Annotated in this window: 55 protein-coding genes (1 of these 55 only partly in view); 17 read left to right on the forward strand and 38 right to left on the reverse strand. The window is 65.0% G+C overall.

Annotated elements, in window-relative coordinates; all coding sequences use genetic code 11:
- From MHY23_RS05640 to pgsA, 5 genes are all read right to left on the reverse strand, one after another.
- Nucleotides 1-2,638 (reverse strand): lamin tail domain-containing protein (locus tag MHY23_RS05640; protein ID WP_239306756.1); only part of this gene is annotated, 2,638 nt, incomplete at its 3' end.
- A gap of 211 nt (nt 2,639-2,849) precedes the next feature.
- The gene (locus MHY23_RS05645) at nt 2,850-3,698 is read right to left on the reverse strand and encodes a PspA/IM30 family protein (protein ID WP_239306757.1); all 849 of its coding nucleotides are present in this window, start codon (nt 3,696-3,698) and stop codon (nt 2,850-2,852) included.
- A 71-nt stretch (nt 3,699-3,769) separates the two neighbouring features.
- Nucleotides 3,770-4,132 carry a helix-turn-helix domain-containing protein gene (locus MHY23_RS05650; protein ID WP_239306758.1) on the reverse strand — a complete coding sequence of 121 codons (363 nt, stop codon included), beginning with the start codon at nt 4,130-4,132 and terminating at the stop codon, nt 3,770-3,772.
- A gap of 23 nt (nt 4,133-4,155) precedes the next feature.
- Nucleotides 4,156-4,695, reverse strand: a complete 540-nt coding sequence (locus MHY23_RS05655) for a CinA family protein (RefSeq protein WP_239306759.1) — start codon at nt 4,693-4,695, stop codon at nt 4,156-4,158.
- Nucleotides 4,692-5,231, reverse strand: coding sequence for a CDP-diacylglycerol--glycerol-3-phosphate 3-phosphatidyltransferase (gene pgsA, locus MHY23_RS05660; RefSeq protein ID WP_239306813.1), 540 nt, complete (start codon nt 5,229-5,231; stop codon nt 4,692-4,694). The genes MHY23_RS05655 and pgsA overlap by 4 nt, the downstream gene beginning before the upstream one ends.
- A 49-nt stretch (nt 5,232-5,280) precedes the next feature.
- Between pgsA and MHY23_RS05665 the strand changes: the two genes are divergently transcribed.
- Nucleotides 5,281-5,565 carry a YciI family protein gene (locus tag MHY23_RS05665; RefSeq protein WP_239306760.1) on the forward strand — a complete coding sequence of 95 codons (285 nt, stop codon included), beginning with the start codon at nt 5,281-5,283 and terminating at the stop codon, nt 5,563-5,565.
- Between the two features lie 25 nt (nt 5,566-5,590).
- Here MHY23_RS05665 and MHY23_RS05670 read toward each other — a convergent pair whose 3' ends face one another.
- The 9 genes from MHY23_RS05670 to dapB all read right to left on the reverse strand — a co-directional run bounded on the left by MHY23_RS05670 (nt 5,591) and on the right by dapB (nt 16,507).
- Nucleotides 5,591-6,766: a TerC family protein gene (locus tag MHY23_RS05670; protein ID WP_239306761.1), complete on the reverse strand. Its 1,176-nt coding sequence runs from the start codon at nt 6,764-6,766 to the stop codon at nt 5,591-5,593.
- 402 nt (nt 6,767-7,168) lie between these two features.
- The gene (locus MHY23_RS05675) at nt 7,169-10,315 is read right to left on the reverse strand and encodes a DNA translocase FtsK (RefSeq protein WP_239306762.1); all 3,147 of its coding nucleotides are present in this window, start codon (nt 10,313-10,315) and stop codon (nt 7,169-7,171) included.
- 67 nt (nt 10,316-10,382) lie between these two features.
- The gene (locus tag MHY23_RS05680; protein WP_239306763.1) at nt 10,383-11,009 is read right to left on the reverse strand and encodes a TIGR03085 family metal-binding protein; all 627 of its coding nucleotides are present in this window, start codon (nt 11,007-11,009) and stop codon (nt 10,383-10,385) included.
- Between the two features lie 9 nt (nt 11,010-11,018).
- On the reverse strand, nt 11,019-11,468 hold the full coding sequence (locus MHY23_RS05685) for a hypothetical protein (RefSeq protein WP_239306764.1): 450 nt from the start codon (nt 11,466-11,468) through the stop codon (nt 11,019-11,021).
- Nucleotides 11,469-11,545: 77 nt separating this feature from the next.
- The gene (locus MHY23_RS05690) at nt 11,546-11,998 is read right to left on the reverse strand and encodes a hypothetical protein (protein WP_181888608.1); all 453 of its coding nucleotides are present in this window, start codon (nt 11,996-11,998) and stop codon (nt 11,546-11,548) included.
- A gap of 85 nt (nt 11,999-12,083) precedes the next feature.
- Nucleotides 12,084-14,183: a ribonuclease J gene (locus MHY23_RS05695; protein ID WP_304504232.1), complete on the reverse strand. Its 2,100-nt coding sequence runs from the start codon at nt 14,181-14,183 to the stop codon at nt 12,084-12,086.
- Nucleotides 14,184-14,185: 2 nt separating this feature from the next.
- On the reverse strand, nt 14,186-15,094 hold the full coding sequence (dapA, locus tag MHY23_RS05700) for a 4-hydroxy-tetrahydrodipicolinate synthase (protein ID WP_239306765.1): 909 nt from the start codon (nt 15,092-15,094) through the stop codon (nt 14,186-14,188).
- Nucleotides 15,095-15,130: 36 nt separating this feature from the next.
- Complete coding sequence (locus MHY23_RS05705) at nt 15,131-15,763, reverse strand: FAD-dependent thymidylate synthase (RefSeq protein WP_239306766.1); 633 nt, start codon at nt 15,761-15,763, stop codon at nt 15,131-15,133.
- Nucleotides 15,764-16,507 carry a 4-hydroxy-tetrahydrodipicolinate reductase gene (gene dapB / locus MHY23_RS05710; protein WP_239306767.1) on the reverse strand — a complete coding sequence of 248 codons (744 nt, stop codon included), beginning with the start codon at nt 16,505-16,507 and terminating at the stop codon, nt 15,764-15,766.
- A 56-nt stretch (nt 16,508-16,563) separates the two neighbouring features.
- Here dapB and MHY23_RS05715 point away from each other — a divergent pair, with 56 nt between their 5' ends.
- The 4 genes from MHY23_RS05715 to MHY23_RS05730 all read left to right on the forward strand — a co-directional run bounded on the left by MHY23_RS05715 (nt 16,564) and on the right by MHY23_RS05730 (nt 19,356).
- Nucleotides 16,564-17,274, forward strand: coding sequence for a hypothetical protein (locus MHY23_RS05715; RefSeq protein ID WP_239306768.1), 711 nt, complete (start codon nt 16,564-16,566; stop codon nt 17,272-17,274).
- Between the two features lie 9 nt (nt 17,275-17,283).
- Nucleotides 17,284-17,544: a hypothetical protein gene (locus MHY23_RS05720; protein WP_239306769.1), complete on the forward strand. Its 261-nt coding sequence runs from the start codon at nt 17,284-17,286 to the stop codon at nt 17,542-17,544.
- 108 nt (nt 17,545-17,652) lie between these two features.
- A complete protein-coding gene (locus tag MHY23_RS05725) occupies nt 17,653-18,429 on the forward strand; it encodes an NAD(P)-binding protein (RefSeq protein ID WP_239306770.1) in 777 nt (258 codons plus the stop codon).
- A 33-nt stretch (nt 18,430-18,462) separates the two neighbouring features.
- Nucleotides 18,463-19,356 carry an oxygenase MpaB family protein gene (locus MHY23_RS05730; RefSeq protein ID WP_239306771.1) on the forward strand — a complete coding sequence of 298 codons (894 nt, stop codon included), beginning with the start codon at nt 18,463-18,465 and terminating at the stop codon, nt 19,354-19,356.
- 62 nt (nt 19,357-19,418) lie between these two features.
- On the opposite strand, the gene MHY23_RS05735 is transcribed toward MHY23_RS05730, so the two are convergent.
- Nucleotides 19,419-20,810 (reverse strand): DUF6114 domain-containing protein, encoded by a 1,392-nt coding sequence (locus MHY23_RS05735; protein ID WP_239306772.1) that lies wholly within the window; start codon nt 20,808-20,810, stop codon nt 19,419-19,421.
- Nucleotides 20,794-21,375, reverse strand: a complete 582-nt coding sequence (locus tag MHY23_RS05740) for a DUF6230 family protein (RefSeq protein WP_181888617.1) — start codon at nt 21,373-21,375, stop codon at nt 20,794-20,796. The genes MHY23_RS05735 and MHY23_RS05740 overlap by 17 nt, the downstream gene beginning before the upstream one ends.
- Nucleotides 21,376-21,617: 242 nt before the next feature.
- Here MHY23_RS05740 and MHY23_RS05745 point away from each other — a divergent pair, with 242 nt between their 5' ends.
- Nucleotides 21,618-22,679: an oxygenase MpaB family protein gene (locus MHY23_RS05745; RefSeq protein ID WP_239306773.1), complete on the forward strand. Its 1,062-nt coding sequence runs from the start codon at nt 21,618-21,620 to the stop codon at nt 22,677-22,679.
- Between the two features lie 102 nt (nt 22,680-22,781).
- Complete coding sequence (locus MHY23_RS05750) at nt 22,782-24,365, forward strand: succinic semialdehyde dehydrogenase (protein ID WP_239306774.1); 1,584 nt, start codon at nt 22,782-22,784, stop codon at nt 24,363-24,365.
- A gap of 75 nt (nt 24,366-24,440) precedes the next feature.
- Here the strand turns inward: MHY23_RS05750 and MHY23_RS05755 are convergent, their stop codons facing one another.
- The 4 genes from MHY23_RS05755 to MHY23_RS05770 all read right to left on the reverse strand — a co-directional run bounded on the left by MHY23_RS05755 (nt 24,441) and on the right by MHY23_RS05770 (nt 29,163).
- Nucleotides 24,441-26,729 carry a polyribonucleotide nucleotidyltransferase gene (locus tag MHY23_RS05755; protein WP_239306775.1) on the reverse strand — a complete coding sequence of 763 codons (2,289 nt, stop codon included), beginning with the start codon at nt 26,727-26,729 and terminating at the stop codon, nt 24,441-24,443.
- Between the two features lie 138 nt (nt 26,730-26,867).
- The gene (gene rpsO / locus MHY23_RS05760; protein ID WP_070474158.1) at nt 26,868-27,137 is read right to left on the reverse strand and encodes a 30S ribosomal protein S15; all 270 of its coding nucleotides are present in this window, start codon (nt 27,135-27,137) and stop codon (nt 26,868-26,870) included.
- A gap of 103 nt (nt 27,138-27,240) precedes the next feature.
- Nucleotides 27,241-28,191 carry a nucleoside hydrolase gene (locus MHY23_RS05765; protein WP_239306776.1) on the reverse strand — a complete coding sequence of 317 codons (951 nt, stop codon included), beginning with the start codon at nt 28,189-28,191 and terminating at the stop codon, nt 27,241-27,243.
- Nucleotides 28,192-29,163: a bifunctional riboflavin kinase/FAD synthetase gene (locus MHY23_RS05770; protein ID WP_239306777.1), complete on the reverse strand. Its 972-nt coding sequence runs from the start codon at nt 29,161-29,163 to the stop codon at nt 28,192-28,194. It abuts the gene before it with no gap.
- 31 nt (nt 29,164-29,194) lie between these two features.
- Here MHY23_RS05770 and truB point away from each other — a divergent pair, with 31 nt between their 5' ends.
- Nucleotides 29,195-30,088, forward strand: coding sequence for a tRNA pseudouridine(55) synthase TruB (gene truB / locus MHY23_RS05775; protein ID WP_239306778.1), 894 nt, complete (start codon nt 29,195-29,197; stop codon nt 30,086-30,088).
- Between the two features lie 41 nt (nt 30,089-30,129).
- Here truB and MHY23_RS05780 read toward each other — a convergent pair whose 3' ends face one another.
- From MHY23_RS05780 to rimP, 9 genes are all read right to left on the reverse strand, one after another.
- Nucleotides 30,130-30,792, reverse strand: a complete 663-nt coding sequence (locus MHY23_RS05780; RefSeq protein ID WP_239306814.1) for a 4'-phosphopantetheinyl transferase — start codon at nt 30,790-30,792, stop codon at nt 30,130-30,132.
- Nucleotides 30,792-31,592 carry a metallophosphoesterase gene (locus tag MHY23_RS05785; protein ID WP_239306779.1) on the reverse strand — a complete coding sequence of 267 codons (801 nt, stop codon included), beginning with the start codon at nt 31,590-31,592 and terminating at the stop codon, nt 30,792-30,794. Before MHY23_RS05785 ends, MHY23_RS05780 begins: the two co-directional genes overlap by 1 nt.
- Nucleotides 31,589-32,893: an MATE family efflux transporter gene (locus tag MHY23_RS05790; protein ID WP_304504233.1), complete on the reverse strand. Its 1,305-nt coding sequence runs from the start codon at nt 32,891-32,893 to the stop codon at nt 31,589-31,591. The genes MHY23_RS05785 and MHY23_RS05790 overlap by 4 nt, the downstream gene beginning before the upstream one ends.
- 25 nt (nt 32,894-32,918) lie before the next feature.
- A complete protein-coding gene (locus MHY23_RS05795; protein ID WP_239306781.1) occupies nt 32,919-33,911 on the reverse strand; it encodes a bifunctional oligoribonuclease/PAP phosphatase NrnA in 993 nt (330 codons plus the stop codon).
- A complete protein-coding gene (gene rbfA, locus MHY23_RS05800) occupies nt 33,904-34,344 on the reverse strand; it encodes a 30S ribosome-binding factor RbfA (RefSeq protein WP_181888627.1) in 441 nt (146 codons plus the stop codon). The genes MHY23_RS05795 and rbfA overlap by 8 nt, the downstream gene beginning before the upstream one ends.
- Nucleotides 34,345-34,461: 117 nt before the next feature.
- Nucleotides 34,462-37,323: a translation initiation factor IF-2 gene (gene infB / locus MHY23_RS05805; protein ID WP_181888628.1), complete on the reverse strand. Its 2,862-nt coding sequence runs from the start codon at nt 37,321-37,323 to the stop codon at nt 34,462-34,464.
- Nucleotides 37,324-37,428: 105 nt separating this feature from the next.
- Complete coding sequence (locus tag MHY23_RS05810; protein WP_181888629.1) at nt 37,429-37,761, reverse strand: YlxR family protein; 333 nt, start codon at nt 37,759-37,761, stop codon at nt 37,429-37,431.
- A gap of 131 nt (nt 37,762-37,892) precedes the next feature.
- Nucleotides 37,893-38,912, reverse strand: coding sequence for a transcription termination factor NusA (gene nusA, locus MHY23_RS05815; RefSeq protein WP_181888630.1), 1,020 nt, complete (start codon nt 38,910-38,912; stop codon nt 37,893-37,895).
- A complete protein-coding gene (gene rimP, locus MHY23_RS05820; RefSeq protein ID WP_181888631.1) occupies nt 38,909-39,460 on the reverse strand; it encodes a ribosome maturation factor RimP in 552 nt (183 codons plus the stop codon). The genes nusA and rimP overlap by 4 nt, the downstream gene beginning before the upstream one ends.
- Before the next feature lie 31 nt (nt 39,461-39,491).
- Here rimP and MHY23_RS05825 point away from each other — a divergent pair, with 31 nt between their 5' ends.
- Complete coding sequence (locus MHY23_RS05825; RefSeq protein WP_239306782.1) at nt 39,492-40,298, forward strand: DUF4439 domain-containing protein; 807 nt, start codon at nt 39,492-39,494, stop codon at nt 40,296-40,298.
- Here the strand turns inward: MHY23_RS05825 and MHY23_RS05830 are convergent.
- A complete protein-coding gene (locus tag MHY23_RS05830; RefSeq protein WP_239306783.1) occupies nt 40,295-42,082 on the reverse strand; it encodes a proline--tRNA ligase in 1,788 nt (595 codons plus the stop codon). The two genes, MHY23_RS05825 and MHY23_RS05830, sit on opposite strands and share 4 nt — an antisense overlap.
- Nucleotides 42,083-42,113: 31 nt before the next feature.
- Here MHY23_RS05830 and MHY23_RS05835 point away from each other — a divergent pair, with 31 nt between their 5' ends.
- A complete protein-coding gene (locus MHY23_RS05835) occupies nt 42,114-42,800 on the forward strand; it encodes a YaaA family protein (protein WP_239306784.1) in 687 nt (228 codons plus the stop codon).
- A 10-nt stretch (nt 42,801-42,810) separates the two neighbouring features.
- Nucleotides 42,811-43,536 carry a DUF1648 domain-containing protein gene (locus tag MHY23_RS05840; RefSeq protein ID WP_239306785.1) on the forward strand — a complete coding sequence of 242 codons (726 nt, stop codon included), beginning with the start codon at nt 42,811-42,813 and terminating at the stop codon, nt 43,534-43,536.
- A 73-nt stretch (nt 43,537-43,609) separates the two neighbouring features.
- On the opposite strand, the gene MHY23_RS05845 is transcribed toward MHY23_RS05840, so the two are convergent.
- Nucleotides 43,610-44,482, reverse strand: coding sequence for a hypothetical protein (locus tag MHY23_RS05845; protein WP_181888635.1), 873 nt, complete (start codon nt 44,480-44,482; stop codon nt 43,610-43,612).
- A 267-nt stretch (nt 44,483-44,749) separates the two neighbouring features.
- Here MHY23_RS05845 and MHY23_RS05850 point away from each other — a divergent pair, with 267 nt between their 5' ends.
- Nucleotides 44,750-45,487: an NAD-dependent deacylase gene (locus MHY23_RS05850; protein ID WP_239306786.1), complete on the forward strand. Its 738-nt coding sequence runs from the start codon at nt 44,750-44,752 to the stop codon at nt 45,485-45,487.
- On the opposite strand, the gene MHY23_RS05855 is transcribed toward MHY23_RS05850, so the two are convergent.
- From MHY23_RS05855 to cobA, 4 genes are read right to left on the reverse strand one after another with little or no spacing between them, the layout of a single operon-like run.
- Nucleotides 45,484-45,738, reverse strand: coding sequence for a Txe/YoeB family addiction module toxin (locus MHY23_RS05855; protein WP_181888637.1), 255 nt, complete (start codon nt 45,736-45,738; stop codon nt 45,484-45,486). The genes MHY23_RS05850 and MHY23_RS05855 overlap by 4 nt on opposite strands.
- The gene (locus MHY23_RS05860) at nt 45,738-45,989 is read right to left on the reverse strand and encodes a type II toxin-antitoxin system Phd/YefM family antitoxin (protein ID WP_181888638.1); all 252 of its coding nucleotides are present in this window, start codon (nt 45,987-45,989) and stop codon (nt 45,738-45,740) included. Before MHY23_RS05860 ends, MHY23_RS05855 begins: the two co-directional genes overlap by 1 nt.
- 40 nt (nt 45,990-46,029) lie before the next feature.
- On the reverse strand, nt 46,030-46,971 hold the full coding sequence (locus MHY23_RS05865) for a class I SAM-dependent methyltransferase (protein ID WP_239306787.1): 942 nt from the start codon (nt 46,969-46,971) through the stop codon (nt 46,030-46,032).
- Nucleotide 46,972: 1 nt separating this feature from the next.
- Nucleotides 46,973-47,713, reverse strand: a complete 741-nt coding sequence (cobA, locus tag MHY23_RS05870) for a uroporphyrinogen-III C-methyltransferase (RefSeq protein WP_239306788.1) — start codon at nt 47,711-47,713, stop codon at nt 46,973-46,975.
- 24 nt (nt 47,714-47,737) lie between these two features.
- On the opposite strand from cobA, the gene MHY23_RS05875 reads away from it, so the two are divergent.
- Nucleotides 47,738-48,943 (forward strand): protein adenylyltransferase SelO family protein, encoded by a 1,206-nt coding sequence (locus MHY23_RS05875; protein ID WP_239306789.1) that lies wholly within the window; start codon nt 47,738-47,740, stop codon nt 48,941-48,943.
- Between the two features lie 6 nt (nt 48,944-48,949).
- Here MHY23_RS05875 and mqo read toward each other — a convergent pair whose 3' ends face one another.
- Nucleotides 48,950-50,461: a malate dehydrogenase (quinone) gene (gene mqo, locus MHY23_RS05880; protein WP_239306790.1), complete on the reverse strand. Its 1,512-nt coding sequence runs from the start codon at nt 50,459-50,461 to the stop codon at nt 48,950-48,952.
- Between the two features lie 131 nt (nt 50,462-50,592).
- Between mqo and MHY23_RS05885 the strand changes: the two genes are divergently transcribed.
- From MHY23_RS05885 to MHY23_RS05900, 4 genes are all read left to right on the forward strand, one after another.
- Complete coding sequence (locus MHY23_RS05885; RefSeq protein WP_239306791.1) at nt 50,593-51,588, forward strand: alpha/beta hydrolase; 996 nt, start codon at nt 50,593-50,595, stop codon at nt 51,586-51,588.
- Nucleotides 51,589-51,629: 41 nt separating this feature from the next.
- Nucleotides 51,630-53,057 (forward strand): mycothione reductase, encoded by a 1,428-nt coding sequence (gene mtr / locus MHY23_RS05890; protein ID WP_239306792.1) that lies wholly within the window; start codon nt 51,630-51,632, stop codon nt 53,055-53,057.
- Nucleotides 53,058-53,378: 321 nt separating this feature from the next.
- Nucleotides 53,379-53,789, forward strand: coding sequence for a hypothetical protein (locus tag MHY23_RS05895; protein ID WP_181888645.1), 411 nt, complete (start codon nt 53,379-53,381; stop codon nt 53,787-53,789).
- 54 nt (nt 53,790-53,843) lie between these two features.
- Complete coding sequence (locus tag MHY23_RS05900) at nt 53,844-54,263, forward strand: hypothetical protein (protein ID WP_181888646.1); 420 nt, start codon at nt 53,844-53,846, stop codon at nt 54,261-54,263.
- 136 nt (nt 54,264-54,399) lie between these two features.
- On the opposite strand, the gene map is transcribed toward MHY23_RS05900, so the two are convergent.
- Nucleotides 54,400-55,299: a type I methionyl aminopeptidase gene (gene map / locus MHY23_RS05905; RefSeq protein WP_239306793.1), complete on the reverse strand. Its 900-nt coding sequence runs from the start codon at nt 55,297-55,299 to the stop codon at nt 54,400-54,402.
- 53 nt (nt 55,300-55,352) lie between these two features.
- On the reverse strand, nt 55,353-56,172 hold the end of the coding sequence (locus MHY23_RS05910; protein ID WP_239306794.1) for a penicillin-binding transpeptidase domain-containing protein. 995 nt of this gene lie beyond the right edge of the window; the window shows 820 of its 1,815 coding nt (coding positions 996-1,815); its start codon lies beyond the right edge, outside the window; it ends in the stop codon at nt 55,353-55,355.

Here is a 56,172-nt window from a genome sequence, read left to right on the forward strand (position 1 = left end):
TCTGCGTCGCAGTCACCGCCGCAGCAGTGGTCACCGGCGTTTCGGTGACCTTCGTCGTCTCCGTGGGCACCACGGTCTTCGTCGCAGCCGTCTCCGTCTGCGTCGCAGTCACCGCCGCAGCAGTGGTCACCGGCGTTTCGGTGACCTTCGTCGTCTCCGTGGGCACCACGGTCTTCGTCGCAGCCGTCTCCGTCTGCGTCGCAGTCACCGCCGCAGCCGTCTTCGTCGGAGTCGTGGTCACCGTGGATGTGATCGTCGGCGTCTCAGTGACGGTCGTAGGTTCGGTACTCACCGTGGTTGTCACCGCGGTGTCAGTAGTAGTCACGGTCGGAGTCACAGTCTCGGTGACCGCCGGGACCGTGACGGTTGTCGGAGCAGCGCTCGTAGTGGTGTTGCCCGAAGTCACCGTTGGGGTCGGCTGTTCTGCGGGCGTACAAGACTCCGTCCGCTCTGCTTCTGCAGCGCGCAACGCCAGGCCGTTGTTCGGATCATTTGGAGCATCATCAGACCACAAGAAACGGGTAACCACGGTACGCTGCCCATCGACAGTGCACTCCCCAATCTTCTCGTACGTGCCATAGCCCTCATTTGCAAAGTTTTCCATGAGGACGGGTCGTGCTTGAACCCCAGATACCTCATGCGCGGTTGTACCGTCGAAGGAAACGACTACAGAAAGGCCGTCGCAGGCTTCGTCGCAAAGCACGCGAAGCTCCTTGCTATTCGCGTTGTAATCCAACGCCATGACGCTGCGCAGCTCAGGGTTTTCGTACTTGCCAACCTCTTCGAACTCCCCGTTAGGCTGCAGGCGAACAAAGTGGACGAAGCCCGTGTACTCCACACCCACCGCGTACACATCAAGGTCCGGCAAGTAGGCGATGGCTTCCAAACCAAAGTTCGGTGGTACTTCACCAGTGATTGAATTGAGGTTCCACTCGCCAGTCACCTTGCCCCGGGAAGGGTCAAACTCGAGGATGGACGGGCGGGAGGGGCCAGAACCGTCACGCTCGGTGGCAATGTAGATCTTGCCGTCCTTACCTACGGTCACGCCTTCCGCGTCCGGATTCCCTGCACCATTTTCATAGGTGAGAGTCCATTCGTTCTTCTTGCTGTAGATCTTCTTGTCCTCGTCGTACTCCAGCTCAAACAGGCGCCCCGGGTTGTTGTTCACAATCCAGGCGTTACCGTTGCCGTCGAAATCTACGCCCGAGAAGTTCTCGCCCGCGAATCCGCCGACCGTATTGATTGAGTTGACCTCATCCGGCCACGGTTCACCCTCCGGCCATACGAGTTCCTCAGCGTTCTTTCCGTCCTTTGTCACTTTCGCAAGAGCGACGAGATCACCCTCGCCATCTGGGGTGCGCCCCCAGGAGAAGCGAGTGTGCGACGTCCAGCTCACTTCGTCGAATGGCTTGTTGTCGTCTGGCCTGTACAGACGCGCACTGTCAGCCTCACCAAGCCCGAACCCCTTCGAACCGTCGGGAGTATCGACTTCGGTGTAGAACGAGTAGTACCCGCCCGGTTGGATCACCGTATTCTTCGGGAACACAATCGGTGTGCGCCCCTGTTTGTCGTCTGCAAGCTTCCAGCCCGAGATGTCCACCGGCGTATCGCCCGCGTTGTACAACTCCACCCAATCAGCAACAAAGTCGCCCTTGGTCTGGATCTCATTGATCCTGATCTTGCCAGTGTTCGAAGGCTTTTGGCTTGTCGACGACGGCACCTCCGACGGGTTCGGCTCCTCGTCCTCCACCCCGCAGGGAGCGGCATTGGCGTCACCCTTGGACTTCGCCGAGGACATCTTGAAGTCGTTGTTGGCTTCCGAGTAGCGGGACCACGACGTCGCCGCCCCCTCGCACACCGGGCTTTCCGTCCAGCCGAACTCATCAACTAGCTCTCCTGCAGCCGTCTTGAGAGTCAGGCTGTCCTTAGCGCTGAGCCCGAACCCATCAGTGCCATCTGGGACTACGCCGCCCTCTTTCCCGTCCGGAGTCAAAACGTAATAACCGCCTGCGGGAATGATCGTATTCGGTGCAAAGGTGATGTAAGTGTTGCCCTTGCCATCGCCACTATCGACGACCACCCAACCGCCGATATTTACCGCCTTGTCGCCGTTATTCACCAACTCGATGAAATCGACGCCGTCCGTCGTGATCTCATTGATAAAGACCTTGTCAAAATCGGACTTGGCGTTAGCGCTTTCACGAGTCGGCCCGTCCGTGATCTGCCATTTTCCAGTCATGTCCGGCACCAAGCCTCGTGAGGTGTGAACACCATCCCTCATGCCGTGAGACGACCACTTCTTTTCGTCGATCTGGTTGCCCTTCTCATCCTTGATGGTGATCTGATCGTCGCCACCAAGGCCGAACCCTTTAGATCCATCTGGAGTGACGCCCGTGCCATCGGTGTAGAAAGCGTAGTACCCGCGCGCCGGAATGACGGTGTTCTTTGGGAATGTGATCGGCTTGCTGCTCTTCCCACTGTCAATGGCGGTCCAGCCCGAAATGTCAATGTCGTTGTCGGTTGGATTGGCCAGCTCCACCCAGTCGCCGATCGGGTCAGAGTTGGTGACCACCTCATTGATGACGATGTCAGTCGACGCTGCTGCCGCTGCCACGGGCACCGACGCAAAACCAGACACGAGCATCACGGTAAATGGCACAGCAAATTGACGCGCACGGGAACTACTTCTCACGGGAGCTTCCTCCTTGGGAAAGTCTCATAACAAACTTGGAAAACGTTTGGAAAAGTAGTATGTTTGCGTGAATTTGCTCGAACGTCCAAGTGAATAAAACTTGAACAATTAAATAAACCCCGGGAAACATCCCGGGGCCACAAAAACTAGCTGGTATCTAAGCGTCGCCGCGCAGCTCACGCATGCGCTGAGCAACCGCGTCGTCGGCGACGTCAGCACCGGTCGGCGCGGCGGAACCAGTCTGCTGCGAGTTGCCCTGCTCAATCGCCTGCTTCTTGCCGGAGGTCAGCTCCCCTGCCATCTCGGCGCGCAGCTGCTCCAGGCGGCCATGGCCCGCCATCTGGATGCCGGCCTGCTCGACCTCAGCCATGCGGCCCTCAATGGAGTTCTGTGCCAACTCGGCGGCACCGAGTGCGTTGGCGTAACGGCGCTCGATCTTGTCGCGCACCTGGTCCAGGTTCGGGCCGGAGGCGGTAATGGAGTTCATGGACTGCATGGTCTCCGAGACCTTCTCCTGCATCTTCGCCTGCTCCAGCTGGGACAGCAGCTTGGAGCGCTCAGCCACCTGCTGCTGCAGGTGAGCCGCGTTGCGCTCGACGGCCTGCTTTGCCTGCGCGGCCTGTTGCAGCGCCTGGTCGTGAAGCTGCTTGGTGTCCTCGACGCCAGCCTCGGCGGTCACCAGCTGTGCAGCGAAGGCCTCTGCGGCGTTTTCGTACTCCTGCGCCTTCTGGGCGTTGCCCTCGCCGCGTGCCTTGTCGGCGAGCTGGAGTGCCTGGCGAGCGTTCGCCTGCAGCTTCTCGACGTCCTCCAGGCGACGGTTGAGCTGCATCTCCAGCTGGCGCTGGTTGCCAATCACGGCAGCGGCCTGCTGGGACAGTGCCTGGTGCTGACGCTGAGCGTCGTTAATGGCCTGCTCGATCTGGACCTTCGGGTCTGCGTTTTCTTCGATCTTGTTGTCGAAGAGCGCCATCAGGTAGTTCCAGAACTTGGTAAAGGGATTCGCCATGGCTAAAGCACCGTGACCTTTCTGTCAGTAGATTGCGTTAAACGCCAACCACTGTAGTCGCGGATTGCCAGCTACGCTTCTGCGGCGGCCGGCGTCGTGCGCTCCAGCTCTTCGGTGAACGAGTGCAGCGACATGTTCGCCACAGCCTCAAGCAAAACCTCGGAGACCGTAGTGCCCAACGCCTCGCACAGGGAAGCCAACAGCTCGGAGGAAACTTCTTTCCGGCCGCGCTCCAGCTCGGAGATGTAGCCGGAAGACACTCGCGCTTCCTTTGCAAGCGCACGCAGCGTCACGCCCTTGTCTGCGCGGAATGCGCGCAGCGACATGCCGAGCGCCTCACGGAACAACGGCTCGCGGGATGCGGCGGGGGCGACCTCGGCCGGCGCAAGCGGCAGGTCAACCGGGGTGTCGTAGAGCAAAGTGGTAGTGGTCATCAATCCCTCCAACGGCTCGCCGTTTAGTTTTGTTCCCGCACGCCCGTCAGCGCACCGACCAGCGCGGCCTCCACCGCCAAACGGCGGACCTCGTTGCGCTGCCCCGACAGCACACGCACCGGCACCGCAGCTCCCGGCATGAGCGCGTACTGGCCTACAGAGGGCTCAAGCAGCTCCGCCGCCTGCGACGAGGCGGTCCACTTCGGCCCGGCCAGCCCGATCCACACCGTGCCGGCGGGCACGCCGTCCTGGGCATAGGGACCCGCGACACCAGTCAGTGCCACCGCCCAGTCGGCCCCGCACACGCGCCGCGCCCCGCGCGCCATCTCGCGCGCGACCGCCGCAGAGACCACGCCCTCGCGCTCGATCAGGTCCGCGGGCACGTCCGCAAGCGACGTCTTCAGCTCCGGCGAGTACGTCACCAGCCCGCCAACCAACACGTCCGAGGCACCGGGCACATCAGCCAACGTCGCCGAAGCGAGACCGGCAGTGAGCGACTCGCAAAAGGCGATGGTCTGGCGGCGGGTGCGGAGCTCGTCGATAAGCAATTGCGCAGTAGTCACTTGTTCACCTTCCCTGCATCAACCAAATACTGCACGCCCGTGACCACAGTGACCGCGACCGCCAACATCATCACCACGAACGTCGGGGTGCCCATCCACGCTGGCAGCGGGCAGAGGTACAGCCCCACAGCGAGGGTTTGCAGCGCAGTCTTGAGCTTGCCGCCCTTCGACGCCGGCACAACCTTCCCGCGGCGCAGCATCACCATGCGCCAGACCGTAATGCCCAGCTCACGCACCACAATGACCACCGTCACCCACACCGGCAGCGTGCTGGCGATATTCAGGGTGACCAGCGCGGTAATCATTAGCGCCTTATCCGCGATCGGGTCGGCGATTTTACCGAAGTCCGTGACCAGCCCGCGGGCGCGCGCGATGTCGCCGTCGAGCTTGTCGGTGATCATGAGCGCGACGAACAACCCGAACGCCCACCACCAGCGCTCAGACAGCACCAGCCAGGCAAAAACGGGAATGAACAGGATCCTCATCGAGGTCAAAATGTTCGGGAGGTTCCAATTCGACTGCTTGTCGGGTTGCATCACAGCCTCCACCATACCCATGCGACGGTGCGCTCTTAGACTGCCCTACATGAAGTATTTCGCAGCCACGTACACCTACGGTGAGCAATCGCTTGTCGACGACACACGTCCCGCCCACCGCGAATTCATCGCCTCCCAGCTGTCGCTGGGCCGCATCGTCGGCTCCGGGCCGCTCGCGGGCGCCGAGCAGGCCCTGATCGTCCTGCAGCTGCCGGACTCGGCCACGGAGGCCGACGCCGCGGCAGTGTTGGACGAAGACCCCTACACCGTCGCCGGCGCCCTGGCCGCCCGCGAGATCCGGGAGTGGAACCCGGTGATGAACATCTTCAGCTAGGGGTTCGCTGGTTAGCCCTTGCGGGTCAGCCCTTGCGTCCGCCGCGGGCGACGTCGAGGTGGTCCGTGTCGCGCGAACCTGTCGCGGTGTGATCGCCCTTGCCGGAGGTAGCCGGGTCGTCGATCCATTCCACGTGGTGGCCGTGCTTGTCCACCTTGCGGCGGTTTCCGTGGTCGTCGTAGTCGACGTGGTAGTTGTTCTCCTCCGGATCCCGGCGGCCCGCCTTGACGTCGGCACGGTCCTTGATCACCGAGGCAATCGCGGTGATCGCGAGCACGCCGACGATGACCAACAGCGAGGCGACAGTACCGACCTCCGGCACGTCGAGCCCCTCGCCGCCGTTGATGAACGACAGGTTGTTCTCGTGCAGCGCGTGCAGCAGCAGCTTCACGCCGATGAAGCCAAGCACCACCGCGAGGCCGTATGGCAGGTACACCAGGCGGTCAAGCAGGCCGTTGAGCAGGAAGTAGAGCTGGCGCAGGCCCAGCAGCGCGAACGCGTTGGCGGTGAACACGAGGAAGGATTCCTGGGTGATGCCGTAGATCGCCGGGATGGAGTCGAAGGCAAACATGACGTCGATAAACCCGATCGACAGCAGGGCGACGAACAGCGGCGTGACAGCCTTCTTGCCGGCCTGAGTCCTCGAAACGAGCCGGTCGGAGTGGTACGACTTGGTCACCGGAATGACCTTGCGCAGCGTCTTGACCACGAACATATCGTTCGGGTCCGGGTCCTCCTGGTCGGTGACTTCGTCGTAGACCAGCTTGATGGCGGTGTAGATGAGGAAAGCGGCGAAGATGTAGAACACGTCCGACCACGCCTCGATGATCACGGCGCCAAGCAGGATGAAAATGAGGCGGAACACCAGCGCCATGACAATGCCGATGAGCAGCACCTTCTGCTGGTACGCGCGAGGGATCTTGAACGAGCCCATGATCAGGGCGAAGACGAACAGGTTATCCACCGACAGCGACAACTCGGTGATGTAGCCGGTGAAGAACTGCACGGCGTGCTCGGAGTCCCACAGCCACCAGACCAGCCCGCCGAACAGACACGCCATGGACATGTAGAACAGCGCCCAGCCGCCCGACTCCTTCATCGTCGGCTCGTGCGGGGTGCGCACGTGCGAGACGAAGTCGAAGATGAAAAATCCCAGGATCACCGCCGAGGTGATCAGCCAAATGTAAAGGGGCACATGCATAAGTAAGCCTCCGGTCAGCGTTGCGTAAAAGACCGGAGGTCTCCCCCACCACTGTGGGCGGTCCGGACCGGGGCTATCGCCTGACGACGGCACCGTGCTGACGATCCTGGACACTTCCGGGGTACTCCCCTCCAAGCGCGTTTCACACTACACCACGCGGCGGCGTGCCGCGTCCGCCGCCGCGCACCGCCCTGTACCGCTCCGGGCCCGCCCCACCTTCCGCGTAGATGCTTACCCCAGGATGCTTACTGCCCGAGGATGCTTACTTCTAAACGCTTACTTCTCGAGATATCGAGGGCCTCGGCGGGTGCACCACTCGATGGATAAGCATCCTGGGGTAAGCATCTAGCCCCGGTAAGCATCCTGGGGTAAGCATCTACGGCGGGGTTCTGCGTCCGCCAGCTAGAACGCTCCTCCGGTCGGGTTGTACGTCGCGGTGACGGTCCGGGTGTCGGCGTCGCCGTCCGCACCAGAGCCACCCGCATCGGAGCCACCCGCGCCGGAATCTGAACCGTTGGCGTCGCCGGCCCCGTCGTCAAGCTGCACGTCCTTGGGCGCCTCGGCCGGGTCTGCGCCCTTGATCATCCAGATGATGGTATCCAACTCCTCGGGCTTGACCAGCACGTCGCGGGCCTTGGAGCCTTCGGACGGGCCGACCACGCCACGGGATTCCATGAGGTCCATCAGGCGGCCGGCCTTGGCGAAGCCGATGCGCAGTTTGCGCTGCAGCATTGAGGTGGAGCCGAGCTGGGAGGTGACCACGAGTTCGACGGCTTCGAGCAGGTCGTCCATGTCCTTGCCGATGTCGTCGTCGATGACCTTGGCCTCGGCCTGCTTGTCCTCGGTGACACCCTCGACGTAGTCGGGCTCGTCCTGCTGCGCCTTCGCTGCCTCGACTACGGCTTGGATCTCCTCATCCGAGACGAATGCGCCCTGGAGGCGCTGCGGCTTGCCGGCACCCTGCGGGATGAACAGGCCGTCGCCCATGCCGATGAGCTTTTCGGCGCCGCCCTGGTCCAAAATCACGCGGGAGTCGGTCAGCGAGGACGTCGCAAAGGCGAGGCGCGACGGCACGTTCGTCTTGATCAGGCCGGTGACCACGTCCACGGACGGTCGCTGGGTCGCCAGCACCAGGTGGATGCCCGCCGCACGCGCCTTCTGGGTGATGCGCACGATGGATTCCTCGATCTCCTTCGGCGCGGTCATCATCAGGTCGGCCAGCTCGTCCACAACGCACACGATGAACGGGTACGGCCGCATTTCGCGCTCGGATCCTGGAGGGGCGGTCAGTTCTCCGGATCGGACCTTGCGGTTGAAGTCCTTGATGTGGCGCACGCGCGCGGACTTCATGTCCATGTAGCGCTGCTCCATCTCCTCCACCAGCCACTGCAGGGCGGCGGAGGCCTTCTTCGGCTGGGTGATGATCGGCGTGATCAGGTGCGGGATGCCCTCGTACGGGGTCAGCTCCACCATCTTCGGGTCCACCAGGATCAGGCGGACTTCCTCCGGCGTCGCTCGCGTGAGCAGCGAGATCAGCATGGAGTTCACAAACGCGGACTTACCGGAGCCGGTGGAACCGGCGACCAAAAGGTGCGGCATCTTCTGTATCGAGGAGGCGATGAAGTCGCCCTCGATGTCCTTGCCCAGTCCGATGAGCATCGGGTCGTCCTGCGCGGAAACCTTCGGCGAGTCCAGCACGTCGCGCAGCCGCACCATTTCGCGGTCTGCGTTGGGCACCTCGATGCCCACGGCGGATTTGCCGGGGATCGGGGTGAGCAGGCGCACGTTGTCGGTGGCCACGGCGTAGGCGAGGTTGGACTGCAGGTTGGTGATCTTGGAGACCTTCACACCAGGACCAAGCTCCACCTCGTAGCGGGTCACTGTCGGCCCGCGGGAGAAGCCGGTGACCTGGGCGTTGACCTTGAACTCCTCGAAGACGTCGGTGATCGCCTCGATCATTCGGTCGTTGGCCTCGGTGCGCGTCTTCGGCGCGTTGCCCGCGAGCAGCAGGTCCGTGCTGGGCAGGTTGTAGTCTCCCTGCGGGATCTTGCGCACCTGCTTCGGGGCGGCCTGTTCGGTCTCGGACTTCGGGGTGGTCGCGGGGATCTTGGAGGCGTCGATGCCGCTTCGCGCCGCGATCGCCTTGGCCATCTGCTCGCGCGAGCTTGCTACGGCGTCGGGGGCAGTTGCTTCTCGACGTTCACCTTCCGGATCCTCTCGCTGCAACACCTTCGTCTCGTTGTCGCGCTGAGGCGGCTTCGACGATGCAGATTTCGGTGCCGCGGGCTTGGGCGCCGGTGCAGGCGCCGGCTCCGGTGCCGGTGCGGCCGCCGGGCGCTGGACCACGGCGGTCTCGGCCGAGTCGGCAGGCTCGACTTCGGGCTGATCAAAGCCATCTTCGACCTCGTCGGCGAAGTCGAACAGGTCCAGCTCGTCGTCGCCGTCGGCCGGGTAGCTTTCCATCGGAGTCGGGCGGCGCAGCGAGGGCCGCCGCGTCGGGCGGGCCGGTCGGGCCGGGCGTTCGGTGTCGGCTGTGCGGCCGCGTGAACGTCGAGAAGCTGCGCGAGTGGTGCGGCGCTCGCGGCCTTCTGCGATGTCGTCCAGGTCGTCGGTGACGTGGCTGTACGGGTCCAGGTCTTCGTCGTCGGGCGTGTCCGTGTTGGACAGCATGCGGGTGACCAGGTCCTTGATGTAGTCATAAGCCTCGCGCACGGTGATGCCGGTGGCTTTGAGCGCACCGTAGAGAATCACCAGACCAAGCAGCGGGATCGCCACAAACGAGGAAAAACCAGCTGCGAGGACACCGCCGGTGAAGGCGCCGATCGCGCCGCCGGCGAGTTTGCGCTCCTCCCACGCCGCCGGGTTGCCCGCGAAGACGTGGATCAAACCGAGCATGCCAATAGAGATGATGGAAAATCCCAGCGTCACTCGTGCGCGCACTGCGTCGGAGGTGCGCACATTGAGCATCAGTGCAATGGCTATGCCGACGAGGATGACCGGCAGGATCAGCGCGCCGGCGCCGATGAGCCAGTGGGTGCCGGTGGAGATGACCTCACCCACCGGTCCGGCCACATCGAACCAGACCGACCCGCCGATGACGGCGGCCAGGCCAATGAGAACTAAACCCCACGCGTCGGCGTGGGTTTCAAACGTGCTGTGGCCACCGGCGTGGCCATCGTGCCGCGGTTCGCGGCGCCGGCGTTCGCCTGTAACGGAGCTTTCAGTGCGCTCCTCTGGCATCTCGAGATCGTCCTCCCATTCATCCTCCCAATCGTCACGGCTGCGACGGGGCCTAGGGCCGGCGGCATCGTCGTAGTCGGACTGGTCCTTGTCGCGACGGAAAAACGACCCGACGCCGCGGGCGGCGGCGCCGAGCGAATGGCCGACAACTTTATACGCGGAACCCACGCGTTCGTCGGCGGTTTCAGCAGCCACGTTCGACGATGTCGGCGGGTGCGTCATGGACACCGGACCGCCGTGGCGGGTGCCGCCGGCAGGACGGCGCGTAGAAGACCGCGACGAGCGCGGCGCGGTGTTTTTGACAGACATGGCTGTAACTCTAACGCCTTAAGTCACATTTACACCTTACGCCACACCCGAGACGGTCAGTCAAGGGTCACATCTTGATCTCGAAACCCTCGAATGCGTCAACGGAGCCAGTCAGCTCTACCTGCGCCACGTCGCGGCCGGAAACCCACAGCAGCAGCTCGCCAGGATCGCCCGAGACGCGCAACACGTTGTCGCCGCGTTCGGCCACCCCAGCCTTGTCGCCGATGGTTGCGGGTGGCGTGGTCGGCGGGGTCAGAATCACAGGCACGGGAGCGCCACGCAGCGTCAACTTGCCAAAGCGCTTCGCCAGCGAAAACAGCTCCTCGTTGATTACCTGGGAAAATTCGCGCGGCTCCACCACTCCCCCGCCCCGGCGCACGTCCTCGTGGTGGATGAAGTGCTCGGAGGTGTTCATCGCAGCATTGAAAGGCTTGAGCCACACCGGCGGGCCGGCAGCCCACTCTCGCACGACGTCCTCGTACGGGCGGGCCTTGTGCTTCGCCGTCTCCTTCTCCGTGACGCCCGAGAGCGCCTCGACGAAGATGCCGGGGGCGGCGGCCGGCTTGGACTCGCGGATGAGCAGGTGCACTGCGAGGTCCCGGGTGGTCCAGCCCTCGTTCAGCGTCGGCGCATCGGGGCCGACCCGAAGGAACAACTGGGCGAGGCGTTCACGTTCTTTCTGCGCAAAAGACATGCGCCCAGCCTAGCTGGAAAGGTTCACCCCGGAGCCGCTGGAAAGCTGCAGTTCCAAGTTGTTGAAGCCCTTGATCAGCGGGGCGAACTGCTCAACCTTCGGGTCGAAGGTAATCACTTCGCCGCCGACGCCCCATCCGAGCTTGGTCGCCTGCTTGCCGTCTTTGAAGCACTCATTGCGCCCGCCCTTGGCGTTCATGTGGCACATGACAGAGTCGCCCTCGAAGGCGCCCAGCACGCGCACGCCCTGCACCTTGATGTTGCGGAAGTTCGGGTCACCGAAGCGGATCACGTCGTAGAGCTTCCAGGCGGATGCGTAGCCGGGGTCGTACGGCACCTCCGTGCCGGGTGGCAGCGGGTGGCCACCCGTCCAGTCGACGTCATCCTGTGCGTGAGCGTTTGGTGCGAGGGTTACCGCGGCGGCAAGCAAAGCCGCGGCGGTTTTCGTTGCGGTCTTCATGGGCCACATTGTGCACACCCGTAACAGAGATGCCTAGGCCTTGTTGCGTGGTTGTTATGAAACCGTACGGTTTCCGCCTAGATCTGGGAGGACCCTGCGAAGAGGTTCGACAGGCCCAGCCGCGCCTGGATCCCCAAGAAAAAGCGGATTGCCGGCGCGAAGAAGTTGACCAACGGATCGACAGTCACGACCTTGCCGAACGGCATGTAGCTCAGCTCGGTCGCCTCCTTGCCGTCGACGTAGCAGCCCCACATGCCGCCCTTTGCATTTTCCAGGCACAGGATCGAATCCTGGTTGAACTGCCCGATCACGCGAACGCCTCGCACATCCTGGTTGCGGAAGTTGGGGTCGCCCAACTTCACCACGTCGTAGCTGCGCCACTGGGTGGCGTAGCCGGGATCGAACGGGACCTGCGTTCCCGGCGGAAGCGGGTGCCCGCCGGTCCAGCTGGTCTCGTCGGCGGAAGCTACTGGCGCAAGAAGCGAGACGGCAATAACGACGGCTGCTGCGGTGCGGTGGAAGTGTCTCATACCCCTTCTATCGCAACGCCCCACAAACGCGTTAGCCCCCTCGGCTGCCGCGGGGCGGGCCGAAGGGGCGTCGATAAGCAAATGCTTAGCGGGACTCGCGGGTGGAGGCGATCTCGTCCTCGGTGGCGACGTGGTTGTCCGAAGACATCGGCACCACGGTCGGCAGAATCACCGGCTGACGCTTGTAGTTCTGCTCGATCGCGCGGGAGACCTTGCGGCGGATCTGCTGCACCATGCGGAACGCATCGTTCTCGCCTTCGGCGGCCAGATCGCCCATGACGGCCTCGACGCCTTCAACGACCTTCTTGTTGAAGTCGCGGTCGTCGTCGCTGTAGCCCGTGGTGGACACCTGCGGCGCCTCCAGCAGGCGGCCGGTGCGGTCGTCGATCACACAGGTGATGGACACAACGCCGCCGGACGCCAGCGAGGTGCGGTCCGCCAACACGTCCGGGTCCACGTCGCCCATGGTGGTGCCGTCGACGTAGAGCTGGCCCACCTGGTACTGGCCGGCGACCTTGATATTGCCCTTGTGCATGTCGACAACCACGCCGTTTTGCGCAAGCGCGGTGTTGCTCGGCTTCACGCCGGTGGAAATAGCAAGCTCCTTGTTGGCGCGCATGTGGCGCCACTCGCCGTGCACCGGCATCGCGTTGCGCGGGCGCGCCGCGTTGTAGAGCGCGAGCAGCTCGCCGGCGTAGCCGTGGCCGGATGCGTGGACGTGCGCCTCGGAGTTGGTGATCACGTTCGCGCCGATCTGCGCGAGGTTGTTGATCACCGCGAACACCGCCTCCTCGTTGCCCGGGATGAGCGAGGAGGACAGGATGATCGTGTCGCCGTCGTGGATGGTGATCTGGCGGTGCTCACGGCGCGACATGCGCGACAGTGCAGCCATCGGCTCGCCCTGGGTGCCGGTGGTGATCAGCACCGTCTTGTGCGGCGCCATCTTCGCGGCCTCCTCGATCGGGATGATCGTGCCCTTCGGCGCCTTGAGCAGGTTCATCTTCTCCGCGATCTCCATGTTGCGCAGCATGGAGCGGCCGTTGAACGCCACCTTGCGGTTGTTGGCCACAGCGGCGTTGATGGCCATCTGGACGCGGGAGACGTTCGACGCGAACGACGCGATGACCACGCGCTGGCGCGCGTTGGACACTAGGCGGGTCAGCGTCTCCTCAATGCCGGCCTCCGAGGCGGAGATGCCCGGGATGGTGGCGTTGGTGGAATCGCACATGAATAGGTCGATGCCCTCGTCGCCGAGGCGGGCGAGCGCCGGGATGTCCGTCGGCTTGCCGTCGTACGGCGTCTGGTCCACCTTCACGTCGCCGGTCATCACAACGTGGCCGGCGCCGGTCTTGATGGAGACACCCAGGCACTCCGGGATGGAGTGGTTGACGTGCCAGAAGCGCAGGCGGAACGGGCCGACGGTGACCTCGGAATCCTTGTTCACGTCGTTGAGCTTCGGACGCTGGCGGTGCTCCTGCGTCTTCGCCTTGATCAGTGCGTTGGTGAACTTGGACGAGTAGATCGGGATATCGCTGCGCAGCTTGAGCAGCCACGGAATCGCGCCAATGTGGTCCTCGTGGCCGTGCGTGACCACGAGCGCGTCGATCTTGTCCAGCTTGTTTTCAATCGGGCCGAAGTCCGGCAGCACCAGGTCCACGCCCGGCTCGTCGGAGTTCGGGAACAGCACGCCGCAGTCCACGATGAGCAGGCGGCCGTTGTACTCGAAGACCGTCATGTTGCGGCCGATTTCAGAAATGCCGCCGAGCGCGTAAATGCGCAGCGTGTCCTTGGCCGGCTTCGGCGGTGCGGGCAGGCGCTTGGTCAGATCAGCGCCCTGCATGGACTTCATGGGGTTGCGGCGGCCGCCTCCCTGGCCCCCACCGTTGCCGCCGTTGCCGCCGTTGCCGCCGCGGCCACGGCGACGGCGGTTACGGCTGCTGCCGCCACGGTTATTGCCACCGTTTCCGCCGTTGCCGTTGTTGCCGCCGTTGCGGCCACCGTTGTCGTCGCGGTTGTTGTTGCCGCCGTTGCCGTTGTTGCCACCGTCGCGCTCAGCGGGCGCGTCGTTGCCGCCGCTGTTCGCAGGAGTGTCGCTCGGCGCCTGGAAAACCGGCTGCTGTTCGGTTGCTTCCGGCGGCCCGGCCTTGCGCGTCACCTTGCGTGCGCGGTTGCGGGGTTCATTCATATTTATAGGACTCCAGCCTGTGTCATTTCTTCGCGGAGCCGCTCGACCTGCTCGTCCGTCGCCGCAGCGACCGGCAGGCGCGGGTCTCCTACTTCGATGCCCTGCAGTCGCAGAGCTGCCTTTGCAAATGTCACGCCGCCCAGCGCGCCCTGTTGGCGCGCGAGCACGTTGAGTGTGTTGGCGTTGATTTCCCGTGCGCGGGCGAGATCGCCGTTCTCGTATGCAGTCACTAGTTCACGCAGTGCCTTCGGTGCGGCATGCCCAACCACGGAGATCATTCCGGTCGCACCGACGGCGAGCCACGGCAGGTTCAGCGGGTCGTCGCCCGAGTACCAGGCCAGCCCGGTCTCCTGGATCAAGGTGGACGCTTCGAGCATGTCGCCCTTCGCGTCTTTCATTGCCTTGATCGTGTCCACTTCCGCAAGCCTGCGGATGGTGTCGGAATCGATCGGGATGCCGGAGCGGCCGGGGATGTCGTACAGGCAGACCGGGAGATCGGTCGCTTCCGCGACTGCGCGGAAGTGCGCCTCCACCCCTGCCTGGGACGGCTTGGAGTAGTACGGCGTGACAACCAACAGGCCGTCAGCGCCGGCCTTAGCGGCCGCTTTCGCCATTGCCACCGCGTGGCGGGTGTCGTTGGACCCCGCGCCTGCGATGATGCGGGCTTTGTCCCCTACCTCTTCGCGCACTGCCTTTAAGAACGCGACCTTTTCTTCATCGGTGGTTGTCGGGGATTCGCCCGTCGTGCCTGCGAGCACTAGTGCGTCGATTCCTTGTTCTACCAAGTGGGCAGCGAGATCGCGGCCTGCCGCAAGGTCGAGTTCGCCATCGGAATCAAACGGCGTGACCATTGCTACGCAGACGGAGCCGAAGATGTCGGCTCCCAGATCAGCTTTGAGAGATGTGCCCATGGCCCAGTAGGATACCTGCCCCTTACGAGCAATTGCTTATCGACGTTCCCCTTCGGCCAAATCGCCGAAAAGCAGCGGCGCCTCGCGCTGCATGACATCGAGGACCGCACCGGCAAGCTGACGGATTTCTTCGTGCTCGAACCTGCCGTTATGCGCTGCGATGAATTCGCGCCACGCCCGGTAGGTTCCGGTGGCGACAAGTTCAGTGGCGGCCGCTGCGGGCACGAGGGCGTCGGCGGCTTCGCGCGCCCGCTTGCGGCGCACAAGCGCATTCGGCTCGTCAGCCATCGCATCCTCCAGGGCGCGCAACAGCTCGCCCCGGACGAACTCCGCCTCTTCCACGGCAGCGTCAAAAAGGCGCGTGAGTTCCTCATCGGCGGCGATGGCCACCGGCACTACTGCCCCGTCGGCCCCGCGCTCGCTCACGGCTAGCCCGTGGCCCCGGATCGCGGCGGCCGCGTCGCGCGAGACACCCCGCACATGCAGGGTGGCGCTGGCGTGTTCCAGCATGCCCGCGCGCGAATCGGCGAGATCGTCGGCGTTGCGGCGCAGGAGGGAGGCCGACGGGACGTCGCTAAGCATGGCGAATGCCACCGCCCCCTCGCCTTGGGTGACGCCTTCTGCAACCGGGATCCGCATCGCGGTTGCTGCGACAAGTTCTACCTGCATTTACAGACCGAGGTAAGCGTCGAGTCCGATGGTCAGGCCCGGGCGGTTCGCCACCTCGCGCACGCCGGTGAGCACGCCCGGGACGAAGGACTCGCGGCCGTAGGAATCCTGGCGGATGGTCAGGGACTGCTCGGTGGTGCCGAAGATGACCTCCTCGTGCGCGACCATGCCCTGCATGCGCACCGCGTGGACCGGCACACCGTCGACGTTGGCGCCGCGGGAGCCGTCGAGCGCCTGCTCGGTGGCATCCGGCATGTCGGCCAGGCCGGCTTCCTTGCGCGCATCCGCGATCCCCTGCGCGGTCTTGACCGCCGTGCCGGAAGGCGCGTCCAGCTTGTTCGGGTGGTGGAACTCCACCACTTCCGCGGACTCAAAGAACGGCGCGGCCTGGCGGGCGAACGCCATGGTGAGCACGGCGGAGATGGCGAAGTTCGGGGCGATGAGCACGCCCACCCCCTCGTTCGCCGCGCACCAGTCGCGCACCTTCTGGTAGCGCTCGTCGTCGAAGCCGGTGGTGCCCACTACGCAGTGGATGCCGTTATTGATGCAGAACTCCAGGTTGTCCATCACCGCGTTCGGGGTGGTGAAGTCGACGATGACGTCCACGCCTTCGTCCACCAGCACCTGCAGCGAGTCGCCGCTGTTTACCTCTGCGGCGAGCTGCAGGTCATCCGCCTTTTCCACACCGGCAACAACGGCGGAGCCGACCCTGCCGGCCGCTCCGAGCACTCCAACTTTGATCATGGGTGTCCTTTCTATTTGTCTCCGCCGGCCATGGTAGCCCCGCTAGGGTGGGGCTTATGACTCTCCACAGCCGCAGCTTCCGACCCCGCCGCAGCCGAGCCGTCTTCGCAGCGCTCGCAGTGACCGCTTTGACCGTTGCGGGCTGCGGCGCTGAGACCGGAGAAGCCGGGACGTCGTCTGAGCCAACCTCAGAGTCGGCCACGGCGACGAGCGCCGCCGAAAGTGCTGCAACGCCGGTGTCCACTTCCACGTCCGCGTCCGCGGAGCAACCAGAGGAGGCCGACACCAGGGACGTCTCCGCGGCAGCGGCCCCGGCGGGCGGCCCGTCCGCCTCCCCGTTCACCATGGAAGACACCCACCTACAGAACCCGGGTCACCCCGAGCTGCAGATCGAGGACATCCGGGCGGGCTCCCACGAAGACGTCGACCGCGTCGTGGTGGAGCTTTCCGGCGCCGGCACGCCGAACGTGCTGGCCGGCTACACCGCAGACCCGCGCCAGCAGGCCTCTGGAATGCCGCTTGTGCCAGCCGGCAACGCGTACTTCGAGCTGATCATCCAAGGTGTGCCGTGGTCGATGGGCCTGAGCGACGCCGACTTGGCCAAGGCTGACCCCGCCGGCGTGGCGGCCGGGGGCATCCAGGAGATCGCCGACGGCGGAATCTTCGAGGCGGATGCCCAGTACATCGTCGGCCTTGATGCCCAGCGCCCGTACAACCTGTACCTGTTGGAGAACCCGACCCGCGTGGTCGTGGACTTTCAGAAGTAGGAGGCAACAATGAGTCTGATTTCCTGGCTCGGACTCGGGTTCGTGGCACTGCTCGCCATCGGCGGCATCGTTGCCTTGGGCAATACTTCAAAGGAGATCTACGAAAGCGACATGGAGGAAGACTCCAAGCGCCGGTGGGGTTTCCTCATGGGGTTTTCACCCCTAGCCGGGCTGTACGCCTACAAGAGGCGGAATGAACTGTTCGGTCACGGCGAGCGGCCAGTGGATGAGCCTGGCCGGGGTGGCGATCCGGAAGAATTCCGTAGCTAAAGATTCCCAGCCTTTTATGCGATGCCGCGCCCAAAAAGCGTCTAGAGTGAACGGGAGCACACTGACGCCTAAAAGTGGCGCCGGAGAATCTGTGTGAAAGGTTTTGTGATGTTTGACCCCTATCGCCGCCCCACGGTGGCGGTTGTCGGCGCCGGAATCTCTGGTTGCACCGCCGCGGCGGAGTGCGCGTTTTCCGGCTTCGACACCACGCTGTTCGACCGCCAGGAGTACATCGGCGGCCACCTGACCGCCCCGGACGCACCCACCGTGTCCAGGCGGCAACACTTCCGCACCCCGTACTTGAAGCTCACAACGACGGACGGCACCCCGCGCTCGCTCATCGCGCACCTCGAGGCCGCCGTCGATGCGAGCGGCGCGACCTTCAGAGGTGGTGCCGAGGTCACGGGCGCCGAATGGAACGCCGAGGAAGGACAGTGGGAGGTCAGCTACACCCGCGGCGGCGAGACGCGCACTGAGCTTTTCGACGTGCTGATCCGCGCGACCGGCGAGCCCTCCCCGTGGATCGGTGTCCCGGGCCGGGCAAACATCAGCGCGGACGAGCTGTACCTCCACAACGGCGTGGACGTCGTCGGCCTGCCCAACGCGTTGTTCGTGGACTACCACACCCCGGACCCGAAGTTCGACCAGAAGTCCTGGGCCATCTTTGAGGCGCGCGGCGACTACGCGCGCAGGTACGTGCGCCAGCTGGAGATCCGCGGCCCCGGCGCCCTGACCGTCAAGCCGGACAAGTGGCGCGTGCAACCCGGCACCGTCCGCGGGCTGAAGGCAGCCCTTGTCGAATTCGATCCGGACGTCCACGCATTTACCCGCGCCGAGAACTACCAGGCCGCATCCCGCCGCGCCCGAAGCGAAGCTGCAAGCTAGGCAGCGGCGAACGATAGCTTTTTAGGAGACACGATGACCACCTTGAAACCCTCCGCCAGCACGACCCCAGCCGAGTTCGACTCCCACGGTGCCGCAGTAGACGCCAGCGGCCTGCCCGAGCTCGGCCCGGATTCTATTTTGTGGCAGCGCTTCGGCGACTGGCGCTCCCTGTTCGTGGCCCTGAGCGCCGGCGTGCTGCAGATCGCGCAGCGCGACATCAGCCGTTCGCTTGTGCAGCAGTCCAACGTTTTCGACAACGAGGTCGCCCGCCTGGTCCGCTCCGCGTTCCCGATTATCCGCACGGTGTACGAGGGCCCGGAGGTCGGCGCGATGATCCGCGACTTCCATAAGGACATCAAGGGCACCCACCCGGACGGCTCGCGCTACCACTCGCTGAACCCGGAGGTCTACTACTGGGCGCACGCGACCTTTACCGCCATGCCCTATCTCCTGGCCGGCAACTTCATGCCCGACATGACGCACGCCGAGCGCGAGCAGCTCTTCCAGGAGTCGCGCACCTGGTACAGCTACTACGGCGTGGCCGAGCCGGAGAACGCCCCGAAGTCCTACGACGAATACGTCGACTACATGGATGCCATGTACGACAAGCTGGGCCCGAGCGAGACCATCGACCGCTCCCGCATCATGAACGGCCTGACGCTGGATCCGCCGGACCCGTCGGTGCCCCGCTGGGCGTGGAAGCCGATCGCGCCGTACGCGTCAAAGCTTCTGCTGTGGGTCTCCATCGGTTTGCTGCCGGAGAAGGTCCGCAACTCCCTCGGCCTTGAGTGGACCAAGTCCGACCAGCGCAAGCTCAACGTCTTCTCCCGTGCCACGCGCGCCGTGTTCTCGGTGCTGCCGCGCAAGGCGCGCATGGTGGCGATCGCCTCCCGCGCCTTCGAGCGCGCCGAGGCGGAGACCAGATAAAAGGCGCGAAGCACGGGGCCGTCGGTGCGTGCCGACGGCCCCGTGCTTTTTCTTTTCTCTGTCTACTTCGGAACCTTCAGCTGCACCGCGGGCGCATGCAGGTGCAGCCCGTCGAGGCTGACCATCTGCATGGACACGTTGCCGAGGGCGATTCGGTCCATCACAAAATTCGGCACGGGAACGTTTGGTACCGGGCGGGCATCCGGCACACCCAACTGAGCGAGTACGTCGCCGAGGGAGCCGCGGAGGTCTACTGTCACCGGGACCGTGGGCACTCCTGCTACGACAGGGGTTGCGGTCAGCCCGGTGGCAACGACGGTCACGGGCCCGTCGGAAACCTGTGTCTCAACTTGGCCGGTGGTGAGGATTCCGCGGGCTGCGAAACCTGGCACTTCCAGCGAGAGGTTGCGCGCGGTGAGCTTGTCCCCTGTCAGGATCAGCGTCCGCGTCGGCACGTCGCCGATTGTGACCATGCCCATCGTGGCTCGCACGTTGCCGGTGATCGCCACATTGTCTGCGGTCACGGTGCTGAGGTTCTGCGGCGCGATCGTTCGCGTCGGCTCGAGTTCCGGGTACGTCAGTAGATCCCGCGACTCCTCGGGTTGGGGTGCTTGCGCCGAGGGCAACTGCGGCGCCGGCGGCACCTGAATATCCAGCGGATTGGGCAAGCTTGGCAGCTGAGGCAATTCAGGCGCGGGAGGCAACGGCGGCAGCGCCGGGATTTGCGGCTGCTGCGGCGCCGACTCTTGGGCGTTGACCGCGGGCTCTTCTCCCAGATTCACCGCAAGCAATCCCGCAGCCGAAAGCACGACAGCGACGGATTTGGCGTTGCGCAACAAAGACAGGTCGATCTTGGTGGATCCTCCGCGGCGGGGAACTTCACCTTCGTCCGCTGCCGGCGGCGCCTGCTCCCGCTTTCCACTTCGGGTGTGCTTGCCACCAGGTTTCGCATCCCGGTCCTCCCAGGCGAGACCGAGGGCTCCGCCAACAATGCCAAGCAGAGAGCCGACGAGGAACCCGCCTATATTCGACGTTGGCAGCGCGACAATGGCCACCAAAATGCTCATCACACCCAGATAGGGCGCAGCAAACGGCTGCAGCCACATACCGATACCGAACATGATCAGCGCGGCACCGATGAGCAACGTGGATACGCCCGAGATGGTTGCAATCATCACCAGCAAGTCGGACACGCGGATAGTGAAGTAGGCCGGTGCGAGCATCACTACGCCGGAGAGAATTACCAGCAGGCCCGGAAGAAACGGCCGCTGTTTCCGCCATGCTTTGAACCGTTCTCGTGCGGGAGTTTGCTCGGCACGGTGCCCACCGTCGCGGCGCTTCGCTCCCCGCCCCTTCTTCTCCTCGTCGGCAGCGCTTTGCTGCGCGTCTTCGGAGTCGCCGTCGTCGAAGAAGAAGTCGTCGTCCTCCGGTTCGGTGTTAGCTCGTGCAGCCATCGGCCATTCCCCGCGCTACGTCGACCACCACGCCGGAGGCGATGAGCTTCTTCGCACCGACGGAGGTGGCGCGAATGTCATCCGCACTCAGCGTGACCTTATTTGCGTGCAGACCCCATGTTCCCTGCGGCGCCATGGAGTTGAACTGATTCGCATCGGCGCCTACCGAGGCATCCGTGAGGTCGAGTGCGCCCTTGATGTCGGTCGCACCGACGACGAGGTCGCGGACCTCGACGCTGTTGTCGCCGAGCGCCTTTAGCGTGAACGTGCTCTCGCCCACCACCGGAACGTCGGGAAGCGCCGCGGAAAGACAGAGGTTAGAGGCGTACGCGTGCTCAAATTTGAGTCGCGCTACGGGGAGCGACTCATTGGCCATCTGTTCCCCGTCGGTAAAAATGCTCAGCCCTTCCCCATCAAGGTGGGTCATACTGATTTTGAAAAACGTTCCCGACAATGCGAGGTTCGCAGTCAGTCCGCCCTGCGCAACAGCAACGCCGGTGGCGCCAAAGCCGATGAGCCCAGCGAGAAGAGCTGCACCAGCTTTCGCCTTGTTGATCCTTCCCATGGCGTTTCCTTCCGTCCGTGGCCGGACGCCAAACCGCCGGTCTGCCGACGGCTGCCATCACGGTAAGCGTTTATGATCTGGAACACCGTAGCACATCGCATGTAAGGGGTTTAACACATCCGCGCCACCCATTTTCGACCGTTACCCGTGACCCACTTCGCAGTGACTATTTGCGTGTATTACACTTCACAAACACACGCGAACTTGTCCCTAGCAGCCCACAGAGAAAAGGAAGATCGCTGATGTCTCACGCACTTGCACCTGATGGAGCAGACGCCCGCACGAACGAATCCGCAGAGGACACCCGCTTCGCGCAGCCGGACAATCTGGAAAAGCCGGAGCGCGCAAAGCGCGAACTGAAGCGAGCGCCGCTCGGCCCGGATTCCTTGCTGTGGAAGTGGGGCTCGGACCAGCGTCTGCAGCTCCTGCGCGGCTACACCGGCGTGTTGCAGAACATGCACCCGGCAATCGGCCAGTCGCTGCTGGATCACTCCAAGTTCTTCGAAGAGCCCTTTGCGCGCCTTGAGCGCTCCACCCCGCAGATCATTTACTCCATCTACGATGACGGCACCCGCGCCAAGATGATCCGCGATTACCACCACACCATCAAGGGCAAGCTCCGCAACGGCGAGCGTTACCACTCGCTGAACCCGGACGTGTACTGGTGGGCGCACGCCACCTTCGTCTGGCGCGTCATTTGGGCGCAGGAACTTTTCGGCACCCCCTTCACCCGCGCGGAGAAGGAGCAGATCATCCAGGAGGGCGTGACGTGGTGGGACATGTACGGCATGTCCGAGCGCCCGGTGATCGACACCCTCGACGGCTACATCAAGTACTTCGAGGAGATGGAGGAAAAGGTCCTCGAGCGCAACGAAACGGTCGACTTCGCCTTGCGCACCGCCCGCGTGGAGCCGGTCAAGGCTCCGGACGGCGTGCCTGAGGCGGTGTGGAAGGTCATTTGGAAGCCGCTCATGAACAGCGTCATCTGGCTGACCTACGGCACGCTGAGCGATAAGCAGCGCGAGATCCTGGACCTGCCATGGACCAAGAAGGACCAGCGCCGGTTCGACCGCATCGCCAAGGCGGTGAAGAAGCTGTTCACCATCCTGCCGGAAGACAAGCGCTACATGGAGCCGGGTCGCTCCATGATGATCAAGGCGGGGATGATCGAAGGCAAGTACAAGGAACCGAAGCTTGCCGACGCGTACCACGGCAACGGCGGCAACGACGCGGACACCGCGCCCAAGGACGCACCGAAGGACGGCGACGCAGACGGTCGCCGCGCCGCCGGTTGCCCCTTCTAACCGTTCTCATCCGCCCCAGGACCGCAGGCCCTGTCCCTCCACTTCGCAGGCGCCTCCGGTGCTGGGGTGTTCTTCTCGTTCAACCATTGTTACGGAGACCTCATGGCTATCACCCGCTTGAAAGAACAACCGCTCCCCGCGGACTTCCTCGACCGGCTGCAGAAATTCACCACCAACGCGACGACCGGCTCCCTGTACACAGGCGAGCGTAAATCGGTCACCTCCCCGTTCTTCGACGGTGAGCTTGGCTGGGTCGGTGTCGGCACCGCCGCCGACGTGGACGAGGCGTTCAAGCTCGCCCGCCGCGCGCAGCCGTTGTGGGCCGCGAAGCCAGTGAAATACCGCGCCGCTTTGCTGGAACGCTTCCACGACCTGGTCAAGGAAAACCGTGAGCTGCTCGCGGACATCGTCCAGCTTGAAACCGGCAAGGACCGCACCGCGGCTTACGACGAAGTGCTGGACGTGATGAACAACGCCCGCTACTACGCCAACATCGCCGCCGACGAACTAGAGATGAAGGCGCGACCGGGCGCATTTCCCCTCATCACAAAAACCGTCGAGCAGCGGGTGCCGAAGGGTATCGTCGGGCAGATCAGCCCGTGGAATTACCCGCTCGCGCTCGGCATCTCAGATGCGCTCGCGGCGCTCGTCGCGGGCAATGCCGTGATTGCCAAGCCGGACCTGAACACCCCGTTTTCCAACATCATCTCGCTGAACCTCCTACTCAACGCCGGCCTTCCGCACGACGTGTTCCAGATCGTCACAGGCACCGGCCGCGAGGTGGGCCAGGCAATCGCCCAGCAGTGCGACTACCTCATGTTCACCGGCTCCACCGCCACCGGCAAGCTTTTGGGCAAGGTTGTCGGCGAACGCCTCGTGGGCTACTCCGCGGAGCTCGGCGGCAAGAACCCGATGATCATCGCGCCAGATGCGGACATCGAAGCCCACATCGACACCATCGCCACCGCCTGCTTCTCCAACTCCGGCCAGTTGTGCGTCTCCATCGAGCGCATCTACGTGCCCGACGAGGTCTTCGACCGCTTCATCGGCGCGTTCCGCGAGGCCACCAAACGCATCAAACTGGGTTCGGGCTTGAACTGGAACTACCAGATGGGCTCGCTGATCAACCAGAACCAGTTGGAGACCGTGCAACGGTTCGTCGATGACGCCGTGGCCAAGGGCGCGACCGTCGTCACCGGCGGCACACCCCGACCGGACCTTGGGCCGTTCTTCTTCGAACCGACGGTGCTAACAGACGTGCCCGAAGGCGCCGACCTGCTCACCCAGGAGGTCTTCGGCCCGGTCGTCTACGTCCAGCGGGTGGCGGACACCGACGAGGCGATCCGCCTAGCCAACAACACCAGCTACGGCCTCAACGCCTCCGTGTTCGGCGCTCCCGACACAGCCTGGGAGATCGCCGAGCAGGTGCAGGCCGGCGGCGTGACCATCAACGACGGCTACGCGGCCACCTGGGCATCCGTGTCCACCCCGCTCGGCGGCGTGAAGGAGTCGGGCGTGGCCCGCCGCCACGGCCCCGAGGGCCTGACCAAGTACACCGAGGTCAAGAACATCTCCCAGCAGCGGATTATGTCCATGCGTGGCCCGAAGCAGATGCCGCGCAAGTACTACGGCGAGCTCATGACCACTGCGCTGGATCTGGGCAAGAAGTTGCGGTTCTTGCCGTGACGTGAAACGTCGAGAAGCAAGAAAGCGGGCGCCCTCACCACGAGAGCGCTCGCTTTTCGACGATTACCTGTCGGTTTACTCGCCGTCCTCGACCGGAACCAACGAGATCTTGCCGCGGTTGTCGATGTCGCGGATCTCCACCTCGACCTTGTCGCCGACGTTGATGACGTCCTCGACGTTTTCCACGCGGGTGTTGCCGCCCAGGTTGGAGATGTGAATCAGGCCGTCGGTGCCCGGCATGATGGACACGAACGCACCGAACGCCACGGTCTTGACCACGGTGCCCAGGTAGCGCTCGCCCACCTTCGGCATCTGCGGATTGGCAATCGCGTTGATCTTCTCAATCGCGGCGTCCGCTGCCTCGCCGGAAGCGGCGGAGACGAACACCGTGCCGTCGTCCTCGATGGAGATCTCCGCGCCGGTGTCCTCGGTGATCTGGTTGATGGTCTTGCCCTTCGGGCCGATGACCTCGCCGATCTTGGCCACGGGAACCTTGACGGTGGTGATCTTCGGGGCGAGCCCGCTCATCTCGTCCGGGCCCTCGATGACCTCGGCCATGGTGTCCAGGATGGCGTCGCGCGCGTCGTGCGCCTGGTTCAACGCGTCAGCCAGCACCTTCGACGGGATGCCGTCGAGCTTGGTGTCCAGCTGCAGCGCAGTGATGAACTCGCGGGTGCCGGCGACCTTGAAGTCCATGTCGCCAAAAGCGTCCTCTGCGCCCAGAATGTCGGTCAGCGCGACGTACTCGGTCTCGCCGTTGACCTCGCCGGAGACCAGGCCCATGGCGATGCCAGCCACCGGGGCGGCCAGCGGCACGCCCGCGTTGTACAGCGACAGCGTGGAGGCGCACACCGAACCCATGGAAGTCGAGCCGTTGGAACCCAGCGCCTCGGAAACCTGGCGGATGGTGTACGGGAAGTCCTCGCGCGACGGGATCACCGGCAAAAGCGCACGCTCGGCGAGCGCGCCGTGGCCGATCTCGCGGCGCTTCGGGGAACCGACGCGGCCGGTCTCACCGGTGGAGTACGGCGGGAAGTTGTAGTGGTGGATGTAGCGCTTGGAATCCTCCGGGTGCAGCGAATCCAGGTGCTGCTCCATCTTCAGCATGTCCAGGGTGGTCACGCCGAGAATCTGGGTCTCGCCGCGCTCGAACAGTGCGGAGCCGTGGGCGCGCGGGATGAGCTGGACCTCGACCTCAAGGTCGCGGATGTCGGTCACGCCGCGGCCGTCGATGCGGAAACCCTCGGTGAGGATCTTCTCGCGCACGATCTGCTTCATCAGCGCGTTGTAGGCCGCGCGGATCTCCTTCGACGCCGCCGCGTGCTCCTCACGATCATCGTCGTCGATGTCGAAGTCATCGAGAAGGCTGTCCTCGATGTCTTCCATGTACTCGTTGGTGGCCTCGTCGCGCTCGGCCTTGCCCTTGATGGTCAAAAGCTTGGCCAGCTTCTTAGACGCCTTCTTCTCCACGGCGTTGAAGACCTTGTCGGAGTACGCCGGGAAGAGCTGGAACTCCTTGGTCTCCTTGGCCATCTCCTCGGCCAGGCCGCGCTGGGCGCGGCACAGCGTCTCAATGAACGGCTTGGCGGCCTCGATGCCCTCGGCGACGGTGGACTCGGTCGGTGCCGGGTAGCCGGCCTCAATCTGCTTGACCACGTTCACGCCGGCGCCAGCCTCCACCATCATGATGGCGACGTCTTCCTCGGTCTTACGGCCGCGCTTGCGCTCGACCATGCGGCCGGCGACAACCATCTCGAACAGGCAGCGCTCGTGCTGCTCGTGGTTCGGGAAGGCCACCCACTGGCCCTCCGGGTGCTTGTCGTCCGCCAGCAGCGCCATGCGCACGCCGCCGACCGGACCGGAAACCGGCAGACCCGACAGCTGGGTCGCAGCGGACGCGCCGTTGATTGCCACGACGTCGTAGTACTCCTCCGGGTGCTGCGAAAGCACGGTGATGACCACCTGCACCTCATTGCGCAGGCCCTTGACAAAGGTCGGGCGCAGCGGGCGGTCGATCAGGCGGCACGCCAGGATCGCCTGGGTGGAGGGACGGCCCTCGCGGCGGAAGAAGGAGCCCGGGATCTTGCCGGCCGCGTACATGCGCTCTTCCACGTCCACGGTCAGCGGGAAGAAGTCGAAGCCCTCGCGCGGCTGGTTGGATGCGGTCGTGGTGGCCAGCATCATCGTCTCGTCGTCGAGGTAGGTGGTGACGGATCCGTCCGCCTGGCGGGCCAGCTGGCCGGTTTCAAAGCGGATGGTGCGCGAACCGAAGTCGCCGTTGTCCAGGGTCGCTACTGCCTCGGTGATGCCAAATTCCTCGTCCACGTGGACATCGAAAGCATTCTTTGGCTTGAAGTTGCTCAAAAGGATCCCTCTCCTTGAAGGTTTGTGGCGATCATCGGTGCCGCCTTGTCGTGTTTCTCATGCAACGGCCAATGATGATAACAAAAAACGCCCCACCGTGCTGGTGAGGCGTTCTTTTGAGCTGAAGCTTAGCGACGCTTAGCGGCGCAGACCCAGGCGACCGATCAGGTCACGGTAGCGCTCGACGTTGTTCTCGCGCAGGTACTTCAGCAGACCGCGACGACGGCCGACGAGCAGCAGCAGGCCACGACGGGAGTGGTGGTCGTGCTGGTGGTCCTTGAGGTGCTCGGTCAGGTTGTTGATGCGCTCGGTCAGCAGCGCAACCTGGGCCTCCGGGGAACCGGTGTCGGTCTCGTGCAGGCCGTAAGCCTTGAGGATCTCAGCCTTCTTCTCAGTGGACAGCGCCATGAGGTACTCCTTGGTTGTTTCAGTTCGCGTTCTACGGAAAAAGTCTTCGCTGCGCCGCAACTGCCGCGAACCACAGTCAAATGGCGCAAGACCTTGGGAGAGGTTACACGACCGGGGTCTCGCGGGCCAAACCGGTCAGCCGGCGCATGAACTCCTCTAAGAAGCGCTCCACGTCCACCCCCACGGCCACGCGGGCGGACTTCACCGGGTCGTTCAGGCACGTCTCGTCGCCGATGGTGCGCCCGCGCGTTTCGCCCTCCGTGTCCACCTTCAAATTGATGGCCAGCGTGTCCACCAGGGAAGGATCCGCGGCCACCGCGACAGCCAGCGGGTCGTGGAGCCCGCATCCGCCGAGGTGCGGTGCCGTGGTCTCGTAGGCCTTGATGTAGTAGTTAGTAGCCGTAGCGAGGAAGTCTCCCCCGGCAGTGCCCAGATCCCCCCACTGCTTCGTCTCCACCGTGGTCAGCAACGTTTGCAGGGTGACATCCAGGCCGATCATGGTGATGTCCTCGCCCTGGCGGAACACAAAGTCGGCCGCCTCCGGGTCCTGGTTGATGTTCGCCTCCGCGCACGGGGTGACGTTGCCCGGCACTGTCAGCGCACCGCCCATACACACAATGTGCGCGCGCGAGGCGAAGTTTTCGTCGGCCTCAGCCGCGGCAGCCACCGTCGTGAGCGGCCCGACGGGGACGATAACCAGGTCGTCGCCGTACCGGTGCACAGACTGCACCATGAAATCGACGGCGGACTGCTGCTCGGCCGCACGTGAGGCGTCGTAAAGCTTCGCTTCCCCGATGCCGTTGACTCCGTGGATGAACTGGGAAATCTCCATGACTTCGAAGTCCTCCCGCTGGGGACCTGCGTACACCGGAACGTCCGTCCTACCGAACAGTTCCAGGATGGCCAGCGAGTTTCGCACCGCCTGATCAACTTCGACATTGCCGTACGTGCACGTTACCCCGATGAGGTCCAACTCCGGCGAGGCAAGCGCGTACGCGATAGCCAACGCGTCGTCGATGCCGGTGTCCACGTCCAGAATGAGCTTTCGGGCCATTTACGCCACTCCTAAGATCTCGCGGGTCGTTTCCACGTCACGGGCCATGTTATCCAGCAACTCGTCCACCGAGTTGAACTTCACCATGTCGCGCACTTTGCCCACGAACTCCACACGCGCCATCCGGCCGTACAGGTCCGCGTCGCGGTCCAGCACGAAGGACTCCACGCTGCGCCGCGCATCCCCGAACGTGGGGTTGGTGCCCACGGAAATGGCCGCCGGGTAGCGCACGCCGGGTTGCATGTCGCCGTCGATCTCGCCGTCGTCGATGATGGTCAGCCACCCCGCGTACACGCCGTCCGCGGGCACCGCCGAGGTGTCGGAGGCGTACTGGTTCGCCGTCGGGTAGCCCAGCTCCTTGCCGCCGCGGCCCGCACCGCGCTCAATCGGCGCGATGACGGAAAAGGGCCGGCCCATAAAGTCGGTGGCCAGGGCAACGTCGCCGCCGGAGAGGTGGTCGCGGATGGCGGTGGAGCAAATCCGCACCTCGCCCTCGCCCAGCAGCTTGACGATGGTCACGTCCACGCCCGCGCGCTCCCCCAGCTGCGCCATGTCGGTTGCGGTGCCGGCGGCGTCGCGGCCGAAGGTGAAGTTCTCCCCCACCAGCACGTGCTTCGCGCCCAGGGCGGAAACCAGCACGTCGTCCATGTACTCCGCGGGCGTCAGGCCTGCGAGTTCCTCGCGGAAGTCGATGACCAGCAGCGCATCCACGCCGAGGTCGGCGATGTGGCGGGCGCGCTCGTCGAGAGGCATCAGCGCCCGCGGAGCACGTTCCGGGGCGAAAATGGTCACGGGGTGCGGGTCGAAGGTCATCACCACGCACGGCACCCCCAGCTCGCGCGCGGTGTCCACCGCTTTGGAAATGAGCAGCTGATGGCCACGGTGCACCCCGTCGAACACACCGATAGTGACCACCGTGCCGGCTTCCGCGAAGGAATCCGGCACGCTCGAAAGCCCGCGCAGAATATCCACGGGGACTTAGCGTACGGCATACTTCGGAAGCATGAACGATCCCCTCGCAACCTCCGGAATCGTCGTCGTGGACAAGCCCGCTGGCATGACCAGCCACGACGTTGTCGCCCGCCTGCGCCGTTTATTCGGCACCCGCAAAGTCGGCCACGCAGGCACGCTCGACCCCATGGCAACCGGCGTGCTCGTCGCTGGCATCGAGCGCGGGACGAAGCTTCTGGCCCACCTGGTGGCAGAGGACAAGGTGTACGAAACCACCATCCGCCTGGGTGCCTCGACGACGACGGATGATGCCGAGGGCGAGATCGTCGACAAGCATGAAGCCTCCGGTGTGACCGATGAGGCGATCCGCGCCGGGGTGGCGAAGCTGACCGGCACGATCATGCAGGTGCCGTCGAAGGTGTCCGCGATCAAGATCGGCGGGCGGCGCGCGCACGAGCTGGTCCGCGCCGGCGAGGAGGTGGACATCCCCGCCCGCGAGGTGACCATCCACGCGTTTGAGTTGGGCGAGATCCGACGCGGCGGCGATTACGTGGACGTCGACGCGCGCGTGCACTGCTCCTCCGGCACCTACATCCGCTCGCTCGGGCGCGACCTCGGCGCCGCCCTCGGTGTCGGGGGGCATTTGATTGCCTTACGACGCTCACGCGTCGGCTCCTTCTCCCTCACCGACGCACGCACCCTCGAACAGCTCGAGGACTCCGCCGAGCTGTCCCTGAGCCTGGACGAGGCCTTGACGCGGGCGTGGCCGGTGCTCGACGTGACTGCCGAGGAATACGACGCCCTGGCCATGGGCAAATGGCTGGAGCCGCGCGGGCTGGAAGGCGTCCACGCGGCGGTGGGCCCGGACGGGCGCGCGGTAGCGCTGGTGAAGGAGAAAGGCAAGCGGCTGGCCACGGTGTTCGTGGCGCGCCCGTCGACGCTGTAGACGGTGTTGGTTGGGCTGCGGTCGCCGTCGCCGCGCCCGCGCTACCGCACGTAGGTGGCCGTGACCACGTAGCCGCAGCGCTCGACCCAGCGGCCCTCGAACAGCGGCACCGGGGCGGGGCGGGCCAAAAGCTGGGAGGTGAACGTCCCGTCGGTGCGCAGCTCGATTTCGGCTTCGTCAAAGTCCAGCCAGCGCCGGGTCATCGGGTACCAGCACTTGTAGGTGGCTTCCTTCGCGCAAAACAGGAGGCGGTCCGCCCACGGGTAGCCGTCGGCCTGCAGCCGCTGCACCATCGCGATCTCGGTTGCGCTGGCGATGGAGTGCAGCACCCCCTCCGGAAGCGGCTCGGCGGGTTCCGCGTCCAAGCCCATTGAGTGCACGTGCCTGGTGGAGGCGGCCACGGCGGCGCGCAGCCCGTCGGTATGCGTGAGCGAGCCGGTGAAACCCTCCGGCCACAGCGGCATGCCCCGCTCCCCCCGCAGGATGGCGCCGGCCGATTCCACGCCGAGTTCGCGCAGGGCCTGGTGGGCACACCAGCGGGCGTCGCCGAACTCGCCTTTGCGCAGGTCCACGGCGGCGCTGACTTCCTTGCGCTCGTCGGGGTGCAGGTGCTCGTAGCGGGTCAGGTCCACGGCGTCGGATGCGTCGTCGGTCAGGTAGAACACGCAGCGTGCCTCGGGAGGGAACAGCGCAACGTCTTGCATCACTGCTCAACCTCCATGACCGGGTACGGGAACGGCTGCGCGGACGGGTGACGCTCCCATTCGCGCGGATAGCCGAGAGACGCTTCGATGTGCTCGATTCCGTCGACAGTTGTCACCCCCGGCATGTGCAGGTGACCGTACACGACGGCTTGCGCGTTGTAGCGCTGGGCCCAGGTTCGCGTGTGCCGGGTGCCGCACCACAGGGCGATGTCGGACCACTGCATGCGCTGCACCGGTTCCTGTACCAGGGGCCAGTGGTTGATCAGGATCGTCGGGCCGTTGATGCGGGACAGCCGTTTGGTGGTGTAGGCCAGGCGGTCCCAGCACCAGGCGCGGATGTCCACGAAGGGGGCGATGGCGACCTCGTCGGTCATCACCACGTTGTTTTCGTGGGCCGCGGCGAGCGCCTCCTCGACGGTGAGGTTGCGGGCGCGGAACGAGTAGTCGTAGAGGGTGAACAGCGGGCAGACGGTCACTCCGCCGAAGACTGGGTAGCGGTCCTCCGGGGTGATCACGCCGATCGAGCGCATGGCCTGCACCAGCATCGTGTACTTCTCGCGCCCGCGGTGCCTGTCCGCGGAGCGGCAGAACAGCTCGTGGTTGCCGGGCACCCACACCACCGTGTCGAAGCGGTTGGCAAGATCTTCCATCACCTGGACGATCAGCTCCGGGCGCTCGGCTACGTCACCCGCGACAATGAGCCAGTCCGACGGGTCGGCCGGCTGGATGGCATCGATTTTCGGGCCGTTGCGCTTCACCGCCGCGTGCAGGTCGCTTACGGCCCAGAGCGTGGTGGTCATTCCTCATTCTTACCATCCACGCCAGACACGGCCCATCGCATTGAGCGGAATCTCCACGCCACGCCAATCAACCGCGCCACTACCTGGCCCAGCTGCCCGACCCAGATGCCGGTAAGCCCCCAGCCGAACGCCCCGGAGGCCAGGATGATCGGCAGCGCCACCCCCAATAGCGAGAACAGTGTGAGGTTGCGCAGAAACGCTGCGTCGGCGGCGCCGAGCAGCACGCCGTCGAGGGCGAAGACCGCCCCGCCGACCAGGATCATCCCGATGAGCAGGAACCAGGGAACCCGCAGCGTGTCGACGACATCCGGGTCCGACGTGAAGATGCTCTGGATCGGCACAGCGAACACCGCGAACACGGCGGACAGCGCCACCGCGAAGATCATGGAGTACTTCAGCGCCTGCACCCCCACGGCGCGGGCCTCTTTCGCTCCCCCGCGGCCCAGCGCGGAACCGGTCAGTGTCTGCGCCGCAATCGCCAGCGAGTCCAGCACGAGCGTGAGGAAGTTCCACAGCTGCAGCATGAGCTGGTGCGCCGCCAGCGCCACCACCCCGATCCGGCCGGCCACCGACGCGGCCGCGAGGAGCGAGACCTGGAACGACAGCGAGCGCAAAATCAGGTCGCGGCCCAGCACGAGCTGGCGTTTGATCACGCCCCAACGCGGCGCCCAGCTACCGCCGTACCTGCCGTTCTCGCGCACCAGCACGGCCACGAACAGCGTTGCGGTGATCCCCATGCCGATCACGTTGGAGACCGCCGAGCCGATCAGCCCGTAGCGCCCCACCAGGATCGGCAGCAAAATGGCGCCGGGGACCAGCCCGCACAGGGTGAGGTAAAACGGCAGCTTGGTGTTTTGCACGCCGCGCATCCAGCCGTTTCCGGCCATGATCATCAGTGTCATCGGCACCGCAAAAACAGCCACGCGCATCCACTGGGCCGACCGCAGACTCGTGTCGTAATCGCTGGCGAGCGCTTGGGCGAGAGGCTGCGCGAACAGCCCCACAATGAGCGCCAGCAGCGTGCCGACGCCCAAGGCCACCCACGTGGCCTGCACCCCCTCTGCGACAGCCTTGTCTCGCCGGCCGGCGCCGAAGAAGCGCGAGCTGCGCGCAGTGGTGCCGTAGGACAAAAACGTCAGCTGGGTGGTCACCGTGGACTGAATCGCCGCACCCGCTGCAAGTGCCGCGAGCTCGGCGGTGCCCAGCCGGCCCACCACCGCGGTGTCCAGAAGCAGGTACAGCGGGTTGGCGGCCAGGACGCCGAGCGCGGGGAGGGCGAGCATGAGGATATCGCGGCCCATTGAACGTTGTGTTGCTGGTTGCGAGTTAGTCATCGGGCTCCGGGAACGCGTCGAGAAGCTGGCGTATGACCTCGTTGCGGGTGCCGGTGGCGGAGTAGCCGGCCGCGGCCCAGTGGCCGCCGCCGCCCAGCTGTTGCGCGACGGCGGAGACATCCACCACCACCGAGCGCAGCGACATCGCCCAGTATTTCGGCGCCTGCTCCTTGAGCACAACGCCGACATCGGTGCCTTCCAGCGAGCGGGAGTAGTCGATGATCGACTCCACCGCCGTCTGGCTCATCCGCGAGTGGATGCCCACCGGGATGGTCAGCACCGCAACGGACAGGCCCTTCGTGGGCACGATCTGGGTCTTGGCCAGCACCTCGCCCATCAGCTGCAAGTCCACAGGGCCCATCGTGTCCATCAGGTCGAGGGCAATCTGGCGGGTGTTCAGCCCGTACTCCATCAGCTCCGCGGCGAAGACGTGCATGCGGGGCGTGCCCCAGCGGAAGCTGCCCGTGTCCGTGACCAGGCCGGCGTACAGGCAGTAGGCAATGTCTGGGTCCAAGTCCACGCCGAGGCAGCCCAGCAGCTCGCGGACCATCACGGTGGTGGATTCGCTCTCCACAATCAGGTTCATCCCGCCGAAGCCGGGGTTGGTGTTGTGGTGGTCGATCACGATGACCCGCGAGGGGTCCTCCAAAATCGCCGGCATGAGTGAGCCGGTGCGGTCGGCAGAGGCGCAGTCCACGGTGACCACGAGCCCGTCGTCAGGCAGCGGTGCCCCATAGTGGATGCGGCCCACGCCCGGGATGGTGCGCATGTTCGCCGAGTGCGGCAGAGGCTGGCCGATGTAGACCTGCACGTCCTTGCCCAGCTTCTCCAGCCCGAACGCCAGCGCGCACGCGGAGCCGATCGCGTCCGCGTCCGGCTTGATATGCGCGACCACCGAGATCTTCTCGGCTGCGCGCACACGGGAGGCGGCGGCCTCAAACTGCGCCGCCGCCTCCGGAATGTATACCGGTGCCTGCTTAGACATCGTCACCTGTGCGCTTGTAGGGGTCGCTCTCACCCGCCGGCTTGGCGTTCGCGCGCAGCTTCGCCAGCTCCTCATCGCGGGCGCGGGCGCGGTTGAGCAGCTCCTCCATGTGGGCGGACGACTCAGGCACAGTGTCACGCTCAAAGGCGATCGTCGGGGTGAAGCGCACGCTGAGCTGGTCGCCCACGATCTTGCGGATCTGCCCGCGGGCGCGGTGCAGCGCCTCTGCCGCCTGGTCGTAGTCGGGCTCGTCGTTGATGTCGCGTCCGCGCACGGTGTAGTACACGGTTGCGTCATGCAGGTCGCCGGTGACGCGGGTGTCGGTGACGGTGACCAGCTCCAAGCGGGGATCTTTCACCTCTCGCTCGATGGCGGAAGCGACGATCGTCTGAATCTGCTTTGCCAGGCGCTGCGCGCGTGGGTTGTCAGCCATGCTCAACTCCTTTGTCCGAAACTTTCAATAGTGTAACCCCCGCCCTGCGCGGGTTCGCGCGGAGCGGGGGTTGGCGTCGTAAAGCAATTGCTTTGCGACGGTTGTCACGCGGCAGTGCTAGTCGCGCGGCACCTCGACCATCTCGTAGGTCTGGATGATGTCGCCCACCTGGATGTCCGGGTAGGACAGCACCATGCCGCACTCGTAGCCCTTCGCCACCTCGTTGGCGTCGTCCTTCTCGCGGCGCAGCGACTCGATGGTCGCGTCCGGAGTGATGACGTTGCCGTCGCGGACCAGGCGCAGCTTCGCGCCGCGCTTGACCTTGCCCTCGGTGACCATGCAGCCGGCGATGAGGCCGACGGAGGAGGCCTTGAAGATCTGGCGGATCTCCGCCTCGCCCAGATCGCGCTCCTCGTAGATGGGCTTGAGCATGCCCTTGAGCGCGTTCTCCACGTCCTCGATGGCCTGGTAGATCACCGAGTAGTAGCGGATCTCCACGCCCTCGGCGTTGGCTTCCTCGGTGGCCTTGCCGTCGGCGCGGACGTTGAAGCCGATGATGACAGCGTCCGACGCCGCCGCGAGGGAGACGTTGGTCTGGGTCACGGCGCCGACGCCGCGGTCGATGATGTTGACCTCGACCTCGTCGTCGATCTCGATCTTGAGTAGCGCCTCTTCCAGGGCCTCCACCGAACCGGCGTTGTCGCCCTTGAGGATGAGGTTGAGCTGGCTCGTCTCCTTGAGCGCCTGATCCAGGTTCTCCAGGGAGACGCGCTTCTTGCTGCGCGCCTGGATCGCCGCACGGTGGCGGGCGTCGCGCTGCGCCGCAATCTGGCGCGCCACGCGGTCGTCGTCCACCACGAGCAAGTTGTCGCCCGGGCCCGGGACACCGTTGAGGCCCTGGACCTGCACCGGGCGGGACGGGCCCGCCTCTTCGACGTCGTTGCCCCACTCGTCGACCATGCGGCGCACGCGGCCGAAGTTGCCGCCGACGACGATGGAGTCGCCGACGCGCAGCGTGCCGCGCTGCACGATGACGGTGGACACCGGGCCGCGGCCGCGGTCCAGGTGGGACTCGATGGCCACACCCTGGGCGTCCATGTCCGGGTTCGCCGTCAGCTCGAGCGCCGCGTCGGCGGTGAGCAGGACGGCCTCCAGCAGGTCGTCGATGCCGGTGCCCTGCTTCGCGGAGATGTCGATGAACATGGTGTCGCCGCCGTACTCCTCCGGCACGAGGCCGTACTCGGTGAGCTGGCCACGGATCTTGTCCGGCTGCGCCTCCGGCTTATCCACCTTGTTCACGGCGACCACGATCGGCAGCTCGGCCGCCTTGGCGTGGTTGATCGCCTCGACGGTCTGCGGCATCACGCCGTCATCCGCCGCCACGACCAAAATGGCCAGGTCGGTGGACTTCGCACCGCGGGCACGCATGGCGGTGAACGCCTCGTGGCCCGGGGTGTCCAGGAACGTAATCTTGCGCGGCTGGTCCTCGAGGGTGACCTCGGTCTGGTACGCGCCGATGCCCTGGGTAATACCGCCGGCCTCGCCGCGGCCCACATTGGCGTTGCGGATCGAGTCCAAAAGACGGGTCTTACCGTGGTCGACGTGGCCCATGACGGAGACCACTGGCGGGCGCTGCTCCAGCGCCTCTTCGCCGCCTTCGTCCTCGCCGAACTGCAGGTCGAAGGACTCGAGCAGCTCGCGGTCCTCGTCCTCAGGCGAGACGATCTGCACCTCGTAGTTGATCTCGGCGCCGAGCAGCTGCAGCGTGTCCTCGGACACGGACTGCGTCGCCGTCACCATCTCGCCGAGGTTAAACAGCGCCTGCACGAGCGAAGACGCATCGGTGTTGATCTTCTCCGCCAAGTCAGACAGGGTCGCACCCTGACGCAGGCGGACGGTCTTGCCGCCGCCGTCAGGCAGACGAACGCCACCGATGACGTTCGGCTTGTGCATCTCCTCGTACTCGGCCCTCTTCTGGCCCTTGGACTTGCGGCGCTTGCCCGGTGCACCACCGGGACGGCCAAATGCACCAGCGGTGCCGCCGCGGCGTCCGCCGCGACCGCGGAAACCGCCGCCGCCCGGTCCGCCGAAGCGGGGACCGCCCGGTCCGCCACCACGGCCACGGCCACCGCCGCCACCACGGCCGCGACCGCCTGGAGCGGCCGCCTTGGACGGCATCTGTGTCGGGGACGGACCTGCCGGCATATCAGCCGGGGACGGACGAGAGCCGCCACCCTGACGAGCGCCGCCGGGACGCGGACCACCCTGGCCGGGACGGCCGCCACCCGAACGCCCGCCACCCGGACGCGGCGGACGCTGGCCACCGCCGGTGTTGGAAGAGAACGGGTTGTTTGCCACACGCGGACGGCCCGGCTTCGGCACCGGACGCGGCATCGCGCCCGGCGTCGGAGCGCCGCCCTTCGCGGCCGGCTTCGGCGCGCCAGGCTTCGCGGCACCGGGCTTCGCGGCACCGGGCTTTGCTGCGCCCGGCTTCGGCGCACCAGGCTTCGCGGCACCCGGCTTCGGCGCACCGGGCTTCGCGGCACCCGGCTTCGGCGCACCGGGCTTTGCTGCGCCCGGCTTCGGTGCCGGCTCGCCGCCCGCTGGCTTCGCTGCGCCCGGCTTCGGGGCGCCCGGAACCGGCTTCGCCGCAGCCGGCTTGCTCTCCGCCGGCTTGGCTGGCTTCTCGCCCGCCGGCTTCGGGGAGGCAGGCTTCGGCGCCGCAGCCTTCGCGCGGTTCTGGCCCGGCTTCTTCAGCGGCGGCTTCTTCGGCGCAGACTCAGCCTTCTTCGTGTCGGCAGCATCATCGCCGCCGGCCTGCTTGGCGTAGTGCGCCTTCATCTTCTTCACGACGGGCGGCTCGATTGTCGACGACGCCGTCTTCACAAACTCACCCTGCTCCTTGAGCGTGGCGAGCAGTTCCTTACTTGTTACGCCGAGCTGTTTGGCCAACTCGTGAACGCGTAGCTTTCCGGACACGTATCTCCTCTTCGTTGTTGCTAGGAGCAGTGCCCTTCCGGCTACTTGCCCCTAGACGTGGTCAGTGACATTCATCGCTGATGCTGCTTCATGGTTGCGTACTCATCAGTGTTCAGTCTTTCCTTTTTCGTCTGGGTCTTTTACTTCGTCGCAGTTGCTTTGCGACGACGCAAGGTACGTACGTACATGACCTAGGTCCACCGCAGTGGACAGACGGAGCGCCCGCCCGAAGGCACGGCGTTGTTCCGCCAGCTCGACCGCGTCCAACGAGGGCGTGATCCACGCTCCCCGGCCAGGAAGTTTCCTGCCCGGGTCTGCGAGCACCCGCCCTGGCACGTCCGGATCGGCGACGACCCGCAGCAGCTGGGTATCGGGCTGCGCGGTGCGGGTGGCGATGCAGGTTCGGGTGCGGATCGGCTGCTTGCGGGCAACACCCATCCGCGTCCCGTCCTTTCTCGCGTTTATCGTCGCCGCACCTGAACGTGCGGACACAAAAGCCGTATAACACTGTACGCCAAAACCCGCTGGATCTATATTTCCAGCGGGTTTCCTGGTTACAGCGGTGTTATTTACTCGGCCGCGTCAGCGTCGGAGCGGATGTCGATCTTCCAGCCCGTCAGACGAGCCGCGAGCCGGGCATTCTGGCCTTCCTTGCCGATGGCCAGCGACAGCTGGTAATCCGGCACAGTCACGCGGGCCGCCTGCGCCTCAAGGTCCAGCACCTCGACGGAAACCACCTTCGACGGGGCCAGGGAGTTGCCCACGTACTTGGCGGGGTCCTCGTCCCAGTCGATGATGTCGATCTTCTCGCCTCCGAGTTCGGACATGATGTTGGTGACGCGCGCGCCGCGCGGGCCGATGCAGGCGCCCTTGGCGTTGACGCCCTTGACGGTGGCGCGCACCGCCACCTTGGAGCGGTGGCCAGCCTCGCGGGCGATACCGACGATTTCCACGGAGCCGTCTGCGACCTCCGGCACTTCGAGCGCGAACAAGCCGCGCACCAGCTCCGGGTGGGTGCGCGACAGGTTCACCTGCACGCGCTTGTCGCCCTTGTTCACGCCCACGACGTACGCCTTGATGCGGTCGCCGTGCTTGAGCTTTTCGCCCGGGATCTTCTCCGCCGGCAGCAGGATGCCGTCCTGCGGGTCCGCCTCGGTGCCAAGCTGGACGATGTTCAGGCCGCGGGCCTCCGCCTGCGCGTCACGCTGCACGATGCCCGAGACCACCTGGCCCTCGAACCCGGAGTACTCGTCGTAGACGCGGCCGGCTTCCGCCTGGCGCAGACGGCCCTTGATGGCGTCGCGCACAGCGACGGAGCCGATGCGGGAAAAGTTCACCGGAGTGTCGTCGTACTCGGAGACGACCTCCCCCTCGCCGTCCAGCTCGCTGACGATGACGGCGACGTCGCCGGTTTCAGTGTCGATGTCGACGCGCGCCTTGGTGCCGTCATCCCCCTTGGCACCGGCGTCCCCCTCCTTGAACTCGCGGTAGGAAAACAGCAGCGCATTCGCGATGGTCGCCAGCAAATCCTCCATGGCGATCCCCTGCTGTTCCTCGATCGCCTTCAGCGCGTTCAAGTCAATATTCACTTGTTTTCCTTCCTCACCGTTGCAGCGGCATCAAGATCTTCAAACGCCCGATCCGCCAGCTCCATCTCGGCTGCCGGCGGGGCATTGAACTCAATTTCTACCACTGCTCCCGACAATTCAGAAACTGGCGAAACGCGAACCTCCTCCCCCTTTTTCGTCGCACGCACCAGCGCCACCTTGTTCTCCTCCGCGTCGAGCGGGCCCACGCGCCACTGCTCCCCGCCCACCTTGACCTTGCGTCCACGGTTGCGGCGGAAGTGCCGCGCCTCGGTCAACGGCAGGTCCACGCCCGGGGTGGTCAGCTCCAGGGTGTAGCCCGCGCCGAAGCTGACCTCACCACGTTCCTCGGCGTCGTCGAAAAGCGTAGAGAGCTCCTTGGACACCTCCTCGAGGTCGTCGAGCGTCGGGTGCTCGTCCGAATCCAGCGCGATGACCACCTGCGATTTCTTGCCCGCCTTGACCGTGCGGATCTTCTCAATGTCCATGCCGTAGGTGCGCGCAACCGGTTCAACCATGCGCTCGATTACCTCGTTCGTGGGAAAAGCCATGCCGACCAACCTAGCGTGTAACGTGCAGCGCGTGAAGAAACTCCTCCTGCTGCCCGCCGCCGCGCTTTTGCTCACCAGCTGCACCGTGATGGACGTCGTGGGTCCACGCGCGAACGGCGAGATCATGGCGCTGGCCAAGCAGGCCTCCGCCGACTGGGTTTTCGGGGACCCCGCACGGGAACAGTGGCGCGAGATGCGCCAGAAGCAGAGCGAGGAGCTGAAAGAGGAAGCGCTTCGTTTGTGCGGCCTGGACGCGCAGGGGCAAACGCCTGCCTCGTGCGACGTCAGCTACGGCGACACCGACCTGCCCGCCGAAGGTAATGCGTCTGCGGTGCTCGAGCACACCGTCGCCGCCGCCGACAAGGTGCCGGAAGAGTCCGTGGACCTCATCGTCGCCCAGGCTATCGACGCACTCACGCTCTCCCCCGTCGACCTCGAGCCTGTCACCGAGACAGTGTCGGACGCCGCGGACACCGAAGCGGCACGCGACATGCTCGCGCGGGAAAACGCCGTCTACTACGGGCTTGGCCTCGCGCTCGCCTACGCCGATGCCGACCTGCGCGAACGCGTCGGCGAGCTGCGCGAGGCATCCCACGAGCGCACCGCGGCACTGACTCGCGTGCTGGATATCGCCGACGGCGAGTCTCTGGTCCCCGCCGCCGGCTACGAGTTCGCCGAGGGCTACAGCGAGCCCGCAAACACAGAAGAGGCCGCCCAGCTGGTCAAAACCATGCAGAGCGACCTGGTCGCGCAGTGGCGCTACGCCGCCGCGCACGCGGAATCGGCGACCTGGCGCGGAGACGCCATCAGGCTGGCCGCCCACGCCCAGCGGGTCTAGCCGAGGCGCTCGGCGACGAGCTCCTGCACCTTTGCCACGATCTCGTCGGCCGGGACCTCCAGTGTCTCGCCGCCGCGGATCCGCAGCTCCACCACGCCGTCGGCGAACGCGCGGCCGAGGATGACGATGAACGGCATGCCCAAAAGCTCGGCGTCCTTGAACTTCACGCCCGGGGAGACCTTTGGTCGGTCGTCGAAAAGCACCTCGAGCCCGGCGTCGGACAGCTCGGCTGCGATGCGGTCGCCCGCCTCGAGGGCGGCGGCGTCCTTGTTCGCCACCGCGACGTGCACCTGGAACGGGGCGATCTCCACCGGCCAGACCAGGCCCTTGTCGTCGTGGCGCTGCTCCGCGATCACCGCGAGCATGCGGGAGATGCCGATGCCGTAGGAACCCATGGTGGGCACGGCGCGCTTGCCGTTTTCGTCCAGGATCTGCACGTTCATGGCCTCGGTGTACTTGCGGCCGAGCTGGAAGATGTGGCCCAGCTCGATGCCGCGGGCGAGCTCGACGGTGCCGTTGCCACTTGGCGACGGGTCGCCGGCCTTGATCTCGGCGGCCTCGATGTAGCCGTCGACGGTGAAGTCGCGCCCGGCGACCAGGCCCACCACGTGCTTCTGGGGCGCGTCCGCGCCGGTGATCCAGGAGGTGCCGTCGACCACGCGCGGGTCCGCCAGCACGCGCACGCCGTTGGCCGCGAGCGCGCGGGGGCCGACGTAGCCCTTCACCAAAAAGTCGTTCTTGGCAAAGTCCTCGTCGCTGGCCAGCTCGAACGTGGCCGGCTCAAGCGATGCCTCGAGGCGCTTCTCGTCCAGCTCGCGGTCGCCGGGGATGAGCACGCCGACCAGCTGCGGGCCGACCGGCTCGCCGTCCTCATCTACCTGACGCGGGTCGTTGACCTTCACCATCATGCATTTGAGGGTGTCGGCGGCTTCGGCGGAGCGGCCGTCGATAAGCACGCCAGCCCCCTGCGCCCACTCCACGAGCGCCGCGATGGTCTCGGACGCCGGGGTGTCGTGCTCGACCGCCTCCGGCAGCCCCTCAATCGAGCGCGGCTCGGGCGCGACCGTGGTCACGGCCTCGACGTTCGCCGCGTAATCGCCCGCGGTGGAGACGACAAAGGTGTCCTCACCGTTGTCCGAGTACGCGAGGAACTCCTCGGACGCGGAACCGCCCATCGCGCCGGAGGTTGCCTTGCAGATCTCGTAGCGCAGCCCAACGCGGTCGAAAATGCGCTGGTAGGCGGCGCGGTGGTTGGCGTAGGACTGGTCCAGCCCCTCATCGGACATGTCGAAGGAGTAGCTGTCCTTCATCACAAACTCGCGCCCGCGCAGGATGCCGGCGCGGGGACGCGCCTCGTCGCGGTACTTCGTCTGGATCTGGTACAGCGTGACCGGGAAGTCCTTGTAGGAGGAGTACAGGTCCTTCACCGCGGTGGTGAACATCTCCTCGTGGGTGGGCCCGAGCAGCATGTCGGCACCCTTGCGGTCCTTCAGGCGGAACAGGTCGTCGCCGTATTCGGCCCAGCGGTTGGTGGCCTCGTAGGGCTCGCGCGGCAGCAGCGCCGGGAAAAGCAGTTCCTGGCCGCCCATGGCATCCATTTCCTCGCGCACCACACCTTCGATCTTGCGCAGCGCGCGCAGGCCCAGCGGCAGCCAGGAGTACACGCCCGGCGCGGCGCGGCGCACGTAGCCTGCGCGCACCAGCAGCTTGTGGCTGGGCACCTCGGCATCGGCGGGATCTTCGCGCAGCGTGCGCAGGAACAGCGTGGACAGGCGTGTAATCATGGTTTGGCAGTTTACCGCTAGGGTTTTGCGCATGCTGATCGTGCTCCCACCTTCTGAAACCAAAGCCCCCGGCGGCACCGACGCCGCCATGTCGCTGTCGTTTCCTTCCCTCGACGCCGTACGCACTTCGCTTATCGACGTCCTCACGGCCACCGACGTGGACACCCAAATGCGTGAGCTGAAAGTCCCCGCCAGCAAGCGCGCGGAGGCCGAGGAGAATCTGGCGCTGCGCACGGCGCCGGTGATGCCCGCGATACAGCGCTACACGGGCGTGCTGTACGACGCCCTCGACGCTCCGTCCCTGCCCGATGAGGCCCTGGCGCGCCTGGCCGTGGGCTCCGCGCTGTTCGGGGTGGTGCGCGCAGGCGATCTGATCCCCCGCTACCGCGTTTCCGGCGGCTCAAAGGTCGGCGGGAGAACGATGAAGGCGTGGTGGGGCACGTCGGTCACGGACGTGCTCGGTGAGCAGGGGTTCGTGGTGGACATGCGCTCCGGCGCCTACCAGCAGCTCGGGCCGGTGGCGGGGGCGCTGACGGTGCGTGTGGAGCAGGCAGACACCGGCAAGGTTGTCAGCCACTTCAACAAGCAGTACAAGGGCGAGCTGGCCCGCACGCTGGCGCCGCACGACGCCGCGTCCACCGAAGACGTCGCCGACATCGCTTCCGCCGCCGGGTTCGACGTTGCGGTCGACGGCACGCTACTCACCATGCGGGTGTAGCTTGAGTTTTATGCCTGCCCACTACCGTCGCTACGTCTTTGCCGCGCTGATCTACGCCGCCGGGTTCGCGTACATCCTGCTGCGCTGGGAAACGATCCCCGACCCGGTGACGGTGCACATCGGCCCCACCGGCGAGGCGGACGGCTTCGCGCCGAAGACGCTGCTCAGCACGACCCTGCCGATGATCATCGGCATCGCGGTAACGCTGATCCTGCCGCTGTTTCTGCCGCCGAGATCGCTTGCCCGGCACACCGTCGACGTCCCGGCCGACGGCGCGTTGCCGTTTTCGGAGACGGCGGCCCGGCGCGTCGAGAAGCTTTGCGACGCCTCCGCAGACGTCGTTTCCAAAATAATCCTCGCGATGGCCGCACTGTTCGCGGTGATGAACATCTCCATGGTGGTGCCGGACGTGAGTCTGCCGTTCTGGCTGGAGATTGTGCTCTGGATCGGCTTCATCATCTATGTGGTGGTGATCGGCATGCGCGTGGCCTCCGCGAAGCACGGCATCGAACCGGACGCGGACGAACAGGCCCGCAACGAGCAGCTGCGCTACCAGGGCGGCATGGGCACCTACTCGGCGCCGAACGACCCGATGGTCGCCGCGGTGCTGCCGTCGAACCCGGGCAAGATAGCGGTGAATACAGCGCACGCGCCTGGCAAGCGCTACATGCGGCGGGTGGTGGTCGGCATAGCTTTGATCCCCATAGTGTGCGTGGCGCTGTCTTTTGCGGTCTAGCAGTTTATCGGTTTATCGGTTTATCGGCCGAGTGGAATTTATCGGTTTATCGGTTGCACCCCTTCTACCTGCGCTAACTCGCCGCCTTCTCAACCATCTCCGCTAACGCGAGAAGCCGGCGCACATCAGCCACAAACTCATCTTCTCTGAACAACAAATCGACCGGCGATGGGCGCAGTAGCTTGACGCCGGCCTTCAGCAGGTTCTTTTCGCGGCGGCGTTCTTTCCGCAGCGTCTCGTCGGTGGGTTTGAACGTCACTCCGTCGTATTTGTAGTCGCCGTCTATCTCCGTCACGAACATCCCGCGGCGAAGATCCACCTCATAGCCGGCAAACATGCCGTTGACGATCCAGTGCTCCGCCACCCGCTCAATCAGAATCGCTCTTCCGTACGACTCGAACGGCGAGCGCGAGTTGTCCACCGCGAACCTCACTACTTTCCGCAGCGTGTCAATGCCTCGCACCCTGCCCAGCTTCTCCATCTCGGCCTCGACCGTGTCTCTGTCCGCGTAGAACTTCAGTATCCAGTCCATGGCGACGAGCCCCTCCCGGAAACCATGTCGCAGCGCGATTTCGAACGCCGTGGTCAGTTCATCCGTGGCACGCAGTGTGTCGAAGCGCCGGATTGTCGCTGGCCGCTTCCTTGCCCGGTGATAGACCGTGTTCGCCGGCTGCTGCTTCTTCGGCGGCGCTTTGCCGTTTGGCAGAAGTAGCTCCACTGGCTCGTTGACCTCGGTCGTCACCACCCACATATCCAACGCCCTTGCAGCTGATCGCCCGGCCAGTGCTGCTTTCCTGGCGGCTTTCCCCGCAGCGATGGCCTGGATCCACCGCCTCTCATAGAACGCGAGCCCCGAGAAGTCGGCCCGCGACATGCAGTGCTTCGATGACAGGATCACTGCACCTGCGTTGTCGTTGACGTTATCCCGATGGCGTAGTTTGCGCACAATCTCTGCTTGTCTCCCCCGATCCATGCCGCGATACTGACAGAGGTTCACGCAAAATGGAAGGGCTCTTGCTCATCTGTGGATAACTCGCCGCCATCGTTATCCACAGTTCAGGTACTTGGGAACCTCTCTGTACAAAAGACGATATCGGCATTTACCGTCCCGACCCGACCGCGACCAGGGCTTTTACCGCCGCGTCAGCCCTAAATGCCGATATCGTCGTTAACACCGCCCCCTGGCCCCCGCCCCACAGGTACCGTCGCACCCATGACCGCCTCCTCCACCATCGACACCGCCCGCGCCCTTATCACCGACGCCTCACACATCGAGGTCTTCACCGGCGCCGGCATGAGCGCCGACAGCGGCATCGCCACCTACCGCGACGCCCAGACCGGCCTGTGGGAGAACGTGGATCCGCAGGACATGGCATCCATCGACGCGTGGCACGACGACCCGGACACCATGTTCGCCTGGTACCTCTGGCGCGCTCACCTCGCGCAGCAGGCGGAGCCGAACGCGGGCCACGTTGCCGTCGCTAAGTCGCCGAAGACGACGGTGACCACCCAAAACATCGACAACCTCCACGAGCGCGCGGGCAGCAAGGAGGTCGTCCACCTGCATGGCTCGTTGTTCGACTTTCGCTGCTCGCTTTGCGACGAGAACTTCGCCCAGCCCATCGATCTCCCCAAAGAACCCGTGACAGCAATTACTCCCCCGGCTTGCCCGGAATGCGGAGGCCCAGTGCGCCCCGGCGTGGTCTGGTTCGGCGAGGCGTTGCCGGAAGCCGAGTGGAGGGAAGCGGAGCGCCGCATGCGCACCGCTGACGCGCTGGTGATCGTGGGCACCTCCGGGGTGGTCTACCCCGCCGCCGGCCTGCCGCTGATGGCGCACGCCCGCGAGATCCCCATCATCGAGGTCACCCCCATGCGCACCGACCTGTCGCACCTGGCCGACGTGGTCATCGAGGACACCGCCGCCAACGCGCTGCCCGCTCTTCTGGGCTAGTAGTGATAGCGGGCCTGCAGTATCACTAGGTCTCCATCCGCAAGCATGTAAACCAATCGGTGTTCTTGAGTTATACGCCTCGACCAAGCACCATCCGCGCCATACTTCAACGGTTCAGGCTTACCAATCCCCTCGAAGGGATCTCGCAACACGTCGCGGAGAAGCTGGTTCACCCGCTTCAGCATCTTCCTATCAGTGGTTTGCCAATAGAGGTAGTCGCTCCACGCATCGGCAGTCCAAACGAGGCGCATTACTCATCCAGATCGAGATCATGCTCAACGAACTTGCCGTTGAGGGCATCCTCATAGGACCGAGTCAACCTGCGCCTGTTCTCCCGCGATTTAAACAGGTAAGCGGTCTCTACCCATGACTCATAATCTTCTGCTGCCATGAGCACGGCATTGCCATTGCGCGACACAATTTCAACCGCGTCGCGGTCGTTGTTCACACGCTCGATGAGCGGATATAAGGTCCGGCGAGCTTCCGATGCACTGATGGACATTTGCCCCTCCTTTATGTGGTACCACAAAACGGTACCACATTTACGAGCTGGCGCGGAGCACCGTGAAGGTCCTATCGCGCGCGACCTGCTCCACGGACGCGAAGCGACGCTCCACCTCGCCGCGGTAGCGCAAATGCGAGTTGTGCACCAGGTACAGCGCCCCGCCGGGCGCGAGCAGCCTCGCGGAGGCGTCGAGGAGGTGCTGCACTAGCGTGGCGTCGACGGTGGTGCCGTCGTGGAACGGCGGGTTCAGCGCGATCGTGTCGAAGGACGCATCCGGCAAACGGGAACCGGCGTCGTCCCACGTCGCCTCCAGCCCGATGGCGCGGGCGGAAAGCACCGCATCGGCGTCCGCGTCCGTGGCCACGCCGCCCAAGCCCCGGGTGACGGAGCCGTTGCCGCAGCCCAGGTCGAGCAGACGGCCGGGCTCGGAAGGCAGGCAGGAGCGAAGCAGCTCCCCGCCCCGGTCCGGTTTTGCGCCGGAGAAAACTCCGCCGACGGCGACGAGGCCGTCGTAAAGCTTTGGCGCATACGACACCTCACGGGGGCCGGATGCGACCAGGCAGCGAAACTTGCCGCGGCCGAGCGAGGCAGAAACGTCCTCGAACGACTCCCCCAACGTAGCGTTCATGCTGCGTGCGAGATGTTTGTTGTTCGCGCCGAGCACGAGGCGAACGTCGTTGTAGCCGGCGCCCGCGATGGAGCGCGCCAGGTAGTCCAGCCGTGCCAGGGACTTCGGCATCTCCCCGACCGCAACGGCAGACCCGGACGCGCCGGCAAGGTACTCGTCCAGGCGCACGTCCCCGGCTACCTCGGCCCCGAACGACCGGGCCTGCTGGCTGCGCGTGTAGTCCGAGTCGCAGAACACCACCGGAGCACCCGCAGCGACCGCCGCGCGGGTCAGGTCCAGGGTCGGGTCGTGGCAGATGAGCACTGTCCTTTGACCACCGTCAGCCGCGCCGAAGGCGACATCCCAGATCAAGCTATCCAGCGTGCGCAAGGCCCGCGACCTCCCCCACCACGTACACGGCGGGCGCGGCGACGCCTTCGGCCTCCATCACGTCAGCCAAGGTCGCCGCGGTGGCGAAGTACACGCGCTGCGCGTCGGTCTCGCCCTCCTGGATCACGGCGGCGGGAGTGTCCCCGGACAGCCCGGCCTCCACCAGCGCCGCCGTGATCGCGCGCACGTTGCGCACGCCCATCACCACCACGATCGTGCCACCGACGCGAGCGAGCGCACCCCAGTCCACCAGCGACTTCTCGTGCCCGGGCGGCAGGTGCCCGGAGACCACCGTGAACGCGTGCGTCACCCCGCGCTGGGTCACCGGCACCGAAGCGGCGGCCGGCACGGACACCGCAGAGGTCACGCCCGGCACCACCGAGCACTCCAGCCCGGCGGCGGCGCACGCCTGTAGCTCCTCGAAACCGCGGCCGAACACGTACGGGTCGCCGCCTTTGAGCCGGACCACCTGCTTGCCTTCGTGCGCGTAAGCGACCAGCATCTCGTTGATCCGCTCCTGCGCCACCTGCCTCGCGTACGGCAGCTTCGCCACGTCCACGACCTCTTTGCCGGTCAGGTCCAAAAAGCCCTCCAGCTCAGCGGAGGGGCCGAGGTGGTCGGCGAGGATGACGTCGGCAGCCTCGAGCGCGCGCAGTCCGCGGATGGTCAGCAGGTCCCACGCGCCTGGGCCACCGCCTACGAGTGTGATGTGGCCGGTAGTCATAGCCAATCAGTTTAGGGTGAAGCTATGAATCAACCCCAGCTCGCCCACACGCTCGCAGAGGCTCTGCCGGAGCTCGCTCACGAAGAGCCCGGCACGCAGTTTGAGAACCCGCAGCTTGTCGCGCTCAACGAGCCGCTTGCAAAGGAGCTCGGACTCGATGTCGCGTGGCTCAAGTCTGACGATGGCCTCAAGTTCCTCTCCGGCGGATCCGGCGGCCACGCCATGGCGTACGCGGCGCACCAGTTCGGCCAGTTCGTGCCATTGCTTGGCGACGGCCGCACCCTGCTGCTCGGCGACACCGCCGGACATGAGATCCAGCTCAAGGGCTCCGGCCTGACCGCGTTTTCGCGCCCAGGCACCGACGGGGTGGGCGCGATCGGGCCGATGCTGCGCGAGCACCTGGTTTCCACGTTCATGCACGCGGTCGGTGTGCCCACCACCCGGTCGCTGGCGGTGCTGTCCACCGGCGGCACCGTGATCCGCCAAAACGGCGCGGTCCCCGGCGGGATCGTGGTGCGCGTGGCGAAGAGCCACCTGCGCGTGGGCACGGTGCAGTACGCGGCGACACAGTCGGAGGAGCTGACGCAGAAGGTCGTCTCCGCCGCCGGCTTCGCAGATGCCGAGGAGATGCTGCGCACCGTCACCCGCCGCCAGTTCGACCTGGTGGCGCACTGGATGCGCCTGGGGTTTGTCCACGGGGTGATGAACACCGACAACGTGGCACTGTCCGGAGAGACCATCGACTACGGCCCGTGCGCGTTCACCGAGCGCTTCGACGGCACCGCGAGTTTCTCCTCCATCGACCGCCAGGGCCGCTACGCCTTTGGCAACCAGCCCAACATCATCGCCTGGAACATGGCGCGGCTGGCGGAGGCCCTCTATCCGCTGCTCGGCGCGGAGAAGGTCGACGCCTACGTCAAAACTGTCCAGCCGGCCTGGGACGAGGCGTGGGCGAAGTGGATCGGAGGCGACCACGACGGGCTCAACGCGGCCGCCGACATCACCACCTACAACCGCGAGCACGGCATCAACGGTGAGCCCGGCCCCATCTTCATCCCCCGCAACCAGATGCTGCAGGAGGCTATCGACGCCGCCGAGCTCCGCGGCGACTACACCGCGTACAACGAGCTGCTCGCCGCGGTGAGCGCCCCGAACAACGAAAAGGCCGGGCCCGAATGGATGGCCCGGCCTGAGGGGCAGCTGCCCTACGTCACCTTCTGCGGGACGTAAACGCTGCTACAGGGTGTTTTCGTCCGTGTCCAGCCCCAGCGTCTTCTGGGTCCACGCCCACTGCTCGTCGTAAGCGGCCTCGTCGCGCTTGAGGGACTTGCCGTAGGTGGGGAACATTTCGTGGAGCTTGTCGCCCCAGTCGATCATGTGCTCGCCGAAGCAGCGCTCGAGAAGCTCGATCATGGCGGCCGGGGTGATGGACGCACCCGGGGAGGCGCCGAGCACGCCGGCGATGGTGCCGTTCTGGTCGTTCACCAAGGCGGTGCCGAACTCCAGGGTGCCGAAGCGCGGGGCGGCAGCCGGCTTGATCACCTGCACGCGCTGGCCGGCGACCACGACCTCCCAGTCCTTGCCGTCTGCTGCCGGGTAGTACTCGTGCAGCATGTCCACCTTGCCGTCGAAGTCGCGGAAGACTTCCTGCACCAGGTACTTCACCAGCGCAAGGTTGGTTGCGCCGACGCCGAGGTAGGACGGGATGTTGTCCGGGCGGATGGACTTGAACAGGTCCAGGTAGGAGCCTTCCTTGAGGAACTTCGGGCTCCAGCCGCCGTAGGGGCCGAACAGGAGCGATTCCTTGCCGTCGACGACGCGCAGGTCCAGGTGCGGCACAGACATCGGCGGGGCGCCGACCTTGGCCTTGCCGTAGACCTTGGCCTTGTGCTGCTGCACCAGTTCCTGGTTGTCGGTCTTGAGCCACATGCCGGAGATCGGGAAGCCGGCGTAGCCGTGGACCTCGGGCACGCCTGCCTTGCGCAGCAGGTCGAGGGCGTAGCCGCCGGCGCCGACGAAGACGAAGCGGGCGCGCACGACCTGCTTATCGCCGGTGTGGACGTTCTTGACGGTGACCTTCCAGAAGTTGCCTTCGCGCTTGATGTTGGTTACTTCGCGGCCGTAGCGGATCTCGGTGCCGTTGTTCTTAGCGGCGTCGAGGAACTGTTGGGTCAGGGAGCCGTAGTTGATGTCGGTGCCGACGTTGGTCCAGGAGATGGCCACCGGCTCTGCGTCGAAGTCGCGGCCCTGGGACATCAGCGGCAGCTTCTCAGCGAAGGTGTCGCGGTCGTCCGCGAACTGCATGTTGGGGAACATGTGGTTTGCGGAGAGCTTGTCGTAGCGCTTGCGCAGGTAGTTGATCTGGTCTTCGCCCTGGGCGAAGGAGACGTGCGGCACGGGGTTGATGAAGGCGCGCGGGTCGGTCAGCACACCGTTTTCCACCTGGTAGGACCAGAACTGGCGCGACAGCTGGAACTTCTCGTTGATGTTCATCGCCTTGGAGACATCAATGCGGCCCTTCTTCTCGGGCGTGTAGTTCAGCTCGCACAGCGCGGAGTGGCCGGTGCCAGCGTTGTTGAAGGGGTAGGAGGACTCCTCGGCAGGCCCGTCAAGCCGCTCGAAGATCATCTGGGACCATTCGGGTTCCAGTTCGTGCAGCATCGAGCACAGCGTGGCGCTCATGATGCCGGCGCCGACGTGCAGGATGTCCACCTCGTCCGCGTACTTCTTACCACCGTTGTCAGACATACGTAGTCATCCTTTGATGTTTATCGACTTTTGGGAGTGGTGACTATATTACGTCCCCTTCATCGCCAAGGTGCAAAGGCTTGTCGACGACCACAGGTCCGAACCGTCCGCAGAAAAGTATCATCGGCCGCATGAATGAGCTTGATTGGCAACCCGACCCGCTGGGCGACGGATTCGAGCAGGTAGTACTCCCGCAGGGGAAGGACCCGGACAGTAGAACCCGCGTGGATGCGGTGCTGGTGCGGGACGTGCGCGCGTCGAAAAGCACAAAGCCCCAGAAACCTGCCGTGCTGTGGGTGCACGGCATGTCTGACTACTTCTTCCAGGCCCACGTCGCCGACGAGTTCACGCGGCACGGCTACCCGTTTTACGCTCTGGATCTGCGGCGCTGCGGGCGGGCGCTGAAGAAGGGGCAGCGGGCGCACTTCACGCTTTCGATGAGCCGCTACTTCCCCGAGCTCACGCAGGCGCTGGAAATCCTCGCTGCGGAGCACGGTTCGGTGGTGGTGCTGGCGCACTCCACCGGCGGGCTGATTGTGCCGCTGTGGGCGGACCACTTGCGCTGCGAAAAGCCTGCGGAGCATCAGAGGCTTGCCGGCATCGTTTTGAACAGCCCGTGGTTGGACATGCAATTCCCGAAGTGGCAGGTGGCCGTACTGAAACCAGTGCTCAATTTCTTCGGCACGATCTTCCCGTCGCTGCCGCTGTTGCAGCGCGGGGAGGGCACGTACGGCAAGTCCATTCATAGGGACTTCCACGGCGAGTGGGAGTTCAACACGGAGTGGAAGCCGATTGACGGGCACCGTAAGTACCTGGGCTGGCTCCGGGCGGTAATCCAGGGGCAGGAACAGATTCACGCCGGAAGCGTTGATACTGGGGTGCCGACGCTGACGCTGTGCTCTTCGCATTCGTACCTCGGCGAGGACTACTCCCCCGCTGCCGACACTGCTGACACGGTGCTCGACGTCGACCAGATCCAGCGCTGGGCGACGACGCTGTCGGACGAGACAGAAGTGCAGGTCATCGACGGTGCGCGCCACGACGTGTTCCTGTCCGAGCGCCACGCCCGCGAGGCCGCGTTTAAGGCTGTGTTCGGGTGGCTCGACGGCCAGCATTTCACCCAGTAACGTCGATACGCAAAATAGACATATATATAGAGGAGAAGACCATGCCCGCTCACGGAAGCGATTTGCAGGACGCCACACGCTACGACCTGATCATTGTGGGGACGGGATCGGGCAACTCCATCCTCACTCCGGATTTCGACGACAAGAACGTCGCGATCGTGGAGAAAGGCGCGTTCGGGGGCACTTGCCTCAATGTCGGCTGCATCCCCACCAAGATGTACGTGCTCGCCGCGGAGCAGGCGTACGCGGCGCGTGAGGCTGAAAAGCTCGGCATCGATCTCGAGTACAAGGGCGCGGACTGGCCCGGGATCGTCGAGCGCGTCTTTGACAACCGCATCGACCTGATCGCCAAGGGCGGCGAGGACTACCGCCGCAACGGCTGCCCCAACGTCACCGTCTACGACGTGGAGGCTTCCTTCGTCGGCCCGAAGACGCTGAAGACTGGCCGCAGCGGGGCCGAAGAGTTCATCACCGCCGACACGATCATCCTCGCCGCCGGCGCCCGCCCGTTCATTCCGGAGTGGGCCAACGACGTCACCTTCCACACCAACGAGGACATCATGCGCCTTGAGCGCCAGCCGAAGTCGTTGACCATCGTCGGCGGCGGCTTCATCGCCATGGAGTTCGCGCACGTCTTTGACGCCATGGGCACCGAGGTGACCATCATCAGCCGCTCGCAGCTGCTTCGCCAGCTGGACCCGGACCTCGCGGAGCCGTTCAACAAACTCGCCGCCGAGCGCTACACCGTCCACATCGGCCGCACGGTCACTTCCGCCACCGAGAACAGCGAGGGCGTCACGCTCACGCTTGACGACGGCACCACGGTCAGCTCCGAATCCCTCCTCATCGCCACTGGCCGCATCCCCAACAGCGACACACTCGACGTCGCCGCTGCCGGGATCGAAACGCACGAAGGCGGCCGCGTCGCCGTCGATGAGTTCGGCCGCACCTCCGTGGACGGCGTGTGGTCGCTCGGCGACCTGTCTTCCCCATACCAACTCAAGCACGTGGCGAACGCAGAACAGCGAGCCGTGACACACAACGTGCTTCAGGCATGGGCGGGCAACGACGACTCCGCGATGGTGCCGATGCCGCACGATCACGTCCCGTCGGCGATCTTCACCCACCCGCAGATCGCGACGGTGGGCCTGACTGAACAGGAAGCAGCGGACGCGGGCTTCGACGTCACGGTGAAAGTGCAGAACTACGGCGATGTGGCCTACGGCTGGGGCTTGGAGGACTCCACCGGTGTGGTGAAGCTGGTGGCGGACCGCGAATCCGGCCAGCTGTTGGGCGCGCACTACATGGGTCCGCAGGCGTCCACGCTTATCCAGCAAATGATTACCGTGCTCGCATACGGGCTGGACCTGCGGGACTTTCCTCGCTCGCAGTATTGGATCCACCCGTCGCTGGCGGAGGTGACCGAAAACGCGATCCTCGGCCTCGACCTGACGTTCAAAGAAGTCTAAACCCCTACTTTACCCCCTCTTTCGGGGGACCGGGTTAAAAGGCATGACCTTTTCCGCACAGGTGCCGAAAAGAGCACGTGAGAGATATTTGGTTTAGCCCAATTTTTTCAGTGAACGCCAAGCTTTCCAACCTTTGGTTGAACTTTTGAAAAATTTTAAGCGTCAACTTGCATACGGCTGGAAGTGTTCGGCTATTGTCAGTGCAGACACCGGGACCGAGCCCACCGGGCTTGCTATCGGTCCTAGGAGCTCAATGCCCCTGGGATTCTTTGAATTCCACCCGGACGTCGTGCAAGAACTATCAGAGAAGGATTTCGTTTCATGCGTAATTTCCGTAAGGCAGCCCTCGCCGGCGCAACCGCCGTCGCTGTGGCATTCGGCTCCACCGCAGTCGCAACCGCAGCAACCGAAGGCACTGAGGCACCGGAGGCTCCGGCCTACACCGCACCGGTCCGCCCGGTTGAGGACAAGGACAGCAAGGACGGCGTCGAGCCGGCTTCCTCCAACAAGATCGTCCAGTCCGAGTGGCTCGAGTTCCGCGACAAGGACGGCAACCTGCGCGGCACCGACGGCGAGCAGATCTTCGGCAGCCAGAAGGACAACTTCGGTGACCAGCCGCGTTACGCTCGTCTCGCGTACGGCGCAACCATCTTCACCGCTGTTTCCGCAGTTGTCGGCCTCATCGTTGGCCCGCTGTACAACTACTTCGTCCACGGCGATTTCCAGTTCTAAGTTCGCGGATTCCCGCAAACCAATTCCAACTCATTTTTCGAAAGAAGGAACACGATGCGTAACTTCCGCACCGCTGCAGTTGCTACCGCAACCGCTCTGACCGTCGTTGCTGGTGGCACCGCAATCGCCTCCGCTGAGGAAGGCACCACCGAGACCAACTCCAAGGACAAGGCCGTCGTCTTCGTCGGCAAGCAGAAGGAGACCGATAAGGACTTCGGCGAGGTTGTCAGCGACGGCACCAAGGGCCTGTTCGATGGCAAGGGTTCTTCCCACTACTTCAACGACGCGAAGGATCCGTTCTACCCGACCGATGCTTTCGGTAACACCACCAACGCTGAGGACGTCCCGCAGTGGGCTCGCTACTGGATCGACGGCTCCATCGTTGCCGCCATCGGCGCCCTGGTTGGCCTGGTCATCGCTGGCTTCAACTTCGCCTTCTACAACGGCTGGCTGCAGCACCCGCTCAGCAAGTAATTCTTGCTGCTGAGACACGTAACCCCCATCTGCACGTAGCAATGGGGGTTTCGTTCTGTCTGCGGTCCGTCCGTAGACGTAAAGCGGGCCCGTACGGAATAGATCCGTACGGGCCCGCTTTACCTTCTTGCGCGGTTTACTCCCCCAGCATGTGCTGCCCGGCGGCGACATCCGCGTCCGGGATGGTGAGAATCTCGTTGCCGCTGTCGGTAATCACGATGGTGTGCTCGAACTGGGCGGTGTACTCGCCGTCGATGTTCTGCACTGTCCAGCCGTCGTCCCACACGCGGTAAGGCAGCTCGCCGAGGTTGATCATCGGCTCGATGGTCAGCGTCATACCTGGCTCGAGGACGTCCGTGTAGGCGTCGGAGTCGTAGTGCAACACCACCAGCCCGTTGTGGAAGGTGGTGCCCACTCCGTGGCCCGTGAAGTCCGTGACCACGTTGTAGCCGAAGCGCTTGGCGTAGGACTCGATTACACGGCCGATCACGTTGATCTGGCGGCCGGGCGTTGCCGCGTTGATGCCGCGCATCGTCGCCTGGTAGGTCCTGTCCACCAAGTCCTTGTGCTCCTGGGCCACCTCGCCCGCGAAGAAGGTGGCGTTGGTGTCGCCATGCACGCCGTCTTTGTAGGCGGTGACGTCGATGTTGACTATGTCGCCCTCCTGGATCACCGTGGTGTCCGGGATGCCGTGGCAGACAATTTCGTTCAGGGAGATGCAGGAGGACTTCGGGTACCCGCGGTAGCCCAGCGTCGACGGATAGGCGCCGTGCTCCACCAGGTAGTCGTGGACGATGCCGTCGATCTCGTCGGTGGTCTTGCCCGGGGCCACGGCGGCACCGGCAAGGGCGAGCGCGTTCGCCGCGATCTTGGAGGCTTCGCGCATCGCCTCGATGGTCTCGCGGGTCTGGACGATCGGCTCGCCGACGTTCTCCTGGACCTCGTCCTTCCACGCGTACTCAGGGCGCTCAATGGACTTTGGCACCTTGCGCTCTGGGGTGGGTTTTCCTGGGGTAAGTAGGCCTCGGTTATTCATGTCCCCAATGGTAGACCTGCGGTCAAACGGGCCCGCGCAGCCCTCTGGGCGGCCTACTGGGCGGGCGCGTCCAGGTTCAGCAGCATCCGGTCCGAAAGCGCCACAGCGGCCTCAGAACCGCCGCCGAGGACTACCAGGGTGGCAAAGGCGATGTCGTCGTCCGCGCGGTAGCCGGTGAACCACGAATGGGAGCCGCCGTTGATCTCAGCTTCGCCGGTCTTGCCGCGGATATCCCCGCCCGCGGTAAACGCGCTCGCGGTGCCGCCCGGGCCGGTCACGGCGGCCATCATCTGGCGTAGTTCGTCCACCGCCTGCGGGTCCATCGGCGGGGCATCTCCGCTGAGCTTCGTCTCCTCGCCCTCCACCAGGTATGGCACGGGCAACGATCCACGAGCGGCCGCTGCGGAGACAAGCGCCATGCCGAACGGGCTGGCCAGATCCAAGCCCTGGCCGTAGCCGGCCTCGGTGCGATCCAGCGGCTCCTCGCCGTCGGGGATGGAGCCGGTGATGGTCTCCACCCCGGGGATCTCCATGTCTATGCCCAAGCCGAACTGCTTGCCGATGGTCTTCAACTCCCCCGGCGCCAGCTTCGTGGAAATATCCGCGAAGGTGGTGTTGCAGGAACGGGCGAACGCGGTCTCCAGCGGCACGGTGCCCAGGCCGAAGCCTGCGTAGTTGGTCACGGTGCGCCCAAAGAGGTTCATCGTTCCGGGGCACGGCACAGGCGAGCCCGGGATGAGCCCTTGCTTGGTCAGCCCGGCGAACGCGGTGAGGATCTTAAACGTCGAGCCCGGCGGGTACTGGCCCATCGTTGCCAGGTTGCCGCCGGCGTCCGCGGCCGGCGTCTGCGCAATAGCCAGGATGCCGCCCGTG

The sequence above is a fragment of the Corynebacterium sp. ACRQP genome (genome assembly GCF_022345915.1).
Lineage (GTDB): Bacteria > Actinomycetota > Actinomycetes > Mycobacteriales > Mycobacteriaceae > Corynebacterium > Corynebacterium lehmanniae.

Excerpts from the sequence above, each read along its gene's own strand:
- MHY23_RS05645 (WP_239306757.1), bottom strand. The coding sequence starts at position 3,698 with ATGGCGAATCCCTTTACCAAGTTCTGGAACTACCTGATGGCGCTCTTC.
- MHY23_RS05650 (WP_239306758.1), bottom strand. The coding sequence starts at position 4,132 with ATGACCACTACCACTTTGCTCTACGACACCCCGGTTGACCTGCCGCTT.
- pgsA (WP_239306813.1), bottom strand. The coding sequence starts at position 5,231 with ATGCAACCCGACAAGCAGTCGAATTGGAACCTCCCGAACATTTTGACC.
- MHY23_RS05665 (WP_239306760.1), top strand. The coding sequence starts at position 5,281 with ATGAAGTATTTCGCAGCCACGTACACCTACGGTGAGCAATCGCTTGTC.
- MHY23_RS05670 (WP_239306761.1), bottom strand. The coding sequence starts at position 6,766 with ATGCATGTGCCCCTTTACATTTGGCTGATCACCTCGGCGGTGATCCTG.
- MHY23_RS05675 (WP_239306762.1), bottom strand. The coding sequence starts at position 10,315 with ATGTCTGTCAAAAACACCGCGCCGCGCTCGTCGCGGTCTTCTACGCGC.
- MHY23_RS05680 (WP_239306763.1), bottom strand. The coding sequence starts at position 11,009 with ATGTCTTTTGCGCAGAAAGAACGTGAACGCCTCGCCCAGTTGTTCCTT.
- MHY23_RS05685 (WP_239306764.1), bottom strand. The coding sequence starts at position 11,468 with ATGAAGACCGCAACGAAAACCGCCGCGGCTTTGCTTGCCGCCGCGGTA.
- MHY23_RS05690 (WP_181888608.1), bottom strand. The coding sequence starts at position 11,998 with ATGAGACACTTCCACCGCACCGCAGCAGCCGTCGTTATTGCCGTCTCG.
- MHY23_RS05695 (WP_304504232.1), bottom strand. The coding sequence starts at position 14,183 with ATGAATGAACCCCGCAACCGCGCACGCAAGGTGACGCGCAAGGCCGGG.
- dapA (WP_239306765.1), bottom strand. The coding sequence starts at position 15,094 with ATGGGCACATCTCTCAAAGCTGATCTGGGAGCCGACATCTTCGGCTCC.
- MHY23_RS05705 (WP_239306766.1), bottom strand. The coding sequence starts at position 15,763 with ATGCAGGTAGAACTTGTCGCAGCAACCGCGATGCGGATCCCGGTTGCA.
- dapB (WP_239306767.1), bottom strand. The coding sequence starts at position 16,507 with ATGATCAAAGTTGGAGTGCTCGGAGCGGCCGGCAGGGTCGGCTCCGCC.
- MHY23_RS05715 (WP_239306768.1), top strand. The coding sequence starts at position 16,564 with ATGACTCTCCACAGCCGCAGCTTCCGACCCCGCCGCAGCCGAGCCGTC.
- MHY23_RS05720 (WP_239306769.1), top strand. The coding sequence starts at position 17,284 with ATGAGTCTGATTTCCTGGCTCGGACTCGGGTTCGTGGCACTGCTCGCC.
- MHY23_RS05725 (WP_239306770.1), top strand. The coding sequence starts at position 17,653 with ATGTTTGACCCCTATCGCCGCCCCACGGTGGCGGTTGTCGGCGCCGGA.
- MHY23_RS05730 (WP_239306771.1), top strand. The coding sequence starts at position 18,463 with ATGACCACCTTGAAACCCTCCGCCAGCACGACCCCAGCCGAGTTCGAC.
- MHY23_RS05735 (WP_239306772.1), bottom strand. The coding sequence starts at position 20,810 with ATGGCTGCACGAGCTAACACCGAACCGGAGGACGACGACTTCTTCTTC.
- MHY23_RS05740 (WP_181888617.1), bottom strand. The coding sequence starts at position 21,375 with ATGGGAAGGATCAACAAGGCGAAAGCTGGTGCAGCTCTTCTCGCTGGG.
- MHY23_RS05745 (WP_239306773.1), top strand. The coding sequence starts at position 21,618 with ATGTCTCACGCACTTGCACCTGATGGAGCAGACGCCCGCACGAACGAA.
- MHY23_RS05750 (WP_239306774.1), top strand. The coding sequence starts at position 22,782 with ATGGCTATCACCCGCTTGAAAGAACAACCGCTCCCCGCGGACTTCCTC.
- rpsO (WP_070474158.1), bottom strand. The coding sequence starts at position 27,137 with ATGGCGCTGTCCACTGAGAAGAAGGCTGAGATCCTCAAGGCTTACGGC.
- MHY23_RS05765 (WP_239306776.1), bottom strand. The coding sequence starts at position 28,191 with ATGGCCCGAAAGCTCATTCTGGACGTGGACACCGGCATCGACGACGCG.
- truB (WP_239306778.1), top strand. The coding sequence starts at position 29,195 with ATGAACGATCCCCTCGCAACCTCCGGAATCGTCGTCGTGGACAAGCCC.
- MHY23_RS05780 (WP_239306814.1), bottom strand. The coding sequence starts at position 30,792 with ATGCAAGACGTTGCGCTGTTCCCTCCCGAGGCACGCTGCGTGTTCTAC.
- MHY23_RS05785 (WP_239306779.1), bottom strand. The coding sequence starts at position 31,592 with ATGACCACCACGCTCTGGGCCGTAAGCGACCTGCACGCGGCGGTGAAG.
- MHY23_RS05790 (WP_304504233.1), bottom strand. The coding sequence starts at position 32,893 with ATGGGCCGCGATATCCTCATGCTCGCCCTCCCCGCGCTCGGCGTCCTG.
- MHY23_RS05795 (WP_239306781.1), bottom strand. The coding sequence starts at position 33,911 with ATGTCTAAGCAGGCACCGGTATACATTCCGGAGGCGGCGGCGCAGTTT.
- rbfA (WP_181888627.1), bottom strand. The coding sequence starts at position 34,344 with ATGGCTGACAACCCACGCGCGCAGCGCCTGGCAAAGCAGATTCAGACG.
- MHY23_RS05810 (WP_181888629.1), bottom strand. The coding sequence starts at position 37,761 with ATGGGTGTTGCCCGCAAGCAGCCGATCCGCACCCGAACCTGCATCGCC.
- rimP (WP_181888631.1), bottom strand. The coding sequence starts at position 39,460 with ATGGCTTTTCCCACGAACGAGGTAATCGAGCGCATGGTTGAACCGGTT.
- MHY23_RS05830 (WP_239306783.1), bottom strand. The coding sequence starts at position 42,082 with ATGATTACACGCCTGTCCACGCTGTTCCTGCGCACGCTGCGCGAAGAT.
- MHY23_RS05835 (WP_239306784.1), top strand. The coding sequence starts at position 42,114 with ATGCTGATCGTGCTCCCACCTTCTGAAACCAAAGCCCCCGGCGGCACC.
- MHY23_RS05840 (WP_239306785.1), top strand. The coding sequence starts at position 42,811 with ATGCCTGCCCACTACCGTCGCTACGTCTTTGCCGCGCTGATCTACGCC.
- MHY23_RS05850 (WP_239306786.1), top strand. The coding sequence starts at position 44,750 with ATGACCGCCTCCTCCACCATCGACACCGCCCGCGCCCTTATCACCGAC.
- MHY23_RS05855 (WP_181888637.1), bottom strand. The coding sequence starts at position 45,738 with ATGCGCCTCGTTTGGACTGCCGATGCGTGGAGCGACTACCTCTATTGG.
- MHY23_RS05860 (WP_181888638.1), bottom strand. The coding sequence starts at position 45,989 with ATGTCCATCAGTGCATCGGAAGCTCGCCGGACCTTATATCCGCTCATC.
- cobA (WP_239306788.1), bottom strand. The coding sequence starts at position 47,713 with ATGACTACCGGCCACATCACACTCGTAGGCGGTGGCCCAGGCGCGTGG.
- MHY23_RS05875 (WP_239306789.1), top strand. The coding sequence starts at position 47,738 with ATGAATCAACCCCAGCTCGCCCACACGCTCGCAGAGGCTCTGCCGGAG.
- mqo (WP_239306790.1), bottom strand. The coding sequence starts at position 50,461 with ATGTCTGACAACGGTGGTAAGAAGTACGCGGACGAGGTGGACATCCTG.
- MHY23_RS05885 (WP_239306791.1), top strand. The coding sequence starts at position 50,593 with ATGAATGAGCTTGATTGGCAACCCGACCCGCTGGGCGACGGATTCGAG.
- mtr (WP_239306792.1), top strand. The coding sequence starts at position 51,630 with ATGCCCGCTCACGGAAGCGATTTGCAGGACGCCACACGCTACGACCTG.
- MHY23_RS05895 (WP_181888645.1), top strand. The coding sequence starts at position 53,379 with ATGCGTAATTTCCGTAAGGCAGCCCTCGCCGGCGCAACCGCCGTCGCT.
- MHY23_RS05900 (WP_181888646.1), top strand. The coding sequence starts at position 53,844 with ATGCGTAACTTCCGCACCGCTGCAGTTGCTACCGCAACCGCTCTGACC.
- map (WP_239306793.1), bottom strand. The coding sequence starts at position 55,299 with ATGAATAACCGAGGCCTACTTACCCCAGGAAAACCCACCCCAGAGCGC.